The 56483-nt window shown below is 70.4% G+C and carries 54 protein-coding genes and 1 pseudogene (1 of these 55 cut by a window edge); 34 read left to right on the top strand and 21 right to left on the bottom strand.

Features of this window, described 5'->3' with window-relative positions; all coding sequences use genetic code 11:
• Positions 1–1368: the final stretch of an ATP-binding protein gene (locus ACRYCC_RS38570; protein WP_433819026.1), read on the top strand. The gene continues 1407 nt to the left of window position 1, outside the view; the window shows 1368 of its 2775 coding nt (coding positions 1408–2775); its start codon lies off the left edge, out of view; it ends in the stop codon at positions 1366–1368.
• Between the two features lie 69 nt (positions 1369–1437).
• On the opposite strand, the gene ACRYCC_RS38565 is transcribed toward ACRYCC_RS38570, so the two are convergent.
• The 3 genes from ACRYCC_RS38565 to ACRYCC_RS38555 form a co-directional block, all read right to left on the bottom strand.
• Positions 1438–2274 carry a DUF1801 domain-containing protein gene (locus tag ACRYCC_RS38565; protein ID WP_433819025.1) on the bottom strand — a complete coding sequence of 279 codons (837 nt, stop codon included), beginning with the start codon at positions 2272–2274 and terminating at the stop codon, positions 1438–1440.
• A 129-nt stretch (positions 2275–2403) separates the two neighbouring features.
• Entirely contained in the window at positions 2404–3642 is a 1239-nt protein-coding gene (locus ACRYCC_RS38560) for a sensor histidine kinase (protein WP_433819024.1), read from the bottom strand.
• The gene (locus ACRYCC_RS38555; protein ID WP_433819023.1) at positions 3639–4295 is read right to left on the bottom strand and encodes a response regulator transcription factor; all 657 of its coding nucleotides are present in this window, start codon (positions 4293–4295) and stop codon (positions 3639–3641) included. The genes ACRYCC_RS38560 and ACRYCC_RS38555 overlap by 4 nt, the downstream gene beginning before the upstream one ends.
• A 152-nt stretch (positions 4296–4447) precedes the next feature.
• Between ACRYCC_RS38555 and ACRYCC_RS38550 the strand changes: the two genes are divergently transcribed.
• From ACRYCC_RS38550 to ACRYCC_RS38515, 8 genes are all read left to right on the top strand, one after another.
• Positions 4448–4957, top strand: a complete 510-nt coding sequence (locus ACRYCC_RS38550; protein ID WP_433819022.1) for a hypothetical protein — start codon at positions 4448–4450, stop codon at positions 4955–4957.
• Positions 4954–6009, top strand: a complete 1056-nt coding sequence (locus ACRYCC_RS38545) for a peptidoglycan-binding protein (RefSeq protein ID WP_433819021.1) — start codon at positions 4954–4956, stop codon at positions 6007–6009. The genes ACRYCC_RS38550 and ACRYCC_RS38545 overlap by 4 nt, the downstream gene beginning before the upstream one ends.
• Entirely contained in the window at positions 6006–6698 is a 693-nt protein-coding gene (locus ACRYCC_RS38540; RefSeq protein ID WP_433819020.1) for an ABC transporter ATP-binding protein, read from the top strand. The genes ACRYCC_RS38545 and ACRYCC_RS38540 overlap by 4 nt, the downstream gene beginning before the upstream one ends.
• On the top strand, positions 6695–7912 hold the full coding sequence (locus ACRYCC_RS38535; protein WP_433819019.1) for an ABC transporter permease: 1218 nt from the start codon (positions 6695–6697) through the stop codon (positions 7910–7912). Before ACRYCC_RS38540 ends, ACRYCC_RS38535 begins: the two co-directional genes overlap by 4 nt.
• Positions 7913–7967: 55 nt before the next feature.
• Positions 7968–8333: an Mth938-like domain-containing protein gene (locus tag ACRYCC_RS38530; protein WP_433819018.1), complete on the top strand. Its 366-nt coding sequence runs from the start codon at positions 7968–7970 to the stop codon at positions 8331–8333.
• A gap of 133 nt (positions 8334–8466) precedes the next feature.
• Positions 8467–8736, top strand: a complete 270-nt coding sequence (locus ACRYCC_RS38525) for a hypothetical protein (RefSeq protein ID WP_433819017.1) — start codon at positions 8467–8469, stop codon at positions 8734–8736.
• A complete protein-coding gene (locus ACRYCC_RS38520; RefSeq protein WP_433819016.1) occupies positions 8733–9332 on the top strand; it encodes a DUF6879 family protein in 600 nt (199 codons plus the stop codon). The genes ACRYCC_RS38525 and ACRYCC_RS38520 overlap by 4 nt, the downstream gene beginning before the upstream one ends.
• Positions 9333–9509 (top strand): hypothetical protein, encoded by a 177-nt coding sequence (locus ACRYCC_RS38515; protein WP_433819015.1) that lies wholly within the window; start codon positions 9333–9335, stop codon positions 9507–9509.
• Between the two features lie 91 nt (positions 9510–9600).
• Here ACRYCC_RS38515 and ACRYCC_RS38510 read toward each other — a convergent pair whose 3' ends face one another.
• Positions 9601–10812, bottom strand: a complete 1212-nt coding sequence (locus ACRYCC_RS38510; protein ID WP_433819014.1) for a hypothetical protein — start codon at positions 10810–10812, stop codon at positions 9601–9603.
• A 364-nt stretch (positions 10813–11176) separates the two neighbouring features.
• On the opposite strand from ACRYCC_RS38510, the gene ACRYCC_RS38505 reads away from it, so the two are divergent.
• From ACRYCC_RS38505 to ACRYCC_RS38495, 3 genes are all read left to right on the top strand, one after another.
• Entirely contained in the window at positions 11177–11941 is a 765-nt protein-coding gene (locus tag ACRYCC_RS38505; protein WP_433819013.1) for a hypothetical protein, read from the top strand.
• 76 nt (positions 11942–12017) lie between these two features.
• A complete protein-coding gene (locus ACRYCC_RS38500) occupies positions 12018–13565 on the top strand; it encodes an AbeC-like domain-containing protein (RefSeq protein ID WP_433819012.1) in 1548 nt (515 codons plus the stop codon).
• A 53-nt stretch (positions 13566–13618) separates the two neighbouring features.
• Positions 13619–14554: a 5'-methylthioadenosine/S-adenosylhomocysteine nucleosidase family protein gene (locus tag ACRYCC_RS38495; RefSeq protein WP_433819011.1), complete on the top strand. Its 936-nt coding sequence runs from the start codon at positions 13619–13621 to the stop codon at positions 14552–14554.
• Positions 14555–14599: 45 nt separating this feature from the next.
• On the opposite strand, the gene ACRYCC_RS38490 is transcribed toward ACRYCC_RS38495, so the two are convergent.
• Complete coding sequence (locus tag ACRYCC_RS38490; RefSeq protein ID WP_433819010.1) at positions 14600–15268, bottom strand: hypothetical protein; 669 nt, start codon at positions 15266–15268, stop codon at positions 14600–14602.
• Positions 15269–15445: 177 nt separating this feature from the next.
• Here ACRYCC_RS38490 and ACRYCC_RS38485 point away from each other — a divergent pair, with 177 nt between their 5' ends.
• The 3 genes from ACRYCC_RS38485 (at position 15446) to ACRYCC_RS38475 (ending at position 18665) form a co-directional block, all read left to right on the top strand.
• Entirely contained in the window at positions 15446–16195 is a 750-nt protein-coding gene (locus ACRYCC_RS38485; protein ID WP_433819009.1) for an NUDIX hydrolase, read from the top strand.
• 145 nt (positions 16196–16340) lie between these two features.
• Positions 16341–17486, top strand: coding sequence for a serine hydrolase domain-containing protein (locus tag ACRYCC_RS38480; protein ID WP_433819008.1), 1146 nt, complete (start codon positions 16341–16343; stop codon positions 17484–17486).
• Positions 17487–17729: 243 nt separating this feature from the next.
• On the top strand, positions 17730–18665 hold the full coding sequence (locus ACRYCC_RS38475) for a L,D-transpeptidase (protein WP_433819007.1): 936 nt from the start codon (positions 17730–17732) through the stop codon (positions 18663–18665).
• A gap of 28 nt (positions 18666–18693) precedes the next feature.
• On the opposite strand, the gene modA is transcribed toward ACRYCC_RS38475, so the two are convergent.
• Positions 18694–19491, bottom strand: coding sequence for a molybdate ABC transporter substrate-binding protein (gene modA / locus ACRYCC_RS38470; RefSeq protein ID WP_433819006.1), 798 nt, complete (start codon positions 19489–19491; stop codon positions 18694–18696).
• A gap of 323 nt (positions 19492–19814) precedes the next feature.
• On the opposite strand from modA, the gene ACRYCC_RS38465 reads away from it, so the two are divergent.
• The gene (locus ACRYCC_RS38465; RefSeq protein WP_433819005.1) at positions 19815–21167 is read left to right on the top strand and encodes a sensor histidine kinase; all 1353 of its coding nucleotides are present in this window, start codon (positions 19815–19817) and stop codon (positions 21165–21167) included.
• Positions 21168–21206: 39 nt separating this feature from the next.
• Here ACRYCC_RS38465 and ACRYCC_RS38460 read toward each other — a convergent pair whose 3' ends face one another.
• The 4 genes from ACRYCC_RS38460 to ACRYCC_RS38445 all read right to left on the bottom strand — a co-directional run bounded on the left by ACRYCC_RS38460 (position 21207) and on the right by ACRYCC_RS38445 (position 25884).
• Entirely contained in the window at positions 21207–21884 is a 678-nt protein-coding gene (locus ACRYCC_RS38460) for a hypothetical protein (RefSeq protein ID WP_433819004.1), read from the bottom strand.
• A gap of 467 nt (positions 21885–22351) precedes the next feature.
• A complete protein-coding gene (locus tag ACRYCC_RS38455) occupies positions 22352–24886 on the bottom strand; it encodes an FtsX-like permease family protein (RefSeq protein WP_433819003.1) in 2535 nt (844 codons plus the stop codon).
• Positions 24887–24889: 3 nt separating this feature from the next.
• Positions 24890–25651 carry an ABC transporter ATP-binding protein gene (locus tag ACRYCC_RS38450; protein ID WP_433819002.1) on the bottom strand — a complete coding sequence of 254 codons (762 nt, stop codon included), beginning with the start codon at positions 25649–25651 and terminating at the stop codon, positions 24890–24892.
• A complete protein-coding gene (locus tag ACRYCC_RS38445) occupies positions 25648–25884 on the bottom strand; it encodes a hypothetical protein (protein ID WP_433819001.1) in 237 nt (78 codons plus the stop codon). The genes ACRYCC_RS38450 and ACRYCC_RS38445 overlap by 4 nt, the downstream gene beginning before the upstream one ends.
• Before the next feature lie 173 nt (positions 25885–26057).
• Between ACRYCC_RS38445 and ACRYCC_RS38440 the strand changes: the two genes are divergently transcribed.
• Both ACRYCC_RS38440 and ACRYCC_RS38435 read left to right on the top strand, forming a co-directional pair.
• Positions 26058–27329: a sensor histidine kinase gene (locus ACRYCC_RS38440; RefSeq protein WP_433819000.1), complete on the top strand. Its 1272-nt coding sequence runs from the start codon at positions 26058–26060 to the stop codon at positions 27327–27329.
• Positions 27317–27976 (top strand): response regulator, encoded by a 660-nt coding sequence (locus ACRYCC_RS38435; RefSeq protein ID WP_433818999.1) that lies wholly within the window; start codon positions 27317–27319, stop codon positions 27974–27976. Before ACRYCC_RS38440 ends, ACRYCC_RS38435 begins: the two co-directional genes overlap by 13 nt.
• Here ACRYCC_RS38435 and ACRYCC_RS38430 read toward each other — a convergent pair.
• Positions 27930–29342 (bottom strand): sensor histidine kinase, encoded by a 1413-nt coding sequence (locus tag ACRYCC_RS38430; RefSeq protein WP_433818998.1) that lies wholly within the window; start codon positions 29340–29342, stop codon positions 27930–27932. The two genes, ACRYCC_RS38435 and ACRYCC_RS38430, sit on opposite strands and share 47 nt — an antisense overlap.
• 255 nt (positions 29343–29597) lie before the next feature.
• Between ACRYCC_RS38430 and ACRYCC_RS38425 the strand changes: the two genes are divergently transcribed.
• Positions 29598–30515: an LLM class flavin-dependent oxidoreductase gene (locus ACRYCC_RS38425; RefSeq protein ID WP_433818997.1), complete on the top strand. Its 918-nt coding sequence runs from the start codon at positions 29598–29600 to the stop codon at positions 30513–30515.
• Positions 30516–30651: 136 nt separating this feature from the next.
• Here ACRYCC_RS38425 and ACRYCC_RS38420 read toward each other — a convergent pair whose 3' ends face one another.
• The 3 genes from ACRYCC_RS38420 to ACRYCC_RS38410 form a co-directional block, all read right to left on the bottom strand.
• The gene (locus tag ACRYCC_RS38420; RefSeq protein ID WP_433818996.1) at positions 30652–31248 is read right to left on the bottom strand and encodes a dihydrofolate reductase family protein; all 597 of its coding nucleotides are present in this window, start codon (positions 31246–31248) and stop codon (positions 30652–30654) included.
• 113 nt (positions 31249–31361) lie between these two features.
• A complete protein-coding gene (locus ACRYCC_RS38415; RefSeq protein WP_433818995.1) occupies positions 31362–31835 on the bottom strand; it encodes a DUF6069 family protein in 474 nt (157 codons plus the stop codon).
• Between the two features lies 1 nt (position 31836).
• On the bottom strand, positions 31837–32199 hold the full coding sequence (locus ACRYCC_RS38410; protein WP_433818994.1) for a hypothetical protein: 363 nt from the start codon (positions 32197–32199) through the stop codon (positions 31837–31839).
• Between the two features lie 633 nt (positions 32200–32832).
• Here ACRYCC_RS38410 and ACRYCC_RS38405 point away from each other — a divergent pair.
• From ACRYCC_RS38405 to ACRYCC_RS38390, 4 genes and pseudogenes are all read left to right on the top strand, one after another.
• The gene (locus ACRYCC_RS38405; RefSeq protein WP_433818993.1) at positions 32833–33195 is read left to right on the top strand and encodes an effector-associated constant component EACC1; all 363 of its coding nucleotides are present in this window, start codon (positions 32833–32835) and stop codon (positions 33193–33195) included.
• Entirely contained in the window at positions 33188–34525 is a 1338-nt protein-coding gene (locus ACRYCC_RS38400) for a caspase family protein (protein WP_433818992.1), read from the top strand. The genes ACRYCC_RS38405 and ACRYCC_RS38400 overlap by 8 nt, the downstream gene beginning before the upstream one ends.
• Positions 34518–35906, top strand: a pseudogene (locus ACRYCC_RS38395) (Clp protease N-terminal domain-containing protein); the annotation flags it as partial. The gene ACRYCC_RS38400 and the pseudogene ACRYCC_RS38395, both read left to right, overlap by 8 nt.
• 248 nt (positions 35907–36154) lie before the next feature.
• Positions 36155–37180 carry an NAD-dependent epimerase/dehydratase family protein gene (locus tag ACRYCC_RS38390; RefSeq protein WP_433818991.1) on the top strand — a complete coding sequence of 342 codons (1026 nt, stop codon included), beginning with the start codon at positions 36155–36157 and terminating at the stop codon, positions 37178–37180.
• A 64-nt stretch (positions 37181–37244) separates the two neighbouring features.
• Here the strand turns inward: ACRYCC_RS38390 and ACRYCC_RS38385 are convergent, their stop codons facing one another.
• Positions 37245–37394, bottom strand: a complete 150-nt coding sequence (locus ACRYCC_RS38385) for a hypothetical protein (RefSeq protein WP_433818990.1) — start codon at positions 37392–37394, stop codon at positions 37245–37247.
• A gap of 196 nt (positions 37395–37590) precedes the next feature.
• On the opposite strand from ACRYCC_RS38385, the gene ACRYCC_RS38380 reads away from it, so the two are divergent.
• Positions 37591–38079 (top strand): PaaI family thioesterase, encoded by a 489-nt coding sequence (locus tag ACRYCC_RS38380; protein WP_433818989.1) that lies wholly within the window; start codon positions 37591–37593, stop codon positions 38077–38079.
• A gap of 428 nt (positions 38080–38507) precedes the next feature.
• Here ACRYCC_RS38380 and ACRYCC_RS38375 read toward each other — a convergent pair whose 3' ends face one another.
• Positions 38508–39803: a cytochrome P450 gene (locus ACRYCC_RS38375; RefSeq protein WP_433818988.1), complete on the bottom strand. Its 1296-nt coding sequence runs from the start codon at positions 39801–39803 to the stop codon at positions 38508–38510.
• Positions 39804–40012: 209 nt separating this feature from the next.
• Here ACRYCC_RS38375 and ACRYCC_RS38370 point away from each other — a divergent pair, with 209 nt between their 5' ends.
• The 9 genes from ACRYCC_RS38370 to ACRYCC_RS38330 all read left to right on the top strand — a co-directional run bounded on the left by ACRYCC_RS38370 (position 40013) and on the right by ACRYCC_RS38330 (position 48186).
• A complete protein-coding gene (locus tag ACRYCC_RS38370) occupies positions 40013–40651 on the top strand; it encodes a TetR/AcrR family transcriptional regulator (RefSeq protein ID WP_433818987.1) in 639 nt (212 codons plus the stop codon).
• Positions 40648–41454 carry a thioesterase family protein gene (locus tag ACRYCC_RS38365; RefSeq protein WP_433818986.1) on the top strand — a complete coding sequence of 269 codons (807 nt, stop codon included), beginning with the start codon at positions 40648–40650 and terminating at the stop codon, positions 41452–41454. Before ACRYCC_RS38370 ends, ACRYCC_RS38365 begins: the two co-directional genes overlap by 4 nt.
• Before the next feature lie 282 nt (positions 41455–41736).
• On the top strand, positions 41737–42438 hold the full coding sequence (locus tag ACRYCC_RS38360; protein WP_433818985.1) for a TetR/AcrR family transcriptional regulator: 702 nt from the start codon (positions 41737–41739) through the stop codon (positions 42436–42438).
• Between the two features lie 222 nt (positions 42439–42660).
• Entirely contained in the window at positions 42661–43848 is a 1188-nt protein-coding gene (locus tag ACRYCC_RS38355; protein WP_433818984.1) for an amidohydrolase family protein, read from the top strand.
• Positions 43845–45056 carry a cytochrome P450 gene (locus ACRYCC_RS38350; protein WP_433818983.1) on the top strand — a complete coding sequence of 404 codons (1212 nt, stop codon included), beginning with the start codon at positions 43845–43847 and terminating at the stop codon, positions 45054–45056. The genes ACRYCC_RS38355 and ACRYCC_RS38350 overlap by 4 nt, the downstream gene beginning before the upstream one ends.
• A gap of 60 nt (positions 45057–45116) precedes the next feature.
• Positions 45117–46250 (top strand): acyl-CoA dehydrogenase family protein, encoded by a 1134-nt coding sequence (locus tag ACRYCC_RS38345; protein WP_433818982.1) that lies wholly within the window; start codon positions 45117–45119, stop codon positions 46248–46250.
• Complete coding sequence (locus ACRYCC_RS38340; protein ID WP_433818981.1) at positions 46250–47419, top strand: acyl-CoA dehydrogenase family protein; 1170 nt, start codon at positions 46250–46252, stop codon at positions 47417–47419. The genes ACRYCC_RS38345 and ACRYCC_RS38340 overlap by 1 nt, the downstream gene beginning before the upstream one ends.
• Before the next feature lie 45 nt (positions 47420–47464).
• Positions 47465–47605: a hypothetical protein gene (locus ACRYCC_RS38335; RefSeq protein ID WP_433818980.1), complete on the top strand. Its 141-nt coding sequence runs from the start codon at positions 47465–47467 to the stop codon at positions 47603–47605.
• Positions 47606–47703: 98 nt separating this feature from the next.
• Positions 47704–48186 carry a hypothetical protein gene (locus ACRYCC_RS38330; RefSeq protein ID WP_433818979.1) on the top strand — a complete coding sequence of 161 codons (483 nt, stop codon included), beginning with the start codon at positions 47704–47706 and terminating at the stop codon, positions 48184–48186.
• A 71-nt stretch (positions 48187–48257) separates the two neighbouring features.
• On the opposite strand, the gene ACRYCC_RS38325 is transcribed toward ACRYCC_RS38330, so the two are convergent.
• Genes ACRYCC_RS38325 through ACRYCC_RS38305 form a run of 5 tightly spaced genes read right to left on the bottom strand, consistent with a single transcriptional unit; the run spans position 48258 to position 55481 of the window.
• A complete protein-coding gene (locus ACRYCC_RS38325; protein ID WP_433818978.1) occupies positions 48258–51107 on the bottom strand; it encodes a DUF5682 family protein in 2850 nt (949 codons plus the stop codon).
• Entirely contained in the window at positions 51104–52222 is a 1119-nt protein-coding gene (locus ACRYCC_RS38320) for an ATP-binding protein (RefSeq protein WP_433818977.1), read from the bottom strand. The genes ACRYCC_RS38325 and ACRYCC_RS38320 overlap by 4 nt, the downstream gene beginning before the upstream one ends.
• A 12-nt stretch (positions 52223–52234) precedes the next feature.
• Positions 52235–53596, bottom strand: a complete 1362-nt coding sequence (locus ACRYCC_RS38315) for a vWA domain-containing protein (RefSeq protein ID WP_433818976.1) — start codon at positions 53594–53596, stop codon at positions 52235–52237.
• A complete protein-coding gene (locus tag ACRYCC_RS38310; RefSeq protein WP_433818975.1) occupies positions 53593–54987 on the bottom strand; it encodes a hypothetical protein in 1395 nt (464 codons plus the stop codon). Before ACRYCC_RS38310 ends, ACRYCC_RS38315 begins: the two co-directional genes overlap by 4 nt.
• Entirely contained in the window at positions 54987–55481 is a 495-nt protein-coding gene (locus tag ACRYCC_RS38305) for a hypothetical protein (RefSeq protein WP_433818974.1), read from the bottom strand. The genes ACRYCC_RS38310 and ACRYCC_RS38305 overlap by 1 nt, the downstream gene beginning before the upstream one ends.
• 363 nt (positions 55482–55844) lie before the next feature.
• Here ACRYCC_RS38305 and ACRYCC_RS38300 point away from each other — a divergent pair, with 363 nt between their 5' ends.
• Positions 55845–56270: a hypothetical protein gene (locus ACRYCC_RS38300; protein WP_433818973.1), complete on the top strand. Its 426-nt coding sequence runs from the start codon at positions 55845–55847 to the stop codon at positions 56268–56270.
• Positions 56271–56483 lie beyond the last annotated feature (213 nt).

Here is a 56483-nt window from a genome sequence, read left to right as displayed (position 1 = left end):
GCCCTGGAGCACTACCGGGAGGCGGCCCGGCGCGCCCCCACCCCCGGCGAAGCAGCGGCCGATCTGCGCAGCGCGGCCGACTGCGCGCACGTCGTCGACTGTTCCGACCGTGTCGTCAGTGGGCTGTTGCTGGACTCCGCGGAGCAGGCCCGCGCCGCCGGTGACGGCAACGCCCGGGCGATCGCGCTCGCCCGGGCGGTGGAGACGACCGCCAGGTTCCCGCCCGGCCTCACCATGGATCACGACCCCGGGCAGATCCGTGGCCTGCTGGACGACGCGGTCGCCGCCGGCGATCCGGATGACCCCGTCGTGGCCGCCGGCCTCGCCGTCGCCGGTGTGTGGCACGCCCGAATCCGGAACGAGCCCCTCGACGCGGTCGCGGCCGAGCACGCCGTCGCCGCCGCGCGCGCCGCCGGTGATCCGGCGCTGCTCAGCACCGGGCTGGACGCCCTGGCCTTCGTGGCGGCGGACGCGGGGCGGCTGCGGGAGGCCCACCGGATCAGCCAGGAACGGGTGGAACTGCTCGCCGCCCTGGACCGTGACGACCCGCGTACGGCCGTCGAGCTCGACGACATCCTGCACACCGCGTCCGTCGCCGCCGTCGCGGCGGGCGATCTGCCGGCGGCGCTCTCGGTGGCCCGGCGGGCGCTGGCCGACGATCTGATCGGTGACCATCCCCGCCTCTCCACGAGCAAGGTGATCCCGGCGCTGGTGCTGACCGGCGACTTCGGCGCGGCGCTGCGGTACGCGGAGCGGCTGTGGGACGGCCGGCGCGCGGCCGGTGGCTCCTCGGCGCACTGGCTGGCGCCCGCGGTGTGCGCGGCGGCGCTCGCCTGCGGGCTGCGCGGCGACGCCGAGGCCTTCGCCCTGTGGCGTGCCCGCACCTTCCAGATCGCGGGTGATCTGCAGCCGGACGCGCCCGGCGCCCTCGCGTCCTTCCTGGCGTTCGTGGACGCCCGCGTCGCCGTGCGGACCGGCCGTACGTCCGGCGTGACGGCGCTGACGGAGCGGGCCTTCGGTGCCCGGGGCCGGTACCAGACCTACGCCGCCGCCGCAGGCGCCGAACTCGCCGTCGTCGCGGGCCTGCCCGACGCCGCCGAACGGCTCGCCGCGGCCACCCCCGCCGCGGCCGAGAACGACTGGGCAGCCGCCTGCCTCAGCCGCGCCACCGGCAGGCTGCACCACGACGCGAAGGCCCTCGAGGCCTCGGCCGTCGCCTGGGAGCGCATCGGCGCGCGCTTCGAACGTGCCGTGACCCTGCTGCTGTTGCCGGACCGCGCTGCCGAGGGCCGTGCCGAACTCGCCGTGCCGAGCATCGGCGCACCGGTGCCGGACCCCGCACCGGAACCGTGTCACGGTTCCCGGTGAGGGATCCGGCGGCATCCAAGGAGAATGGGGGCCACGCGTGGGGCACGCGTGGGGACTACGCGTGGGGGGCTACGCGGCGTCCAGCCGTACGGCCTGCCCGATGTAGTCGCGCAGCGCGTCCCGGTCCATGTCGGCCACGCTCTTGATCTTGACGTGCCGGGTCCTCTTGCCGGTGCCCTCCAGCAGGCCGTGGGCGTCGTCGAACTCCGCGCCCCGCTCGAAGGCGAAGGTGACGTGCGTCTTGCTGCGGCTGATGATCGCCAGGAAGTTCCGGTCCTTCCAGGCCGGTGACCCGTAGCGGATCACCTCCTCCGAGCCCGGAGCGCACGCCTTCATGAGCTCGCGCAGGATCGCGACGATGTCCTGGTGTTCCGGCTGGAGCTGTTCCTTGACGTACTGGTCGATGGCTTCGCTGGTCATGAGGGGTCTCCTGGGTGGTCCGTCTCGGGGGGCCGTGCCGGGGCGGGCCGGGCGGTCACGCCCCGCCCGCCCGCCCGGGCAGGCCTGCGGCGCGCCGGCCATGTCCATCCAGATGACCTCCCAGAGGTGCCCGTCGGGATCGGCGAAGCTCCGGGTGTACATGAACCCCAGGTCCTGGGTCTCGTTGGCGGGCCGGCCGCCCACGGCGAGCGCCTTGTCCGCCAGCTCGTCGACCCGGGCCCGGGTCTCGACGCCCAGCGACAGGACCACCTCGGTGGTGGAGGTGGCGTCGGCGACCTCCCGGGGGGTGAAGGTCTTGAAGTAGGACTTCGCGAAGAGCAGCACCCCGGCCTCGTCACTGACGACGATGGCCTCCACGTTCTCGTCGGACCACTGCTCGTTGAACGCGAACCCCAGCTCGGTGAAGAACCGCTTGGAAACGGCCAGATCCTCCACCGGCAGGTTGGCGTACATCTTGACGGACATCTGCGACCTCGTTCCGCTCGGTGTTCCCTTACCTGAAAAGCATCGCTTCCGCACAGGTCACCGGGCATCCGTGCTCACCACGGAAACCCACCACGGAAACCCACCACGGAGACTCACTACGGGATGGCGCTAGGGGCTGGGAGGCATCCGGACGACGAGGGTGAGGCCGCCGCCGGCATGTGGCTCGGCGTGCACGGTGCCGCCGTGGGCGGTGGCGATCGCCCGGACGATCGACAGACCCAGGCCGGAGCCGCGGTCGGAGTCGACCCGTTGGCTCCGCAGCCGCCGGAACGGCTCGAATATCGTCTCGACGTCGTACGGCGGGACCACCGGACCGGTGTTGGCGACCCGCAGCTCCACGAGGTCCGGGGAACGCCCGGTGGTCAGCCAGATCTCGCCGTGCTCGGGGAGGTTGTGGCGGACGGCGTTCTCCACGAGGTTCTGTACGAGGCGTTCCAGCAGGACCGGGTCGCCCCTCGTCGGCGCCGGGGCGAGGAGGCGATGGACGGTGAGCCTCCCTTCCGCGGCCTCCACCTGGTCGAGGACGTGCCCGGCCACGTCGCACAGGTCCACCGGGGTCGGATCGGTGATCGCGTTCTCGCTGCCCGCCAGGGTGAGCAGGCCGTCGATGAGCCGCTCGTGCCGGGCGTTGACGACCAGCAGCGACTCGCCGAGCCGGAGCACCTCGTCGGTCGCGTCCGGTCGCCGTACCGCGACGTCCACGAGGGTGCGGTTGATCGCCAGCGGCGTGCGCAGCTCGTGCGAGGCGTTGGCGACGAACCGCCGCTGCCCGTCAAAGGCGCGTTCCAGGCGGGCCAGCATGGTGTCGAAGCTGTCGGCCAGCTCCTTGACGTCGTCGCCAGGTCCGTCGTAGCCGATGCGTTCGCTCAGGTTGTGGCCCTGCGCGACCCTGCGGGCGGTCTCGGTGACCTGGTGCACGGGTCGTAGCGCCCGGTCGGCCATCAGCCACCCCAGACCGGCCGTCACCACGCCCACCAGGCCCAGGGCGATGCCGCCGCGGGTGAGCAGGGAGTTGAGCATGGCCTGCCTGGTGTCCCGCACCGAGTTGGTGAACTCCGCCGGGCCCGGCGGCTGGGCCTCCTTGGCGCCGGCCGCCCCGCTCGGGCCGGGCCCGAAGGTCACGCCCTGTGCGGCCGAGCCGCGGATCGTGACGGACTGCCCCTGCGGGTCCTGCGCCACCAGCGCATAGATGACCGCGAGCAGGACGAGGCCGGCGGCCAGGAAAAGGCCGCCGTACAGCAGGGTGAGCCGGACCCGGATGGTCGGCCGCAGCCGGCGCGCGAGCGTCCTGGGCCCGGGTCCGGGTCTGGGCAGGGGATTGGGTCCGGGACTGGGCCGGATCATCATGGGATCCGGTACCCCACTCCCGGCACGGTCTCGATGATCGAGGGCTCACCGAGCTTGCGGCGGAGCTTCATCACCGTGACCCGGACGGTGTTGGTGAAGGGGTCGATGTGCTCGTCCCACACCTTCTCCAGCAGGTCCTCGGCCGACACGACGGTGCCGCCCGCGCGGAGCAGCTCGTCCAGCACCCCGAACTCCTTGCGGGCCAGCGGCACGTACCGGCCGTCCCGGCAGACCTCGCGGCGGGCCGGATCCAGCCGTACGCCCGCGCGCTCCAGCGTGGGCGGATCGGCCGGGCGGGCGCGGCGGCCCAGCGCGCGGATCCGCGCGGTCAGCTCCTCGAACGCGAACGGCTTGGTCAGGTAGTCGTCGGCCCCGAGGGAGAGCCCGGCGACCCGGGCGGGCACGTCCACGGCCGCGGTGAGCATCAGCACCCGCACGTGCGCGCCGGACTCGACCACCGCCCGGCACACGTCGTCGCCGTGCACCACGGGCAGGTCGCGGTCCAGCACGAGCACGTCGTAGTCGTTGACGCCGAGCCGCTCCAGCGCCGCGTCACCGTCGTACACCACGTCCACGGCGAGCATCTCGGCCCGCAGCCCCTCGGCGATCGAATCCGCGAGCATCCGCTCGTCCTCGGCGATCAGCACGCGCACTGGCCCCTCCTCGGCTCCGGTTGGCGCCCAGCCTCCTCGGAGGGGCGTAACGCCGGCATAACGGCGGCTTGGTTACGCCCGGGTTATGGCCGGCTGAGTGGAATCCGGTGCCAGGCGCGGGGAGCCACCCGGCGCGGACAGGAGATCCACCCATGCGACGACACACGCTCACCGCGGCGGCCGTCACCGCCGTGCTGGCCTTCGGGCTGTCGGCCTGCGCCCCGGACGGAGGCAAGAACCCCACGGGCGGCCGGAGCCCCGCGGCGCGGGCCGCCGAGCAGGCAAAACTGATCAAGTACGCGCAGTGCATGCGGTCCAACGGGGTCGACATGCCGGATCCCGAGCCTGGAGGCGGGCTCAAGATGGAGCAGCGCGGGGGAGACGAGACGGTCAAGCAGAAGACCGACGCGGCCCAGCAGAAGTGCCGTCACCTCCTGCCGAACGGCGGGCAACCGCCGAAGCTGTCGCCCGCGGACGTGGCCAAGATGCGGGAGTTCGCCAAGTGCATGCGCCGGCACGGCGTCAACATGGAGGACCCGGGCGCTGACGGGCTGATCCGGGTCAAGGAGACGGCGGGCCCGGGCAGCACGACCCGTATGAACGACAAGGACGCCGAGCAGGCCTGCGCGAAGCTCCGGCCGGCGCTCGAGGAGAAAGGGTGATCCCCAGGCTCGCGAAGACGCTGGGTCTGGTGGCCGCCGGAGCGGTGGTGCTCGGCGGGGCGGGCCTGGCGGCCGCGGGGATCGGCGGCGGTGGCGGCACCGCGCCCGCACGCAGCACCCTGCCGCCCGCCACCGCCGCGATCGAGCGGACCACGCTGACCGCGACGCAGGAGGTCGACGGCACCCTCGGGTACGGCGACCCCCGCGTGATCAACGGCCTCGGGAAGGGCACGCTGACCTGGCTGGCCAGAGCGGGCGCCACGGTCACCCGCGGCGAGCCGGTCTACCGGGCCGACACCCATCCGATCCCGCTGCTGTACGGGTCGTTGCCGCTCTACCGGACGATGCGCACCGGCGTGCAGGGCCCCGACGTGCTCCAGTTGGAACGCAACCTCCGGGCCCTGGGCTACGGCGGTTTCACCGTCGACACGACGTTCGGCCCCGCCACCGCCGACGCGGTCGAGCGCTGGCAGGACGATCTGGGCGTCGAGGAGACGGGCGCCGTCGTGCCCGGCAGCGTGGTGATCGCACGCGGTCCGATCCGGGTGGCCGAGCACAAGAAGGCCGCAGGCGACCCGGTCAGCGGGGGACCGGTCCTCACCTGCACCGGCACCACCCAGAGCGTCACCGTCAAGCTCGACGTCGGCCTCCGGCGGCTCGCCAGGAAGGGCACCAAGGCAGCCCTGACGATGCCGGGCGGCGGCTCCGCCCAGGGCACGATCACCGGCGTCGGCGCCGTGGCCACCCGCCCCAGCAGGGACTCCGACACCTCGACCATCAAGGTGACCATCTCGGTCGGCGACCAGAAGGCGCTGGGCGGCCTGGACCAGGCCCCGGTGGACGTCCGGCTGACCGCCGACCGGCACCGCGACGTGCTGGCGGTGCCGGTCGCCGCGCTGCTGGCCCTGCCCGGCGGCCGCTACGGGGTCCAGGTCGTGGCGGGCGGCACGGTCCGTACGGTGCCCGTCGAGACAGGGATGTTCTCCGAGGGCAAGGTCGAGATCAGCGGCACCGGGCTGCGCGAAGGCATGAAGGTAGGGATCCCCGCATGACCCCCGTCGTGGAGCTCCGCGAAGTGTCCAGGACCTACCCCGGCGGCGTCACGGCGGTCGACGCGGTGTCACTGACCGTCGAGCCCGGCGAGCTGCTGGCGATCGTCGGCCCGTCCGGCTCCGGGAAGTCCACCCTCCTCAACTTGCTGGGCACCCTCGACCGGCCGACCTCCGGGACGGTGCTGGTCGACGGCAGGGACGTCTCGCGGCTGTCCGACCGGCAGCTGTCGAGGCTGCGCGGCAGCCGCATCGGGTTCGTCTTCCAGCAATTTCATCTGGCGAACGGGGTACCGGCGCTCGGCAACGTCGCCGACGGGCTGCTGTACGCCGGCGTACCGCTGGGCGAGCGGCAGCGGCGGGCCAGGGCGGCACTGGAGCGGGTCGGCCTCGGCCACCGGCTGGACCACCGGCCGCACCAGCTGTCCGGCGGTGAGAAGCAGCGGACGGCGATCGCCCGGGCCGTGGTCGGGAAGCCGGCGTTGCTGCTGGCCGACGAGCCGACCGGGGCGCTGGACTCGGTGTCCGGCGCCGGCGTGCTCACTCTGCTGCGCGAGCTGGCGGGCACCGGTACGACCGTCGTCGTGATCACCCATGAGCGGGACATCGCGGCGTCGCTGCCCCGGCGGATCGAGATGCGCGACGGCCAGGTGGTCCGCGACTCCGGCGCCGATCTGGTGGTGACGTCGTGAGCCGTACGAGCGCGAGGAGCGCCGACCGGGCGCCCCGCCTGAGCCCGCCGGACGTGCTGCGGGTCGGCGCCGCCGGCCTGCGGGCCCGGCCGCTACGGGTCTTCCTGTCCGCCCTGGGCATCGCGATCGGCATCGCCGCCATGATCGGGGTCGTCGGCATCTCCACCTCCAGCCGGGCCGACCTGCGGGCCACCCTCGACCGGCTCGGCACCAACCTGCTGACCCTCGCGCCCGGCCAGGACCTCTTCGGAGACGCCGCCGAGCTGCCCGGGGAGGCCGTCGGCATGGTCGGCCGGATGCCCGACGTCCTGTCGGCCTCGGCGACCGGCAAGGTCACCGACGCCAAGGTCTACCGCAACGATCACATCCCCGAGGCGGAGAGCGGCGGGATCAGCGTGCTGGCGGCCCGCCTCGACCTGACCCGCACCGTCGGCGCCACGATGGCCGACGGGGTCTGGCTCAACGCCGCGACCACGCGGTATCCGGCCGTCGTGCTCGGCTCGGCCGCCGCCGCGCGGCTGGGCATCGGTGCCGCCGGGCCGGACGTCCAGGTATGGCTGGGCGGCCGGTGGTTCACCGTGGTCGGCATCCTGAACCCCGTCGACCTCGCCCCCGAACTGGACGACGCGGCCCTGGTCGGCTGGGAGGGGGCCCGCACGCGGCTCGGCTTCAACGGGCACCCCACCACCGTCTACACCCGGGCCGCCGAGAACCGTGTCGAGCACGTACGGGAGCTGCTCGCCGCCACCGCCAACCCCGAATCGCCGCATGAGGTCAAGGTGAGCCGGCCGTCGGACGCGCTGGCCGCGCAGACCGCCGCCGATCGGGCCTTCACCGGACTGCTGCTCGGGCTCGGCGGTGTCGCTCTGCTGGTCGGCGGGGTCGGGGTCGCCAACACCATGGTCATCTCGGTGCTCGAACGCCGCGCCGAGATCGGGCTGCGCCGCTCGCTGGGCGCCACCCGGGGGCAGATCCGCGTCCAGTTCCTCGCCGAGTCGCAACTGCTGGCCGCCCTCGGCGGGATCGGCGGGGTGGCCCTCGGCATCGTCGTCACCGCCGTCTACGCCTCCACCCAGCGCTGGCCGACGGTCGTCCCGCCCTGGGCGATGATCGGCGGAGTGGCCGCCACCCTCGTCATCGGCGGCCTGGCCGGCCTCTATCCCGCGATCCGCGCCGCCCGCCTGGCCCCCACCGAAGCCCTCGCCGCCTCCTGATCACTGTCGAGCCTGCGTACGATCCGAGGAAACCGATCCGCCAAGGGAGGCTCCGATGGACCGGTCGCCGCGCATCACGCACCTGTCCTGGGGGCGGATGGAGGTCGAAGGGCTGGAACCCGGCAAGGACTTCGCGCTCTACCCCGGCGGAGGCCGCCCCTGGGACTGGTCCGAGCACGGCACCCGCCATCAGCCCGGCATCCAGCCCGCCGATGTCCAGCAGCTCCTCGACCACGGCTGTAGCGTTATCGTCCTCAGCCGCGGGATGGAACTGCGCCTGCACACCATGCCTGAGACCCTGAAACTGCTGGAGGACGCGGGCGTCCAGGTGCACGTCGAGGAGACGACCACCGCGGTCGAGCTCTACAACCGGCTCACCGAGACCGAGCAGGTCGGCGGGCTTTTCCACACCACCTGCTGACGCTGTCTCTCCGTCTCCTACTGTCGGTCTGGAACAGATCTACCGGGGAATTCCTTGCCCGGTAATTATTGTTCGGATCGTCACCGCGTGCGAAGCTCGGAAGACGCACCGGCGAACGACGTGAGGGACCAGCGTGAAACGACCTTGGGAGGCCGATCCCGCGGCCGGATTCAGGCGGCGGCTGGGCAAATCGGCACTGGAACTCGGCGACACCAATGCCACGCCCGCATGCCCGGACATCTGGGAACTCGACAACGGTGACATCGCGGTGATCGGCCGTGATCTGACCGATCAGTACGCCGATCGGCTGCCGCCAGGTGTGGGCATCGTCGCCGACGAGCGTTTAGTGGTCATACCCCGCAATATGATCATTGCGGCCAAGCCTGACATTCCCGATGCTTGAGCGCCTCGCGCGGCTTCCCGGCAGGGAGCTGGCTGGATGACTATTTCGAGGATTTCGAGGCTCGCTTCTGGCGGGTCGACTCCTCGTGGAAGCTGGAGCGCCGCCAGGTCTTCCGGGAGCCCGACGTGCCGAGCTGGGCGGCGATGGCGGAAGGCGATTGGTCGCGCTCTCACCTGCTCGCGGACCAGATGCGCGCCGGCATCCGTGAACACCAGCGACGCCTCGACGCCAAGGGCATCATCCAGCGCCGTGTGCGGTTCGTGGAATTGCCGCTGTCGGACTACCTGCGGTGGGAGCTGTACGTCCTGCGCATCCGCGCCGATCTCGGCGAGCGCATCAAGGTGCTGTTCCCCTCCGTCGTCGCCTCGATGGAGGTCGTCGAGTTGTTGCCGGAGATCATCGTCCTCGGCGACCGGGCCGTTTATCAGGTGCGCTATGACGGCGACGGGATCGTCTGCGGTGCGAAACTGCTGAACGACCCACAGGTCGCGGCGCGATGCCGTACCGAACTGGAGGCGCTGTGGCGCCAAGGCGAAGAGCTGAGTAACTTCCTGTCCAAGACCGAAGCGCTGACAGGTTCGCGCGAAATCTTCTAGATGACCGGTGAGGCAGTGAATGGCAGGCCGATCACGGCGACCGGCTGGGCCGACACCCGCACCCTGTGCATCGACACCTCCGAAAGCCGCCGAGCCCGCCGGTTCCATCAGATCCTGGACGAGGAGTACCTCAAGGTCATCGCGCCCGGCCCGTCTCCCGCCCCGCCCACCCAGTGACGGGAGCGAGACCGCGCTGAGAGCGCCGTAGAGGCGTATGGGCCCCGCGACGTCATCGCCTCCGCCCCCGAGTTCCGTCGCGGCGGAGGTTTCACAGGACCCGGTGCCGTTCGTCGAGGAACGTGGAGCCGGCGAGCACCGAACGGATGCGGTCGAAGAGCGGACCGGAATCGGAGCTGATCAGGTAATGGGGCATGTCTCCGCGTTCGATGCGGCGGCCCCCCTCGCCGGTGGCGAACACGTAGGGGGAGTAGAGAACGAGGCCGAGCGGGGAGTCCAGATCGATGCCGAGCGCGGCCAGTCCGGGGAAGTCGGCCGCTTGGTAGACGTGCAGGCCGTCGGCGTCCGCGCCGTGGGCTTCCTTGAAGTGCGCGAATCTGTCCAACGCCCTTTTGATCTTCGCGGTCAGGTCTTCGCGGCGCAGCCGGGAGTAGATCGAGGTCACCTCGGCGGTGGAGTCCAGCAGGACACAGCGGTACGTGCCGCCGCGGCGGAGGAAGCGCAGGACGGCATCCCGGTAGGTCGCCGGGCGCTCGGTGGTGACCAGATAGTTCGAGCAGGTGTTCAGCGCGGTGCCGATGTCGATGATGTCCGCCGATGCCACATCGATCAGCCGTGCCTTCTCCCGCTGGCTGGGACGTTCTGGGTAGGCGTGCAGAAGGGTGCCGCCGCCCAGTCCCGACTTCGTCAGCCAAGCGCGGCGACCGTCGCCGCTGCGCCCGGTCACTGACATCAGGTGGATGGTCTGGTCCTGATGCGAGCCGACCGGTTCGAACGACTCGGCATGGTGGCCCGCGACCTTGAACACGGCCTCGGAGATGGCAAGGCAGTCGGTCGGGGTGACCTTCTCGAGGTGCGCGGCGAAGTTGATGTCCGGAGAGTGGATGGAGCCGGTGCCGTTTCCGCCCGAATACCGCACGGCACCCTTGTGGACGGCGACACGGATATGCAGGTCACCCTGGATACCGATGCGCTTGAGCTCGTCGCATACGTGGTCGCGATCCGTTCGCAGTACACCGACGCCCGCTCCCAGCGCCACATCCCGGGCGATGCTCTCGCTGTCGTCGTGGATCGCGAAGAAGCCACCGTCTCCCCGCCAACTCCACAGTGCCGCCCGAGCGCAGTGATGCTCTTCCGCCAGCGCCATCACCCTCGCGATGATCGATTCCCGGAGCAGATCGAATGCGTGGGTGACCTTGTCGCGGGGGTTGGAGTCGACGATGTTCGAGTAGCCCGAGGCGTCGACGAAGAGCAGATAGACGTTGTCGTAGGTGCTTCCGGCCTGGAACGACGTGCTGTGCACGAGTGGCGCTCCTTGTGATCCGCTCTGTACCGATCAGCCGAGGTCGTCCGGCGCTCCTGGCATACGGCGCGGTCAATACGGCAAAAATGCCCTATACGTAGGATAGCACTCATATCCTGCCTAGTGCTTGACTATCTATATAACAGGATATTTTGGGCATATGCAATAAATAGTGCGTGTTCCAATAAAGGCTACCCCTCTTCTGTATTCGGTACCTCCAGGAATTGGAGTTAGCAATTCGTGACCATTGCCCGTCGTCCTGCCGTGTGAATCCGGTCGTCATATCTCGTGTATCCCGAGTACAGGGTGATCGATTCGGGTCGGCCGGTAGACGATTTCGTGATCACAGCAGGGGGTGGTTGTCGTGGCGACCGAGGACGAGTCTGCCGAGTTCTACGATTCCGACGGCTTCGGCAAGTTCGAGGTGCACCGTTATTCGATATCGGCGTTCGCCTCGCTTTCCAGCGGCGCCCGGAACTCCGCCATATCACTACTGATCGCTCCGTGGGTGATTCTCCTGGTCGTCTTCCTGATCGCCGTGTGGCCGTCCGGCGGCGGCGAGGACTCGTACCCGACCGCCGCGCCGCTGAGCGAGGGGACGGGCCTGCCCTCGTCAGGTCCGGAGAGCTACGAACCCACGGCGGAACCGTCGGCCGAGGTGTCGCCCGCGACCTCCGATGCCGCGACGCAGGCGAGTGGCTTCGACCGGTTCCTCGATCAGGCAGCCGCCGACCACCAGGCGGTCGACGCCGCGGTCACAGACATCCAGCAGTGCGGTAGCTCGATCCAGAACGACATCGCGGTGCTCGACCAGGCGGCGCAGAGCAGATCATCGCTGGCCGATCAGGTGGAGCAGGCGGATATGAGTGAGGTGTCCGGCGGTCCGGAGGCCGTCCGGACACTGTCCGCCGCACTCCGGGCTTCAGCCGAGGCGGACAAGGCGTTTTCGGCCTGGGGGACCGACATGAGCGTGACTTGCACTTCCAGGACGAGTGTCCGGAACAGCAATTACAAGAAAGCGATGACGATCGGTAAGCGAGCAACCCAGAACAAGGAGAGCTTCGTGATCGTCTGGAATGCCATTGCCTCCTCCTACGGTCTGCAGCAGCGCGAGCCCTCATCTCTTTGACCTGCCGGGCACGGCACCCACGGTTCCTCGTGGGCTCGGGGCCGGTCCGCCACCGCATGCGGAGAAAGGAAAGATCATGATTGGCAGCGAAGACGACGGCGGTGCGGCGGGCGAGGGCCGGCACGCGTCAGCCGTGACGCCCTCGGCCGTACGGAGCGATCAGTCGGGCACGCAGGCGCAGAGCATGGTCACTCGCCTGCTCTGCGCGGGGGTTCATCTGGACGCGGCCTACGCCGAATCGGTCATCAAGGAGCTGCTCAAGAGCGGACGCAGGTTCGTCGCGCCCTCGTACGGCTTCGATGTCCTCCCGGTGCTCGGGCACGCCCTGCTGGCCGGCGACCGGCAGAAGCTGAAGCGGCGAGTGATCTTCCTGAGCCCGCTGGTCCCCGTCGTGTGCTTGGTCTTCGGCGGAAAGGGACTGGTCATCGGGGTCTTCCTCTGGCTGTGGCTCACCTGGGCGGCGATCTTCCTGGAGAAGCTCACCACACGGCAGATCCTGACCTCGCGGCTCAAGACCTCCACCGCCGGCCAGACCCGCTTCAACGGCGGCACCCCCCGGCACCGCCAGCTCACCGAGACCGTCTCCCGGCGTATCGCCAGGGAACAGGACAGCCGTAACGGAGTGGTCTACTACAGCGGCTACCGTCCGTTCGTCGGAGCCGGTACCTCGATGAAGTCCTGGTCCTTTCCGATTCTGCTGAACGCGGCCTCCGATCCGATGTCATCGAACGGCATGACGAGCGTGGCGGCGGAGTCATCGAACAACAGGCAGATCAAGAGTTTCACCCGCGACGAGATGTTGTCCTATGTCGAAGAGCGCTTGGAGCTCGCACTGCGGACCGACGTGCCGGAGGAGGAGAGGGTCGCCGGGCTCGACCTCACCCGCCGGTGGTACCGGACCGCCATCGGACGCCATCGGCCGCGACCGTCGGAGGAGCCCGGTGCCCTGCTGCGGCAGGGGGAGGAGGGGTACGACGCGGCCCGGGAATACCTCTGCATCCGGGTGGGCGCCTGGGAGCAGGAACTCATGAACTCGCTGTTCGTGAACTTCGACGTACGCGGCCGCACTCTCTACTGCGAGTTGCACGCCTATGTGCTCCCGCCGATCCAAGCGGCCTACCACGAGGTGGACCGGATGCCGGAGCGCATCTCGGGCCGAAAGGTCGCGGAGATCGCGGGCGAGTCGTTCCTGGTCATGATCGGTGAGGCCATCGGGGCGGGAATCACCATCTTCTTCTGGCCGCTGAGGCTGTTCCAGCTCTGGCAGTCCCGTAAGTCCCTGGACTCGGTGCAGGAGACCGAGGTCGACGAAGCCTGGGATCATCCGTCCCATCGAACGGACGAGATCAAGGACTTCGGGGCCCGCCAGAGCATCCGGGAGCTGGCCACGAGCACCAAGTTCCATCATTTCTTCCAGTCCGTGGACGCCACCAAGTACGCAAAGATCGTCGAGCGCAGGCTGCTGGAGATAATCCTCGACTTCCTCGAGGAAAAGAACGTGGACACGGGTGAATACCGCGCACGGCAGGCCGCCATTCTCAACTACGGCATCATCCAGACCGGAAGCGGCAAGATCGTGAACACCGGCACCATGGCGGTGGGGCAGGATGCCAGCGCCTCCTGAACGCTGCCCGATTCGGGCTCGCAACGACCTCTCCCGATTCATAGGAACCGCTCATGGATGAGCAGCACAACGGCCCCATCGTCAACTACGGGATGATGAGCACCGGCACGGGTGACACCACCATCTCCGGCAACGTCGCGATCGGCCCCAACGCTCGCGTGGAGAGCGGTGGATCGCGAGCGGAGAAGGCGCCCTCCACCCGGGAGCACTGGGACCTCGGTGTCATCACCGCGCTGAGCGTGGAGACCAGGGCCGTCGTCGCCATGCTTCAGCGCTCGGGTGCCTACCGAAAGCAGAGCTCTCCGGGCGGCCACCGCTTCCATCAGGCGCACATCGCGGCGGGCACCGAGAGCGTCAAGGTCGTGGCCACGCAGTGCCTCAGTCCGGGACAGCGTTCCGCCATGGCGGCGTTCCAGAACCTGCGCGCGACGTACGCCCCGAGTTATGTGGCGCTGGTCGGCATAGCCGGCGGCATCCACCAGGACACCGACCTGGGGGACGTGGTCATCGCCCGTGAGGTCGTCTACTACGACATGCGCAAGGAGACCTCCGACGGGGTGCTGCGCCGCGGTCAGAGCCTGCAGGTGCCGGGGGTGGTCCTGCACGCCGTCAACGACTTCTTCGCCGACCACGAGACCCCCCTGCACCTCATGGGCACCGATCCGGAGGGGGCCGGGCGGCCGTTCAAGGTGCTCTCCGGGCCGATCGGCTCCGGGGAGGCGGTCCTCGCCGACTCCGGCTCCGACGTCCGCCGTTACCTCGGCCTGTTCAACGACAAGACCCTGGCGGTGGAGACCGAGGCCGGCGGCCTCGCCCAGGCCTTCTACGAAGGAGTGACCGACGATGGGGCCCCGCTGGGCTGGCTCGCCATCCGCGGGATCTCCGACAAGGCCGACTCGGTCAAGAACGACGCCTATCACTCCGTGGCGGCGCGGAACGCGGCCACCGTCCTGGAGCGGCTGCTGTCCCACCTGACGACCGTCGGCTGAGACCGGCACGGCGCCGCTCGTCACCTGGGCCGGTGTGCCCCCCGATCAGGTGCCGGCCTGACCGTCGGCGGGCCGGCCGTGCTTCCAGGCGGTGGCGAAGAGCTGCACGGCGAAGTCGTACATCAGTCCTGGCCGGCGCGCGACGATGCATGGTGAGTTACGGCCGTGCTCGGCATGACCATAGATCGTCAAATAGGCGATGTTGTCGGTGATGATGACGCGATAGAGGTTCGGCAGGTCGTAGAACCGCAGCGCCACCGATTCGCGCTGCCGGGCGACCTCCTGTATGTACGCGGCGTTGGCTCGGACCTGGTCGGCGAGCAGCCCGGAATGAATCCCCAGCTCGACCCGGCGCATGTCGGCCTCGCGCCGGGAGAGCCAGGAGTCCGGTCCGAGGCCCGGGTCGGGCAGCAGCACGCGTACGGACTCCACGCGGCCGGCGACTCCCGCCCAGACCGCAGAGAAGCCGTCACGGGTCAGTTCGTTTCCACGACCGGTGAGCACGTTCACCCAGCGCGCTCGCCGTAACTCGCCGGGCAGGTCGAGATTGGCCATCCGCTGCTGGGGATAGACGCGCTGGACACCGAGGCCGGTGAAACGGGAGAGCACCGCCATCGGCCACTGCCGCACCTTCTGGGAGAACATCCATCCGCCTGCGACGGTGAGTGCCGTCGCCGCGAGCGAACCCACCACACCGAGAATGAATCCCTCCATGCGCCCTCCTGGCGTAGGGGGTCCCGGCCGGCCGCAGGGTCGGGCCGGCAGGCTGGACATCGGTACCGTCGCCGCTGGGTGACGTCTGCCGCCGGGGGTGGGCGGAGTCGACTTCAGGTATAAGTGACTTTAAGTCGAAGGCCAGTTAAGGTCAACCCTACCTTTAGTGAGCGGCCAGTGATCGGGAACGTTGAGGGGCCCGGCCGGGTCCGCCCGGTCGCGGTGACGGTGGATCTGGTGATCCTCACCGTGCGTCGGGACGAGTTGCAGGTACTGCTGGTCGAACGTGGCAAGGAGCCCTATCCGGGTCTGCCGGCGCTCCCCGGCGGCCACGTAAGGGAGGACGAAACCCTCGACAGCGCCGCGGGGCGGGAGCTGGAGGAGGAGACCGGGCTCGACGGCCGGCGGCTGCACCTGCAGCAGCTGCGCACCTACGGGGACCCCGGCCGCGACCCCCGGGGCCGGGTGATCACAGTGGCCTATCTCGCCCTCGGCCCGGATCTGCCCACGCCGGTGGCCGGCTCGGATGCCCGGGCGGCACGGTGGGTGCCGGTACAGCCGCTGCTCGAAGAGCGGATCGAGCTGGCCTTCGACCACCTCACCATCCTGCGAGACGCCCTGGACAGGGCCAGATCGCAGCTCGAGTACACGACCGTGGCGGCCGCCTTCTGCGCAGAGCCCTTCACCATCGGCGACCTGCGCCACGTCTACGAGGCCATCTGGGGACTCCCGCTCGACCCGAGCAATTTCCGCCGCAAGGTCACTCGAGCCGACCGATTCGTGGAACCCACCGGCGAGCGCACGATTCCCGAGATCGGACGACCCGCGGCCCTCTACCGGCGGGGCTCCGCGCGACTGCTCTCCCCGCCCCTGCTGCGCGCCGGCGACGTGGCACGTGCACAGGACGCGGCGGCCTCCCTGCGCTGAACGGGATCCGCACGGTGATCCCACAGGTGGCGGCCGGATCCCGCTCATGGTCCGGTTCCCTGTCCTACGCCGCTCATAGTCTTTCTCTCCGGCGCTTCCGGAGACATCCGGGCGCTTCCGGGCACGCACGAGGGAAGGCGGACCGATGGGCGACCTGCACGATCTCCTGAAGACCTACGTCGGCAACGGATCGGTGCCGGGAGCGGTGGGCCTGGTGGCTCGCGGTGACCGGGTCGAGGTGGAGGTCGCCGGCTCTGCCGACCTCGGCGGCACGCCGATGGCCAGGGATTCGATCTTCCGCATCGCCTCGATCACCAAGCCCATCGTCGCCGCGGCGGTCATGATGCTGGTCGAGGACGGCCGGATCGCGCTGGACGATCCGGTTGGGCAGTGGCTGCCGGAGCTGGCGTCACCGTCCGTCGTCCGCACGCCGGCCGCTCCGGTCGACGACGTGGTCCCGGCGGTCAGGCCGATCACCGTGTTCGACCTGCTCGCCTCCCGGGCGGGGTACGGCTTCGCGTCCGACTTCTCGCTGCCCGCGGTCGAGCTGTTGTTCGACGAGGTGCAGAAGCACGGCCTCTCCCCGCAGTTCGTCGCGGCGCCGGACGAATGGATGGCGGCGCTGTCCCGCGTTCCGCTGCTGCACCAGCCGGGCGACGCGTGGCTGTACAACACCTGCTCCGACATCCAGGGAGTGCTGATCGCCAGGGTCTCGGGCCGTCCGTTGCCCGAGTTCCTGGCCGAGCGGCTGTTCGAGCCGCTCGGCATGGCCGACACCGGATTCGAGGTACCGGCCGGCAAGCTCGACCGGTTCACCGGCCTCTACCGGGCCGACCCTGCGGGCGGCCTGACACTGGCCGACGCCCCCGGCGGGCAGTGGAGCAGCCTGCCGGCGTTCCCGTCCGGTGCCGGCGGGCTGGTCTCGACCGCCGACGACTGGCACTCCTTCGCCCGGATGCTGCTCGCCGAGGGCACCGTCGACGGGCGCCGGCTGTTGTCACCCGCGTCGGTACGGCAGATGACCACCGGCCAGCTCACCCGGTCCCAGCGCGAGGCCGGCGAACTGTTCCTGGAGGGCCGGAGCTGGGGTTTCGGCGGCTCGGTCGATGTCGAGACCACCGACCCCTGGAGCGTGCCGGGACGCTACGGCTGGGTCGGCGGCAGCGGTACGGCAGCGCACATCATCCCGTCCACCGGCACGGTCACCATCCTGCTCAGCCAGCGGGAGATGGCCGGACCGACCACGCCCGAGCTGATGCGGGACTTCTGGCGGTACGCGGCCGGCACCTGAGACCCCGTGCACCCGGGTGGCGGCGCACTCGGTCACGTGCCGCTCCGGCTTGACGCATCCGTGTCCAGCTCCGGCCGTACCTCGCCGCGGGCGACTTATGCGGCGGGCTTACCTGATGCGGGGTTGATCGAGGTGCACCGTTGGGGATCACTTGCGGGCGGAGGTGGCAGCGTGTTGCCCGGTCCATGCGGTGCTCGTTTCGGCACTTCCGCGCGGCGACCGAGTACGAGAAGGAGTGAGCAGGTGCAAGGCCGTTCGCAGCGTGCCGAGCCGGACGACTTACCGCCGTCCCGGCCGCGTTCGATGGTGTCCTCGACGCGGGCATGGCAGCCGGGCGCGTCCGAGCGCGGGCCACGCCGGCTGATCGTCGGTGGGGCGACGGCGCTCATGGCGTTGATCACCACGGTGTTCGCGGTCACGGGGGACCGACCTCCGACTCCGGCACCGCCGATACCGAGCAGAACCGCCACTCCGGCACCGCCCATACCGACGAGTCCCGCCATCTCTCCGAAGAAGCTGGCCAGGCTGCCGAAGGCGACGACCTACACGGTCGTGTCCCGGACGCCGCTCGACACCGACCCCTTCGCGGCTCCCAGCGGGGAGGTGGTGCATCCGACGGCGCAGCGCGTGGTCTACGCCAGTCCGGGGGGACGGCCCATCGCCAGGCTGCCCAGCACCCAGCTGGGTGCCCCCACCTGGGTGCCGGTGATAGCGTCCGTGCCCGGCTGGCAGCGGATCCTGCTGCCCAGCCGCCCGAACCGCGCCACCGGATGGATCAGCACCGGCGAGGGCCGCCTGCAGACCCGGCACAGCGATTACCTGGTCCGGATCGAGGCGGCCGCGCATCGGGCCACGGTGCTGCGCGGCGGCCACCGGGTCGCGAGATGGAAGGTCGCGGTGGGCACGGCCGAGACGCCCACCCCGCTCGGGCGCACGTTCATACTGACCACACTGACCCCCGCGCACCCCACCTACAGCCGGCTCTTCTTCCCCTTGGGAGCGCACTCAGACGTCCTGAAGACCTTCGACGGCGGCCCCGGCACGATCGCCCTCCATACCTGGCCCAGCAGCGAGGTCTTCGGCCACGCGGTGACCCACGGCTGCGTACGCGTGCCGGCGCGGGCCCTGCGGCTGCTCGCCCGCATCCCCCCGGGCAGCCCCGTCATCGTCACCAGGTAGATAGATAGGCAGGTAGATGGGGCGGTCCTCAGGGTGATTCGAATCCGGCCGCGGTCAGCACGGACTTGCCCTGCGGGGACAGTACGTACTGGAGGAACTCCTTGGCGAGGGCGGGCTGGGGGGCTTTGGTGAGGGTGACGATGGGGTAGTCGTTGACGGCGTTGGCCGCTTCGGGGAAGTCGATGCCCTTGACCTTGGTGCCGGCGGCTTTGACGTCGGTGCGGTAGACGAGGGCGGCGTCGGCCTCGCCGGTGGTGACCTTGGTGAGTGCTCCCTTGACGTCCTGCTCCAGGGACACCGGTTTGACGGTCAGCCCGGCGCCGGCCAGGGCCTTCTTGGCGGCGGCTCCGCAGGGGACGGGTTCGGCGCACAGCACGACCTTGAGCCCGGGCTTGGTCAGGTCCTTGAGTGAGGTGACCTTGCCGGGGTTGTCGGCGGGCGTGACGATCTCCAGCCGGTTGCGGACGAACACCTGGGGTGGCCCGTCGGCGAGGCCGGCGTCGGTGACGGTCTTCATGGTGGCGGGGCTGGCGGCGGCGAACACGTCGGCGGGGGCGCCCTGGGTGATCTGGGTGGCCAGGGTGGAACTGCCGCCGAAGCTGAAGGTGACCTTCACCCCGGGGTGGGCGGTTTCGAAGGCCTTGCCGAGCTGGGTGAAGGCTCCGGTCAGGGAGGCGGCGGCGAGCACGGTGACGGTCTTTCCGCCGCCGGCCTTGGGCGAGGCTGAGGAGCTGTCGTCGGTGCCGCCGCAGCCGGCGAGCAGCACCGCACTCACACCGAGCACCGCGAGCGACGCCTGAACGGGACGGAGTCTGCGACCGATCACCTGGTTGTCTCCTTTGGCAAGGACCCGCCGAGGGCTCAGTGGATGGGACCGTCCCGCCGAGCCGGAACGTTGTCTCGCCCGACCTTACTCCCGCAGAATCCAGGCTCCAAGAGTGGATAGCCGGGTACATACGAGCTGAAGAGCTGAAAATACCCGCATCTGAGTGGAAGAGAAGATGCTGCGGTGGTGGGTGCGTCCGGGTGACCCACTGGTCGGCGCCAGGCTGGATCTTGGTGATGTCTTGGAGTGGTCTTGCCCGGCATCGGAGCCATGCTGTGGGAGAGGTCTTTCACTGATCCGGCGGGAGGGCGGGTGCTCCTACGGTGGACCGGTCGCTGCGGATGCACAGGGCATCGCTCCACGCGGTGGGGTCGGCGGTGGTGTGCGCCGGGTTCAGCGTGATGGTGGTGATCGGCGCCCATGGCCGCGATGTCGCCGACAACACGCGGGCGGCGGTCAAGGCAGGGGAGCAGGTCGTGCCGCTGGTCAAGCAGGACCGGCTGCCGCGCGTGCTGCCGGGAGACGAGGCCGCAGCCGTCCAGGTCCTGGACGCCGGCCGCAGGGTGGTCGCGGCGACCGCCCGGTCGGCCGGCAGGCCACCGATGGCCTCGTTCCGGCCCGATGGCGATGAACTGATCACCCACCGGGATCTGTGCCCGCCGACCGGGCTGGAGGGGTGCATGACCGTGGCGGCGCTGCGGTTCTACCAGCCGGAGGGGAACTGGATGGTCTACTCGGCCAGACCGGTGGTGCCCATCTACGGCAACTGGGCGCTGATCGGGGTGCTCGGAGGGCTGTCCGCGCTGGTGGCGGGGGTGGCGGGTGTCGGCACCTACAAGCTGGTCGGCAGGACATTGGCTCCGATGGAGGCCATCCAGGCTGAGCTGGCCGAGATCACCGCCACCGCCTTCCACCGGCGGGTTCCGGTGCCCGCGACTCCGGAGGAGGTCCGGTTGCTGGCCGAGGCGGTGAACACCACCCTGGACCGGCTCGAGTCGGCACATGAGAAGTTGCGCAATTACACCTCTGATGTCTCACATGACCTGCGCGGCCCGATCACCGCCATCCGCGCCCAGCTGGAGGAGGCGCTGATGTCCCCTGAGGACACCGAATGGCCGCGTACGGCCGGCAGCATGATGGCGGGAGTGGAACGCCTGCAGGCACTGGTGAGCGACCTGCTCGTCGTCGCCCAGCTGGACGCCGGCGTGCCGCTGGCCCGCGAGGTGACCGATCTCTCCGCACTGGTCGCCACCGAGCTGGACCAGCGCCCCCGCAACAAGAAGATCAGCAGAGATCTCGCCAAGGGCGTGTTCACCCGGTGCGACCGCATGAGGATCTGCCGGGTGGTGGCCAACCTGATGGACAACGCCGAACGCCACGCCGACTCACAGATCAGCGTCGTCGTCAGGCACGCCGGCGCCATGGCCCTCCTGGAGGTCATCGACGACGGCGCGGGCATCCCCGCCGACCAGCACGAGACGGTCTTCCAGCGCTTCACCCGGCTGGACGACTCCCGTGAACTGGATCCCTGCGGCACCGGGCTGGGCCTGGCCATCGGGAGTCAGATCGCCGAAGCGCACCACGGCACGCTCACCATCCAGGACAGCCCCCGTGGAGCCCACTTCGTCCTGCGCCTGCCGGCCACCCGCTCGGACAGGGAATCCGTGACCCGGTGAGCTCCCGCGGGTCACGGATGATCGGCGGGTTCGGCGATGTCAGGCGCCGGTGCAGGGCGGCGGGTCGGCGGGCCCCTCGGCGCCCTCGGGTGGGAGGGGCACGTCGGCGTGCTTGACGGTGTAGCCCTTACCGGACACATAGGAGGTGAACGGGGCGGGGGCCATGCCCATCCGGTGGCATCGGCCGTCGACGACCCCCCCGGAGAACCCCATCCGGTCGTGTTCGTGGCCCCGGGGGTCGGCGTAGACGCTGAACGACATCCGGGTGCCCTTGGGCCAGCCGACGTTTCCGGAGCTGGTCCCCGATACGACGGCGACGGGGCCGCCGGTCATCACGTAGTCGACGTCGACGGTGCCCCAGTGGTCCCGGACGACGCCGTCCGGGTCCTCGGCGGGGTGGTTGAATCTGACGGTCCCGTGGGCGTCGCCCATGACCAGTTTCCCGTCGACGAACTTGAACGCGTTGCCGTGCGCGTCGAAGATGAAACGCCGGAGCGGGTTGCCGGGGTCGACGGAGAACCTCACCCACGCGTCGCCCGTGACGTGGCCTTCCTTCGGCTTCCCGGTGAGGGCCTGACCGCCGGCGCTCGTCACGTGAGCGGGCGAGTCGGCGAGAGCGGCGGCGCCGCCGGTGACCGCGAGCAGGACGATGCCGCTGATCCCGGCCGCGGCCACGGCCGCCGCAACGATCCTGGGAGGGGAGGTACGGGGTGCCATCTGGTCTCCTCGGGGACTCTGTGCGGACGCTGTCGCCCGCCCCTCGAAGTTCGCAGACAGCCCTGTCCGGCGGCCTCCCCCGCCTGATCGATCTTCCTTCCGGCCGTGGCCCGCAGGTCGGGTCGCCGACTCACCCGCTCGGGTGAGCCGAGCCGGTGTTCCCCGGCCCGCTCACGACGACGGTTTCCGCGATCTTGTCGTGCAAGGTCTGTCTGGAGGGTCGTACATCGCCGACAGCACCTGCTGGATCACACCGAGGATCAGCCCGTCGATGAGGAAGGCGCCGAAACGACGTCCTCTGCCGGCGATGACCAGCGAGCTCTTGGCCGGATCTTGCGGACGTACATGGGAGCAACCTAGCGATCACCGCGTCACGGCAAAGCGTGTGCCTTCGGCTTTTTGCGCCAATCTGCCTGCGGGCCATGGCTCGCGGGCAGCAGATCGCTGGCAGATGCGCCCAACCGCCGTCAGCCACGGGTGAGGGCCTGAGCCGGTGGGGTACGCAGCGCCCGGCGGGTGGGCAGCTCGACGGTGAGAAAGGCGATTCCGGCCACCACGACGGCGACGGTGGGCAGCAGCCAGAGCGGCCCGGCCGGCCAGGGGCGGTGCAGAAAGCCGATCCCGAGGAAGGCGAGCGGCACGACGGACACCAGGAGGCCGGTGCCGAGCGCGACGGCGCAGATCAGTGCCGCCTCCCGGCGCATCATCGACCGGATCTGGCCCGGGGTGGCGCCGATCAGCTGGAGCGCGGCGAGTTCGTGGCGGCGCTGGACGGTGGTCGCGATGAGCTTGTTGGCGATGCCGAGGAGCAGGTAGCCGAGCAGCACCGCGAGCACGGCGATGTTGATCCACAATTCCGGCGGTACGGCGCTGCCGTCTCCCGGCGCGGACCCGGTGTCGTTCACGGAGACGGCCAGCCCCGGACGGGACGCGGCGAGCGCGGCGAGGCCGCGCCGAGCCGTGTCCGTGCCGTCGGTACGGATCAGGAGGCTCTGGTCGAGTCCGGTGGTGGTGTGGTCGGCGGCGAGGTCGTGGGAGAGCGCCACGGAACCGAAACCGAGGCCCCGGGCGTAGACCGCGACCACGCGGGCGTCGACGCGGGCACCGTCGCCGAGGACCAGGCTCAGCCGGCTGCCCACCGACGCCCTTCGTGACCTGGCCGTACCGGCGTCGACCGCGATGGTGTCGCCGCTGAGATCTGCCAGGCTGCCGGCCCGCACATCGAGGTCGAGGACGGCCGGCGCGGCCGGGGTCAGGATCAGCGCGGACCCGGAGTCGGTCTCTCCCGCCGCCGGATTGGGCCACAGGACCGTGGTGGCGGTGACCGGGGCCGCGGCCCGCACTCCGGGCGTGGCCCGTACGGCGGCCGTCAGGTCATCGGGCAGGCCGCCGAGGCCGGGGGCGCTCATGGTGAGCTGCGCCCGGGTACCGGCGCGGACGTCGCCGGAGGTGGCCTCGAGCACGGTGGTCTGGGTCAGGGCGTAGGTGAGGGTGAAGACCACGGCCATGGCGAGGGTCGTGACGGCGCCGGCGACGCGCAGGGCGTACCCGCGGCTGTTGGCCACGGCCAGCCAGGTCGCCGCCGAGGCGCCCCCGGGCAGCCTCCGCGCCAGCGTACGGCTGATCCCGCTGACCAGCGCCGGGCCGAGCAGTGCGAGGCCGATCGTCGCCAGGATGCCGGCGAGGGCGGTCACCGCCGCCCCGGCCTGTGACCGTGCCAGCAGCGGCGCGACCGAGACGGTGTTCGCCCCGACCAGCAGCAGCACGCCGGCGAAGACCCGGCGCTTCGAGGGAGTGCGGGGTTCGCTGTGCGACTCGGCGACCGCTTCGGTGGCCGGCCGCCGGGAGGTACGCCAGGCCGCGCACCGGGCCGACACCCGTACGACGGCGACCAGCAGGAGCGCCGCGGCGACCGCGGGGAGGGGGCTGAAGCTCAGCGGCAGTTCGGACGGGAGCATCCCGGCCGACACCAGCAGCAGCCGGAACCGTTCCGCCAGCAGGTAGCCGAGGGGGATACCGGGCACCAGCGCGGCGAGCGTGACGAGGGTGGCCTGGGCGGCGGCGAGCCGGCGGACCTGCCGCGGGGTCGCCCCGACGGCCCGCATGAGGGCGAGGTCCCGTCGCTGCGCTCCGATGGACACGGCCAGCGCGCCGCCGACGATGAACCCGACGACCAGCAGGGTGACCCCGGCCAGTGAGCTCGCGAGCAGCGGCAGGACGCTCCGGGCGGCCATCGCGTCGGGGGACTCGACGTCGCCCCGGGCCGGTCCGGTGGACACGATCAGCCCGTCGTCCCGAGTGAGATCGCGGGCCGCCGCGGCGACCGAGGCACGGGCGCGCCATGCGGTACGCAACGCGACCAGGTCGACGGTGCCCCTCCGGGCCCCCTGCCCGCGGCCGGCCAGCCGCATCGCCGTGGGGTCGGCGAAGAAGACCCCGTCTCCGGCGGTGGTGACCACGGCCGAGACGCGGTACGTGGCACGGTGGCCGGCGGCGATCACCGACACCTGGCTGCCCGGTGCCACGCCGGCGGCGGCCGCGGTGTCGTCGTCCAGGGCGACCTCGCGTGGACCGGCCGGTGCCGAGCCGGCCACGCGCGGGTGGTCCAGCAGCGCGGTCGAGGCCCAGCCGTGCCCGCCGGCCCGTGGATCCCTGACCGGTACGACCCCGCCGCGCCCGTCGGCGACGGCGGCGGGAAAGCTCAGGTCGGCGGTCGCCGCGGTGACGCCGGGCAGCCGCGCCAGCCGGTCGGCCAGGTCGCCCGGTACGCGCGCGCGTTCCGGCAGCGCGATCGGCATGTCCCCGTCCGGCGCGAACGTCTGGCCGGCCGAGACGACCACGTCGGCCTGGGCGAGCCGGCCGACCGGTGCGTGCGAGCGCACCCCGGACTCGGCCAGCACGCCGATGCCGGTGACGAACGCGGCGCCCCCGAGGGTGGCGCAGGCGATGGCCAGCAGCGCGGCGATCCGATGACGGGCCATGCGCAGAGCCAGGTACAGCATCGCTTACTCCGTTTCCAGCGTGGTGATGCGGTGGGCCAGCTCGGCCGCGGTGGGCGCTTTCAGCGCGTCGACGACCCGTCCGTCGGCCATGACCAGTGCCAGGTCCGCCCGCGCGGCGGCAGCCGGATCGTGGGTGACCATCACGACGGTCTGACCGAGGCCGTCGACCAGGTCGCGGAGCAGATCGAGCACCTCGCGGGCGGTACGCAGATCCAGCGCGCCGGTGGGTTCGTCACCGAACACGACCGCGGGCTTCGTCACGAGCGCCCTGGCGATGGCGGCCCGTTGCTGCTGGCCGCCGGACAGCTCGGCGGGGCGGTGTGCCAGCCGGCCGGCCAGCCCGACCCGCTCGATCAGGGTCCGCAGCCAGTCCTGGTCCGGTGCCCTGCCCGCCAGCCGCAGCGGCAGCGTGATGTTGTCCGCGACGCTGAGCGACGGCACGAGGTTGTAGGACTGGAACACGAAGCCGACGCGTTCCCGGCGCAGCACGGTCCGGCGGGTCTCGTTCAGCCCGCCGATCCCGATGCCGCCGATGGAGACGGTGCCGGCGGTCGGCGTGTCCAGTCCGGCGGCGCAGTGCATCAGCGTGCTCTTGCCCGACCCCGACGGCCCCATCACCGCGACGAACGTGCCGGGCCGCACGGTGAGGGACACGTCGTCGAGCGCCCGGACGCCGCCCGGATAGGTCTTGGTGACATGCTCCAGGGCCACGGCCGGCACCAGCCCGGTCGGCTGCCGGTGCCCGTGGTCGATCGCGGTGCTCATCGGCGCCGGTGCTGGTAGTGGTGGACGCTCAGGGCGATGGCGCTGGCCAGGGCGACCAGCCCGGACCCGATCCCCACGAACATGTTGATGCCGGTGGTCGAGGCCACCGCGTTGGCTGCCGTGCTGACCACCAGCACCAGCCACAGCACCGGACGTACGATCCCGCCCTGGGCACTCGCGTCCGCTGCTGGGGGAGAGGCCTGGGGCGCCTCGGAAATCCGGTAGGGGTCCATCACGTGCGCTCCTTCGTCGATGCCTCCGTTGACACGGCACAACGCTAGGAACCGCGACCCGGCCGGACGATCCAGCCAACTGGCCGGCCTTGGTACAGCAGGCTGTACTCCTTTGCCGGACCTCTGACGGAGATCAACCAGATGTCCTACGGTCTCTGGTCTGGGAGGTGCACATGCCGGTCATCGAGCCTGAATCGGCCGCCCGCGAACGGGCCGGCCGATGGAACGCCATCGCCCGCGCCCGTGCCGTCCTCAACGCGCTCGAACACCTCGTCGGCGGCCTGGGTACCGCGCTGCTGGCGTTCGCCGCCCTGGTGTGGCTGATCCTGACCGCGGTCACGTGCGTCATCGGGGTGGGCCTGTTCCTGGTGCCCACCGTGCCCCGCGTGGTCCGCGCCGCCGCCGAACGGGAGCGCGCGCGGCTGTCCCGATGGGGGCCGGAGATCATCGGCGCGGGCCCCGCGCCGGCCCACGCACGCGCCGCCCTCGCCGATCCGGCCGTCCGGCGGGAACTGTACTGGGTGCTCGTGCACGGGACGCTGGGCCTGTTCGTCAGCATGGCCGGGCTGACCCTGCCGCTCAACGCCATACAGGACGTCACGTTCCCGCTGTGGTGGCGGATGCTGGGCCCGGACAGCGTCTCTCCGAACCTGGTCTTCTGGACCGTGCACGACTCCGCCAGTGCGTCGGGGGTCGCCATCCTGGGCGTGGGCCTCGGTGTGTGCTTCCTGCTCTTCGGGCCCGGCATCGCCCGGCTGCAAGCGTGGCCGGGACGGCGGCTCCTGGCGCCCACCGCCGACACCGACCTGTCCCTGCGCGTCGCGCAACTGTCCGCCACCCGCGCGGCGGCGCTGGACGCCCATGCCACCGAGCTGCGCCGCATCGAGCGCTCGCTGCACGACGGCACCCAGAACCGGCTGGTCGCCGTCACCGTGCTGCTGGGCGTCACCCGCCGGGCGCTGGCCCGGGACCCCTCCAGCGCCGAGGCCATGCTCGAACGCGCCCAGGACGCCGCCGAGCAGGCACTCGCCGAGCTCCGTACGGTCGTGCGCGGCATCCTGCCGCCCGTCCTGGCCGACCGGGGACTCGCCGGCGCGCTCGTCGGGCTCGCGGCGGACTGCGCAGTGCCGTGCCAGGTCGACGTCGAGGTACCCGGCCGGTGCGCCGCCTCGGTCGAGGCCACCACCTACTTCCTGGTCGCCGAGGCACTCACCAACATCTCCCGGCACAGCGGGGCCGGTCACGCCACCGTCACCGTCCGCCGCCAAGGCGGCCGGCTGTTCGTGCTCGTCGAGGACGACGGCAAGGGCGGCGCGGACGAACACGGCGGCTCCGGGCTGACCGGCATCCGCCGCCGGATCGAGGCCCACGACGGCCAACTCACCATGACCAGCCCACCCGGTGGGCCGACGACTCTCCAGGTGGAGCTGCCATGCGGATCGTGATCGCCGAGGACGACCCGCTCCTGCGCGAAGGACTCGCGCTGCTGCTGCGCGCGGAGTCCTTGGACGTGGTGGCCACCACCGATGGTCCCGAGACCTTCCTGAAGGCCGTCGAGACGCACGAACCGGATGTCGCCATCGTCGACGTGCGGATGCCGCCGACCCACACCGACGAGGGGATCAAGGCGGCCGTCGAGGCCCGGCGCCGCCGGCCCGGCCTGGCCGTGCTCGTGCTGTCCGCCTACGTCGAGCAGGCCTTCGCCACCGAGCTGCTCGCCGGCGGTGCCATCCGGCTCGGATACCTGCTCAAGGAGCGGGTCGGCCGCGTCGAGCAGTTCCTCGACGCACTGCACCGCGTGGCCGGCGGAGGTACGGCCATCGACCCCGAGGTCGTCGCGCAACTGCTCACCCGGACCCGCCCGGACGCCGCCCTGGAGCGGCTGAGCCCCCGCGAACGGGACGTGCTCGCCCTGATGGCCGAGGGGCTGGGCAACACCGCCATCGCCGAGAGGCTCTTCGTCACCGAAGGGGCCGTCCACAAGCACATCCGCAGCATCTTCGCCAAGCTCGACCTGGCCCCCACCGACCGGGCGGACCGGCGGGTCACCGCCGTCCTGCGTCACCTCGAAGACGCCCAGCGCCGCGGCTGACCTCCGCACCGTCCCCGGCCGCGGGGGAGGCCGGTGTCATCCCGAGTCGATCCCGCCTCAGCGCGTCACCGGGGTCAGCGGCCGGGAGGGGCATACGCAGCCGGGGGAGACGCAGGACGAAGCGTGCTCCGCGTTCGCTGTCCTGGATGGTCAGGGTGCCCTCGTGGGCTTCGGTGATCTCGCGTGCGATCGCCAGGCCCAGTCCGGTGCCGCCGGCGTCGCGGTGGCGGGAGGCGTCGAGCCGAGTGAATCGCTCGAAGACCATCTCGCGTTGTTCGGGGGCGATGCCGGCGCCGTCGTCGATGATCTCCAGCACGGCCGTGGGGCCGTCGGGCCGGACGATGACGGTGATCTTCGAGGTGGCGTGGCGGTCGGCGTTGTCGAGCAGGTTGACCAGTACCCGGGAGATCCGCAGCCGGTCACAGTCGATGAGGACGTCCTGCCGCAGGTCCCTGACGATCTCCATCCGGTAGGTGCGGCGGTCCAGTTCGTCACCCACCAGCCGGGCCAGATCGGTCCGATCGCGGGTGATCGGGGCACGGGCGTCGAGGCGGGCCAGGGTCAGCAGGTCGGTCACGATCGCCTGAAGCCGTTCGATCTCGGCCAGCCCCGCGGTCGCCGTCCGCGGCCAGTCGGTCTCGTCCGGATGCATGAGCGCCTCCTCCACCTGGAGCCGCATGGCGGTGATCGGACTGCGCAGGTCGTGGGAGGCGTCGGAGGTGAAACGCCGCAGCTGCCGGTAGGCGCCCTCGAGGCGGTCCAGGGTGGAGTTCACCGTCTCGGCCAGCAGTCTGATCTCGTCCTGGTTCTTGCCCGGCACCGGTACCCGCCGGTGCAGTCCGGTCGCGGTGATCTCCGCCAGCTCCCTCCGGATGGCGTTCACCGGAGCGAGGTCCTTGCTGACCGCACGGAAGGTCCCGGCGGCCATCATCGTGGTCACCAGGAGGGACACCCCGATCGCCAGGAACAGCAGTGGGGTGCTCCCGTACCAGGGGACCACCGGAACCGCCACGTACAGCATCCAGATGCCGTCCGGCTGGTAGACCTTGTACGAGACGACGGTCATGCAGCCCTTCAGCCCGGCCGGAGGGCACAGTGCCCGTGCGGCGCGCACATCTCCGCTGGTCGACCGGAAGGTGGCGATCGGCGGCTTGCCTGCGAGCTGCCGGGTCGCCGCGGCCGGCCGGCCGTGTGCGTCCAGGACCTGGATCACGTCGTCCTTGCCGCCCGGCAGTACGGACGGGAGCGGGCCCTGGGTGATGAGGGGAACCACGCGATTCCAGGCCCTGGTGGCCCGGGCCTGGGCCGCGTCGGCCTCATGGCTGCCCGCGAACAGGAGGGCGAGCGCACTGACCCCGATGCACACCAGTGCCGCGACAGCGCCGTGTTCCGATGTTCTCCGAGCTCGAATCGTTGATCGGTTCCAGTTCAACCTCTGTCCCCCGAATGTGAGGTGTTCACCTTCTACAAGTCAATGAATCGCGCATAACGTCCCTGGTTAAGGCAAAGTTTTGACAGGTGGTGCCGCCGCCACCTGGCAGTTGCCGTCTGGACGTACCGCTTCCGGGCCCGTACCGCAGCGGAGACTCCCGGTGTCGCGTACGCGCATACGATGCGGTGTATGAGGTTCGCGATCTCGATCCCTCAGTTCTACGCCGACGGCGCGTTCGATCCGGCCGGGTTCCGCACCTATCTCACGCGGGCCGAGGAACTCGGCTTCGACAGCGCGTGGACCCAGGAACAGGTGCTGGGATCGCATCCGCAGCTCGGGCCGGTCGAGACGATGACCTACGCGGCCGCGTGCACGGAGCGGCTGCGGCTCGGGTGCGTGGTGTTCGTGTCCACCCTGCACAGCCCGGTGCACCTGGCGAAGAGCCTGAGCTCGCTGGACCAGCTGAGTCACGGGCGGATCGAGGTCGGCGTGGGCACCGGTGGCAGGAGGCGGCCGTTCGCCGCCTTCGGCGTTGATCCTGACCGGTACGTCGCGCGGTTCACCGAGGGACTCGCGCTGATGAAGGCGCTGTGGACCGAGTCCCGCGTCACCTTCGACGGGGAGTTCTGGCAGCTCGAGGATGCGGCGATGGAGCCCAAGCCGTACCAGAAGCCCTACCCGCCGATCTGGTTCGGCGGTGCCGCCCGGAGCGCGCTGCTACGGGCCGTACGGCTCGGCAACGGCTTCTTCGGCGCCGGCTCGTCCCCCACCGCGAAGTTCGCCGACCAGGTCCGGATCGTACGAGAGGCGCTCGCCGAATCGGGGCGGCCACCGGAGGACTTCCCCATCGCGAAGCGCGTCTACATCGCGGTGGACGACAACGCCGGGCGGGCGCGCACACGGATCAACACCGAGCTGGAGCGGCTCTACGGACGCCGGTCGGAGGACATCGAGGCCGCCGCGGTCGCGGGCACGCCGGACGACTGCGTCCGCGAGCTGCGCAAGGTCGCCGAGGCCGGCGCCGAACTGATCCTTTTCACCCCGATGTTCGATCAGGCCGAACAGGCCGAGCGTCTGGCCGCCACGGTCGTTCCCCGGCTCGGATAGGGCCGGGTCGGGCGGCGGCCATCGGGCATGCGGGGGAACGTCCCGCAGTTGAGGCCGGCGGAGCTCCTCGTCGTGTACGACGAAACCGCGGTACCCCCTGTTGGTGGGGGTACCGCGGTGGTGGTGCTGGTGTGGGTTAGGGCTTGGTGGTGGGTCGGTAGGTGTTGACCTGGACGCCGGTGGTGCTGGTGGTGGTGGAGATGAGTTCGAGGGTGGTGGAGGTTCCGTCGTTGGGGAAGATGCTTTTGCCGCCGCCGAGGATGATGGGTTCGATCATGAGGCGGAGTTCGTCGGCGAGTCCGTGGCTGAGCAGGGTGCGGGCGAGGGTGGGGCTGCCCATGACGACGAGGTCGCCGCCGTTGCGTTGGTGGAGTTCCTGGATGCGGGTGGTGGCTTGGTCGCCGGGGATGCGGGTGGTGTTGTTCCAGGTGAGGTCGTTGTCGTTGAGGGTGCTGGAGACGACGTATTTGGGGATGGCGTTCATTTGGTCGGCGAAGGGGTCGCCGGCTCGTTCGGGCCAGGCGGCGGCCATGTTCTGCCAGGTGCGGCGGCCGTAGAGCAGGGCGTCGGCTTTGGTGAGTGTTTCGGTGAAGGCGGCGCCGACGGTGTCGGGGTCGAAGAATTGGGTGGACCAGCCGCCGTGGGTGAAGCCGCCGTGGGTGTCTTCGTCGGGTCCGCCGGGGGCTTGTACGACGCCGTCCAGGCTGATGAATTCGATGATCACGATGCGCATGGGTCTGGCTCCTGGGGTGTGGTGTTGGTGGTTGGGGGTTGCTCGGGTGGGTTGGTCGGGTGGGTGTTGGTGGGGTGGGTTGTTGGGTTGTGGTGCGGGGTGTGTCGTGGTTGTCAGCTGGTGGTGGTGTGGCGGCGGGTGCGGAGCATGGGGATGAGGGCGGTGGCGACGGTGAGGTGGATGAGGGTGAGCATGATCTTGGTGTCGGTGGTGGCGTGTTCGATGCCGATGGGGGCGAAGGACAGCAGCAGGACGGTGGTGGCCAGGGTGGTCCAGATGGTGTGGGCGTGGTGGGTGAGGCGTTCGAGCAGGGCGAGGGTGCCCCAGCCGAGGAGGGCGAAGACGAGGGCGAAGATGGTGATCTCGGGGAGGATGAGGGGGTGGGGCTGGGTCTTGCCGGGGTCGGTGAGGGTGAAGTCGGTGCCGGCTGCTTTGGCGGCGAGGTAGAGCACGCTGGCGGAGACGGTGGCGGTGGCGACGGCGAGGCCTCGGACACGCCGGGTGCGGGCGGTGCGGGTGGTCTGCGGGGCGGCGGCGGCCGTGGCGGTCTGCGCAGCGGTGGTGGGGGCAGCGGCGGTGGTGGTCATGTCAGAGCTCCTTGTCGGTGTGGGTGTGGGTGTCGGCCGTCGGTGTCCGGCCGGTCGTGGGGTGGACGGTGGGGTGGACGGCGATGACCACGTGGTGGTCGCGTCCTTGCGGGGCCGTCCGGTCGTGGTACTCGGTCATCAGGGCGGTGACCGCGGCAGCGAGTTCGCGAGTGAAGGCGGCGCGGTCGGCGGCCGAGGCGAACCGCACGTGACCGTCGATCGCGAACGTGGCGACCCGCTTGCCGGCCTGGTCGGCGCCGGTGACGAGCGCCGCCACGTCACGGACCAGCCGGGCGGCCAGGGCGAGCAGCCAGCGGGCTGAGAGCCGGTCCGGCGAGCCTTCGGTCATTGCGACTTCGAACATGCCCATACGTTCTCACCGACAAATCTATTTGTCAAGCCGATTCTGGTTGTCGGCTAGGAGGCTCGTCCGGGCAGCTCGAGGCGCAGGCGCGCCCTGGACTCGATCTCTGGGTGTGGCGGCCGAGGCGGATGCGACACCGGCCGCACCCGAGTACCCCGAGCACCCCGAGCACCCCGAGCATCGCGGTGGCCGTCGCGATCTCATGTAGCGCCCGCGATCACATGAGGGCCGTCGACATGTCTCTCGTCGTCCCCGGTGACACCTGCCGCCGGCGTCGGCACCGGACGCCGCTCGCCGGCGATCCGATCGGGTCCATTTCCTGTTCCCCTCCCGTGAAGGTCGTGACGCGACCCGACCGGATCCACGAGGTGGATCTTCTGTCCAGGAAGTGGCGGCCCATCGTTGAGCCAGTTGGACCAGTTGAACTAATGGCGTTCCATCCGATGCGATCCGGGATTATCGGCCATGCGGCAGGCTGATTGATTTCGGCCGAAACTCGATGGCGCGACGGTGCTGCCCCCATCGGTAACGGCGATGCGTCAGGGTGTGCGCGGTTTGGCGAGACACCTTTCGCTTTTATCCTCTTTGGGCTCAGACTTGGGATCGGGTCGGGGTGTTGGCAAAGGGGGAGGCGTGGAGTTTCGTATTTCGCTGGTGGGTGGGGCCCCGGGGGCTGATGTCGAGTCCCTGGGCGATTGGCTTCGGGGCGAGCCGGAACTCGCGGGCCGGGTCAGGGGTGAGGGTGCGGCTCCCCGGCCAGGTGAGCTCGGTGCGGCGCTGGACGTGCTGGTGGTGGCGGTCGGATCGGGCGGTGCGCTGACGGTGCTGGGCAAGTCGCTGAGTACGTGGTTGACGCAGCCGCGCCGGTCGCAGGTGCGCATCCGGGTAAAGGGCGAAGCCGGCAGGGTCATCGAGATCGACGCTGATCGGGTGGACGGTGCGCGGATCGAGACGCTGCTACGCGAGGTGCTGCAGCACAGCGATGCCGATGAGTAGCGCCCATTTCCCGGAACCGCAGCGTTCCCGCCTGGTGCTGATCGGCGCGAGTACGTACACCGATGAGAATTTGCCGGACCTGCCGGTCGTCACCAGGACCGTTCAGGATCTCGCCGCGGCTCTTACCGACCCGGCGTACGGCATGGTTCCACCGGAGCACTGCACGGTTCTGACGGATGTGAGCAACATCGGTCTGATCGGCCGGGAAGTGCGGTCGGCGGCCAGACAGGCCGAGGACCTTCTGCTGGTGTTCTACACCGGGCACGGCCTGGTCGGCGGCAAGCGGCACGATCTGTATCTCGCGTTGCCGGACAGCGAGTGGGCTGATCCGGAGTTCAACTCACTCGAGTACGACAAGCTGCGCGGCGCGGTGCTGGACAGTCCGGCCCAGACCAAGGTCATTATCTTGGACTGTTGTTTCTCCGGCCGGGTCGTCACCGACACGATGGCGGATCCCGTCTCCGCGGTGGTCGGTCAGATGGAGATCGACGGCACCTACGTGCTCGCCTCGGCGCAGCGAGACCAGGTTGCGCTGATCCTGCCCGACGAGGAGCACACGGCGTTCACCGGGAGGTTGCTCCGGCTGCTGCGCGAGGGCGTCGGTGACGGGCCCGAACTGCTCACGATCGACGACCTGTACCGGCAGCTGTCGATGACGATGAAGGCCGAGGGGCTCTCCGAGCCGCAGAAGCGCGGGACCCGTAACGCGGATCTGCTGGCGCTCGCCCGCAACCGGGCGTTCGCGGCGACCGCGGCGCCGCTCCTGCGGGAACGTCATGCCGCGGCGGTGGCACGCGGTGAGAGCGGCGACTGGACCGAGGCCGTCGAACTTCTCCGGGTGATCCTCGCGGAGCAGGTCCGGGTCCTCGGGCCGGACCATGCCGACACGCTACGTACGCGGCAGTCCCTGGCACACGGGATAGGCGGCTCGGGGGCCCCGCTGGAGGGTGCCGCGATGCTCCGGGAACTCCTGGCCGAACGGTCGCAGAAGGAACCCGCCGATACGGAGGACATGCTTCGTACGCGGCAGTTCCTGGCAGTCAACCTGGGAGAGGCCGGCTACCGCGACGAGGCCATAGGCATCCTGCGGATACTGCTGCCCGACCGTAGGCGCGTTCTCGGCCCCGAGGACCCGCACACCCTGCGTACGGCCCACATGCTGGCCCGCAATCTCACCATGGCCGGTGAGCGGGACGAGGCGGTCGCGCTGTTGCGTGAGCTGATCGCGGTACGCGAACGCGTCCTCGGCGCCGACCATCCGCACACCCGGCGTGCCCGGGATGACCTGGCCGCCCTGCTCGACGAGCCGCCCGGAGGCACCGATGTTTGAGAGGTTCACCGACCGCGCGCGGCGGGTCGTCGTCCTGGCCCAGGAAGAGGCCCGGATGCTCAACCACAACTACATCGGCACCGAGCACATCCTCCTGGGCTTGATACACGAGGGCGAGGGCGTCGCCGCCAAGGCCATGGAGCGCCTGGAGATCAGCCTCGAGGCCGTGCGTCAGCAGGTCGAGGAGATCATCGGGCAGGGGCAGCAGACGCCGTCCGGTCACATCCCGTTCACACCGCGGTCCAAGAAGGTGCTGGAGCTCTCGCTCCGCGAGGCGCTGCAACTCGGCCACAACTACATCGGCACCGAGCACATACTGCTCGGCCTGATCCGTGAGGGTGAGGGCGTCGCCGCCCAGGTGCTGGTCAAGCTGGGCGCCGACCTGAACAGGGTCCGTCAGCAGGTCGTCGTCCTGCTGCACGGCTACCAGGGCGTGGAGCAGCCGGCCGCCGGGGAACAGCCCGCCGTTGGGGAGTCGCCGGCCGTTGGGGAGTCGCCCGCGGTCGGGGAGTCGCCCGAGGCCGCCCCCGCCATGTTCTCCGTGCTCGACACCTTCGGCAGGTGTCTCACCGCCGAGGCCCGGGAGGGCAGGCTCGATCCCGTGGTCGGGCGCAGCACGGAGATCGCACAGATCACCCAGGCGCTGATGCTCAGGACCAGGAACAGCGCGATGCTGGTGGGCGAGCCCGGCGTGGGCAAGACCGTCCTGGCCGAGGGGCTGGCCCAGCACATTGTCAGGGGCGAGGTGCCCGAATCCCTCAGCCGCATCGAGCTCTACGCCCTCGACCTGGCCGCGCTCGTGGCCGGCTCGCGGCACTGGACCGACTTCGAAGAGCGGCTGAACGGCTTCCGGGCGGCCGTCGGTGCTCGCGACGACGTCGTCCTGTTCATCGATGAGATCCATACGCTGACCGGGGCCGGAACCGCGGAGCGCACCTTCGATGCCGCATCGGTCCTGAAAATGATGCTGGCCCAGCGGGAACTGCGGGTCATCGCCACCGCCACACCCGCGGAGTACCAGCGCTACCAGGAGCGGGACGCGGCCCTCGAGCGCCGGTTCCAGCTCATCCAGGTGACCGAGCCGACGGTCGCACAGACCGTCGAGATCCTCGACGGGCTGCGTGACCGCTACGAGGCGCACCACCGCATCTCGATACCCGACGAGGTGCTTGTCACGGTCGCGGAACTCGCCGACCGGCACCTGCCGGACCGGCCGCTGCCGGGGAAGGCGATCGACCTGCTCGACCTGGCCGGCGCCCAGGTCCGGATGCGCGCGGCGACCCCGGCGCCGGCACTGCCGGAGTCGCAGAGGGCGGCGGAGGCCGAGGTCAAGGTGGCAGAGGCCCAGGTGGCAGAGGTCAAGGTGGCCGATGTCGACGAGGCCCTCGCAGTGATCTCCGGCGGTTCACCCACGCACATCGCCCACATGCGACAGAGCAGGCGCCGCACCCCGATCTACGCGCCTGCGGCCATGAACAGCGAGGACAAGGCCATCTGGGCGATGAGTTAGCGGCGGGTGCGGCCGCTCGCCGTCGCCGGGTGAAGGCGGCGCGGCGGGCGCCGTTGCACTCCCGCTCGCCGGCGCCCTCTTTTCATGCAAGAGTCACACGACCTCTGGAGGGAGCCGGGATGGCCGACGAGGACAGGCCCGCGCTGGTCATCGGCGCCAGCGGTTTCCTGGGCGGTCACGTCGTCCGGGCGCTGGCCGCGCGAGGCCGTGAGATCCGGATCCTGGCGCGGCCCACCAGTGATCTTTCCGGGCTGGACGGCCTGCGGTACGACAAGAGAGCCGGCGATCTGGCCGATCCCGCGTCACTGCGCGAGGCCGTACCGGGTTGCGGGACGGTCTTCCACTGCGCGGTCGACACTCGCGCGTGGCTGACGGATCCCGCGCCGCTCTACCGCACGAACGTGGACGGCCTGGTCAACTCCGCCGAGGCGGCGCTGGAGGCGAACGTCTCCCGCTTCGTCTACACCAGCACGGTGGGGACGATCGGGCTCAACGCGCGGCGGCCGGTGACCGAGGACGATGCCTTCAACTGGTACGAGCGCGCGCCCCACTACCTGCGCTCCAGGGCCGACGGTGAGGCAAAGCTCTTCGGCTACTGCCGGGACCGGGGCCTGCCGGGCGTCGCCCTGTGCGTGGCCAACACCTATGGGCCGGACGACCGGCAGCCGACGCCGCACGGCGAGCTGTTGTGGCAGGCGGCGCGGGGCCGGCTGCCGTTCGTCCTCAAGGCGGGGGTGCCCTGGGTGGACGTCCGTGACGCCGCGGAGGCACTGCTGCTCGCCGAGGAGAAGGGCGAGATCGGCACCCGGTACATCGTGGCCGGCGGTCACGCGACCCAGGTCGAGCTGCACGCCCTGGCCGCGCGGGTCCTAGGCGAGCGGCCGCCCCGGTCGCTGCCGCCGTGGACGGCTCAGCTGGCGGCCCAGGTCAACCATCTGCTGTGCCGTGCCCGGGGACTCCGCGACCAGCGGCTCTGCCCGGACTCGATCACACTGGCCAAGATCTTCGGTCCGCTGGACGCGACGCGGGCGCGCGAGGAGCTCGGGTGGCGTCCTCGACCACTGGAGGAGAGCGTCAGGGACGCCGTCCTCTGGTTCGCCGGACACCACAGGCAGGGCGGACCGAGCGGACCGGACGGCACGTAGCCCGAGACGGATCGCCGGCGGTCCGGCGGCGCTTGCGCGGCTCCCGGCGTGCCACGGCAGGACGCTAGAGGAAGTCCGTGCCACCGTCCACGTTGACGGTGGCGCCGGTCACGTATCCGTTGCGGCGGGAGACGAGGTAGCCGGTCAGGGATGCGACCTCGTCGGGGAGCACCATCGTGACGGCGAGCTTCACCGAGACGCTCCGGCCGGTCATGGCGGCCGACGATCTGGACGCGAGCGATCCGGTGAGCGTGATGACCTGGATCGGCAGGACGTTCCACGAGCAGGCCGCCATCGGCCGCGCGGGCGGTGGCCGGAGCTGGTAGGCCGACGAAGGAGACTGAAGTTCTGTTAATTTGAGAAGATGATTTCCGGTGCGACCCTCCGGGAACGACGAGCGGGAGGTCCCCATGAGAGCCGCAGCCAACGGACGGCCAGGTGACGAGCACGCGGGTACGGAGGTCGTCGTCGACCATGCCAACCACGTACTCGGCCATCTCGCCATGCGTGACGTCGACACACCGGAGGGCGCCGACCTCGCGATGATCCTCCCGGTCACTCCCCGGGTGACGAATGTGCGCGGTGGCCTGCAGGGCGGCCTGATCGCGACCCTCGTCGACGTCGTCGCCGGCCGTGCGGCGGGCCAGGCGCTGGCCGACGGTGACAGCGCCGCCACGGCGGACATGAACATCAAGTTCCTCTCCGCGGTCACGGTCGGCCCGGCGCACGCGACGGCGCGGGTGCTGCGGCGCGGGAGGTCGCTCATCGTGATGCAGGTGGAGGTGCGTGACGAGGGGCGGGACGTTCTGGCCGCGGTCGCCACCTTGTCCTTCGCGGTCGTGCCCCTCCGGCCAGGGCAGCACATTCCCGGCCGTCCGCAGACCACGGCCGAGACGTGAGCTCTCCTCTCGTCGGCACCGGAACCGCCGTCAGCCCTGGGCGTTCCGCAGAAGCCGGTCGCGCAGTTCTCGCTTGAACAGCTTGCCGGTGTCCGAACGCGGCAATGCGTCGGCGAACCCGGCGCGGGCACTTGTAACGAGCCAGCCGGGTGGCACACCAGTCGGCGATGCCCTCTGCCCAGATCGTGCCCGCTTCGCCGGGGGGCGGCTCCCGCCCCGTCGGCGTCGCGGATGTGCAGGGTGCCCGGCAGCGGCCGTCCGACCGAGCCCGGGTGCTGGAGTCACTCGGCCGAGGTGATGAAGGTGAAGCCGGCTCCCTCGGAGGACGACCAGTATTCGTGGACGATCGGCCCCCACCCACGACGTCGCCGGCCTGGAGGCCATCTCCCGGGAGCGGGTGTGACGGGGGGTCTCGAGCACGACCGGAGTCACCCCAGCGTGACCGGCAGGGACTCCACGCCGGCGATGAAGCTCGACGTGGTGTGCCTGGCCTGGCCGTCGAGGCGGAGCCGCGGGTATCGGGTGAGCAGCTCGGTGAGCATGGTGGACATCTCGAGCTTGGCGAGGTGCGAGCCGAGACAGAAGTGCGGGCCGATGCCGAACGCCAGGTGCGGGTTCGGGTCACGGGAGAGATCCAGGCCGTGCGGGTCGTCGAACACCGCGGGGTCGCGATTGGCGGCGGTGTACCACAGGACGACCTTGTCGCCGGCCCGGATGTGCTGGCCGCCGAGTTCGACGTCCCTGGTCGCCGTACGCCGGAACTGCATCACGGGGGACACATGACGGATCAGCTCGTCGGTGCCCGTGGACAGGCGTTCTGGGTGGCGGGCGAGGTCGTCCCACATCCCGTGTGCCTGAAGCGCGATGACCGATCCGGACAGTGAGTTCCGGGTGGTCTCGTTGCCGGCGATGATGAGGAGAAGCCAGAACATGCAGAATTCGTCGTCGGTGAGCCGTTCGCCGTCGAGGTCGGTGTTGGCGATGTGCGACATGATGTCGTCGGCGGGATTCGCGCGGCGGTCCGCCGCGACCTGCCTGCCGTACTCGAGGAGCTCCGCGAACATCGCGACCGCCTGCGTCGGGTCGCCGGCGAGTTCGGCGTCCTCGAAGCCGATCAGGGCGTCGGACCACTTCACGATGAGGTGCCGGTCCTGCTCGGGCATCCCGAGCAGTTCCGCCAGCACGCGGGTCGGGAGTTCCTTGGAGACGGCCGTGACGAGGTCCACCGATCCGGCGCCGGTGAGGCTCTCGGCGATCTCACGGGCGTGCGTCGCGATGCTCTCGCGGAGGGCGTTGACCGCGCGTGGCGAGAACGCGGGGGAGATGATCTTCCGTAGCCGGGAGTGCTCCGGCGGGTCCATGAAGAGCATCATCAGGCGCAGGCCGGCGAGCGTGATCTCGTCGGCCGTGAACAGCTGGACTCCGCCCAGGTAGGAGGAGAAGACGCCCGGCTGCCGGGAGACCTGGTGCACCAGCTCGTGGCCGGTGACCGCCCAGAAGCCCGGTGACGGCGGGGCGGGCAGGCCGCTGGAGGCCGCGCTGGCCCGGTGCTCGACCGGCCGCTCGTCCTGCCAGGCCACCGGCGCCGCCGCACGCAGGACGTCGAACGCGGCGTGTGGCGGGCCGGCCTGATACGTCGTGGCGAGCGAGAGGTCGGTGTCGCAGAGGTCCGCGACGCGGGCGGCTCCCTCTGGAACCGTCTGCGGTTGCTTCACCTCGTCCATCCGTCACGTCCGTTCGGTTGTCGTCTCGGTGGGCGCGACCGGGTCACCGTCGTCTGCTCCGTCTCCCGATGCCGGGCAGGGGCGGTGCGACGTTCGGGTGCTCTCGGCTCGTCGTGGCTGGCGGGTGTGGCGTCCCGGCCGGCGGTGCCGGTTGCTTGGCAGTACACATTTCGCTTGGTGTCCTGTCAAGGGGCCGGTACGTTGGGCGCGTGCGCACACATGGATGGGGTGGGTCGCCGCCCGCCAGCGATGAGGAAGCGATCCTCAGGATCAAGAACGCGACGCACCGGTGCGTCGAGGAGCACGGCGGGGCGACCTCCATCGCTCATGTCGCCGCGGCTTTGGGGATCAGTCGCCAGACCGTGTACCGGTACTTCCCGAGCACGGACGCGCTGCTGATCGCCGCGGCGCTGGAGGGGACCAGGGCGTTCCTGTCGCGCCTTTCGCGGAGGCTGCGTCCCATCACCGATCCCGGCGAAGCACTGGTCGAGGCGGTGGCCTACACGGTGCACCAGGTGCCGCGGGAGCCGTACCTGCGGTTGTTGCTGGCCGCTGGGAGCGGGCATTCGCTGCTGCGGAGCGTGACCTCGGAGACGGCGCGCGACATCGGGCGGAGGCTGCTGGAGCAGACGGCGGTGGACTGGGATGCCGCCGGGATCGGCCCCGATCAGCTGAACGAGCTGATCGAATGGACTCTGCGGGTGGTTCAGTCGTTCCTGCTCGATCCAGGCGATCCGGCGCGCGGCACCGCGGAGCTTCGCGGTTTCCTCCGGCGATGGCTCGCTCCCGGGGTCGCCGCGGCCGCCGTGCGTCCGCGGGTCGCGGACGGATCGCGGGTGGGATCGTGACGTCCGGGGGCGGCCTGTTCGAGCGCGACGGTGGCCTGGTGGTTCCGACCGATCTCGCGCGTGGTCCGTGGCGCCGGGATGCGCTGCACGGTGCCGCCGTCGCGGGCTTGCTGGCGAGCGGGATCGACGTGCCGGGGCGGACGGTGGTGCGGGTGACCTTCGACCTGCTGGCGCCCGTGCTCAACACTCCGATGGTCCTGGTCACGGCACCGGCCGAGGGCGGCCGGCGGGTGGTGCGGCAGACCGTGACGTTGCTCGCGGGGGAGGTGCCGGTCGCCCGGGCCCAGTGCGTGGCGGTGCGCCGGACCGAACTCGACCTGCCCGAGGGGGTCCTCGGCCACCCGGATCCGTTCGCCGGCATGCCGGTGCCGGATCTGAGCCGCCCCAGGCCCGGTGTCGGCGAGTACATCGGCTGGGAAGGCTTCGACAGCGGCGCCGTGTCGGTGCGGTCGATGACGTCGCCGGATCTCGCCGAGAAGTGCACCGGGCTGTGGATCGGCCTGCTGGTGCCGGTGATCGCCGGTGAGGCGACGCCCGGGATCGCGCGGGTGGCGGCCGCGGCGGACTACGCCTCCACCGCGACGAACGTGAGCCTGCCGTTCGACCGGTGGAGTTTCATGAACGCCGAGCTGAGCCTGCATGTCTCCCGGGAGCCGGCCGGCCCCTGGATCGGGCTGGTGAGCACGGGGGTGGTGCAGCCCAGCGGATGTGGCGTCGGCATGGCCGCCCTCTACGACTCCGCGGGACACCTCGGGCAGTCGGCGCAGACGCTGGTGGTGGAGACCCGGCAACACGCAGGCTGATCGGCCCGCCTCGGGTGGCGCCCGCAGGCGAGGGAGAGTTCGATTCTCATGTTGCGGTAAACCGGAGTGGGACTCTCAGAGAAGCAGCTATGTCGTTCTGTGATCGTAAATCCGCGCCGACTCCCAGAGGTATGAATTCTGTAACCCTCGAGAAGCCGAGTACCATCGACGCGAGATGGCGCTTTTCGGCGGGGCATCGGCCGGCGTGACCATGCGCCCGTGAGGTCGTCACCGCGGATCGTCAGAGTCGGATCGTCAGAGGTTCAGAGTCCTGGAGGCCACATGGTGCGGTCCGACGGCGAGGCCGCCGAAGCCTGGGAGGACGCCGACACGTCGTGGCGGGACCGCGCGCTCGAGCGGTCGCTCCGGGACGCCCGCGCGAAGGCGATGTCACGTAGCCGGCGGTACATCGTGACCGCTTCCCAGATGCTGCAGGAGACCGGGCGCACCGACTTCACCATCCACGAGCTCGTCCAGCGTTCCCGCACGTCGCTGCGGTCGTTCTACCAGTACTTCGCGAACAAGGACGAGCTCCTGCTCGCCCTCCTCGAGGAGACGATCGCCGACTCCGTGTCCCAGTGGCGGGAGGAGATCGCGGGCAAGGACGCGCTCGGCGGCCTGGAGGTCCTGGTGCACAAGATCTACGGCTCCACCGGCAGCGATCCGTGGAACAGGCTGAACCGCGCGCTCGCGTCGTACCACGTGAGCATCGCGCAGCGGGAGCCCAGAGCATATTTCGGGGCGTTCGCCCCGTTGGGCACGATGATCCGGGAGCTGATCGAGCGGGGTGCCGAGGAGGGCATCCTGCGTTCGGACATCCCCCCGCGGAAGCTGACGCCGGTCGTCGTCGAGATGGTCGTCGGCGCGGCGCTGATGAGCGCCCTGGGCGGGCCTCGCTTCGGTGGGGCCTCGGACCCGGACAAGATGTGGGAGTTCTGCCGGTCCGGCCTCGTAGGGCCGCCTCCCGCACCCGGCCGTCCCTGACGTACCCGGCGGTGATCTGACGGCGGCACCGGCCGCCGGCGTGCCCTCATGCTTCCTCTGAAACCGCTTATCGTCATTACGACGATAAGCGGCGATGGTCGATGGGTATCGCTATGTGCTGCCCGATGGTAATTTGATGCTGCTCCTGCTCGGTAAGCATATTCTCGTAAAGCTGTACGCAGGGTTTTCGCATCAGCAGCCACGCCTACGTTGAGGGAAGACATGCCGTCACGCAGCCTCGGGCTCCCGGTCTTCGATGCCGACAACCACTTCTACGAGCCGCGGGAGGCGCTCACCAAGTTCCTGCCGGAGCGGGCGAAGGGCGCGATCGACTATGTCGAGATCCGCGGCCGGACGAAGATCGTGGTGCGCGGTGTGATCAGTGATTTCATCCCGAATCCGACGTTCGAGGTGGTGGCGCGGCCGGGGGCTCAGGAGGAGTACTTCCGTTCGGGCAATCCGGAGGGCAAGTCCTACCGGGAGCTCCTGGGGGAGCCGATGAAGGCAATCCCGGCGTTCCGGGAGCCGGGCCCGCGGCTCGAGGTCATGAACGAGCAGGGGCTGGACTACGCCCTGATGTTCCCGACGCTGGCCAGCCTGGTCGAGGAACGGCTGAAGGACGATCCGGACCTGACCCACGACGTGATCCACGCGTTGAACGAGTGGATGTACGAGACCTGGTCGTTCGACTACAAGGGCCGGATCTTCGCCACCCCGGTGATCACTCTCCCGATCGTGGAGCGCGCACTCGAGGAGCTTCGGTGGTGCCTGGAGCGGGGCGCGCGCACCGTGCTGGTCCGGCCTGCTCCGGTGCCGGGATACCGGGGGAGCCGGTCGTTCGGGTTCTCGGAGTTCGATCCGTTCTGGCAGGCGGCGGTCGAGGCCGGCATCCCGGTGTCGATGCATGCCTCCGACAGCGGGTACGCCGATCTGCTGAACGGGTGGGAGCCCGGCCGCGAGTACCTGCCGTTCCGGCCCACGGCGTTCCGGAGCGCGGCGATGGGCAAGCGTCCGATCATTGACGCGATGCTGGCGCTGACCTGTCATGGGGCGCTCTCGCGCAACCCGAACCTGCGGATCCTGTCGATCGAGAACGGGGCCGACTGGCTGCCGGGGTTCTTCAAGAGCCTCGAGACCGTCTACCGCAGGATGCCCGGCCAGTTCAGCGAGGACCCGGTCCAGGCGTTCAAGCGGTGCGTGTACGTCAACCCCTTCTGGGAGGACGACGTCACCGCTCTCGTCGGCCTGGTCGGTGCCGACCGCATCGTGTTCGGCTCGGACTGGCCGCACGCGGAGGGACTGGCCGACCCGCTCTCCTTCGCCGACGGCCTCGCCGGCCTGTCCCCGGAGGACACCGCCAAGATCATGGGCGGCACCATGATGCGGCTGCTCAAGGTCCAGGCCGCGTGACCGCGGCTGACGGCGTGGAGTTCGACCCGTTCTCCGAGGCCTTCTTCGTCGACCCGTATCCGACCTACAGGTGGATGCGCGACGAGGCGCCGGTCTACTACAACGAGAAGTACGACTTCTACGCGCTGACCCGGTACGAGGACGTTTCCGCGGCGCTGAAGGACTTCGAGACGTACTCCTCGGCACGCGGTGTCGATCTCGCGATGGTGCAGTCCGGCAAGCCCGCGCCACCACTGGTGATCATGATGGACCCGCCCGAGCACAGACGCATGCGTCAGCTCGTCAGCCGGGTGTTCACCCCCCGCGCCATCTCCGCGCTCGAGCCCATGGCGCATGCGCAGATCAAGAGGTTCCTCGGCCAGTGCGACCCCGCCGGTTTCGACGTGGTGCAGGACTTCGCCGCGCTCTTCCCGGTCGAGATCATCACCAGCATGCTCGGTGTCCCGCCCGAGTTCCGCCAGCAGATCCGGCTGTGGCTCGACGTCTTCCTGGAGCGTGAGCCCGGCAGGATCGGGACGACCCAGAAGGGCATGGAGGCCCTCGTCGCGACCGGCGCGTTCTACCACGACCTGATCAAGAAGCGCCGTGCCGAGCCGCAGGACGACATGATCAGCGACCTGATCCGTGCGGACATCATGCGAGAGGGCGGTGAGCGGACAGCACTCGACGACCTGGAGATCGCCGGCTTCGCCACGATGCTCGGCGGTGCCGGTGCCGAGACGGTGACCAAACTGATCGGCAACGCGGTCGTCACGTTCGCCGACCACCCGGACCAGTGGGACGCGCTGCGCGCCGATCGCACCAAGATCCCCGCCGCCGCGGAGGAGATCCTCCGCCACCAAGCGCCCTCGCAGTACAACGTCCGGTACTGCGTGCGCGACGTCGAACTGCACGGCGTGCGGATCCCCGCGGGCAGCGCGGTGCTGCTCATCGTGGGAGCCGCCAACCGTGACGAGCGGGCCTACGCCGACGCGGACGTGTTCGACATCGGCCGGGACGCCCTGGAGCGCCACAACCTGGGCTTCGGCTATGGCATCCACAGCTGCCTCGGTGCGGCGCTGGCCCGCCTGGAGAGCCGGATCGCGCTCGACATGCTGCTCGACTTCATGCCCCGGTTCGAGGTCGACCGTTCGAGGTCGAAGCGCGTCACGATGTCGAACGTGGCCGGCTGGGCGAGCGTTCCGGTCCGGGTGCCGGATGGGCGATGACCTCATCGTCCTCGTTCATCGAGCGGAGTGCCATCGTGCCGTCCGGAAAGTGAGGAGCCCGTGGATCTGCGGCCCAGCGCGGAGCAGCAGCAGCTCATCGACACCTTTGCCGATCTGTACGACGCTCTGGCGCCGCCCGCGGTCGTGCAGGCGGCCGAGCCGTGGGGACACGACGCCGAGCTGTGGCGACGGCTCCTCGCCACCGGTGGCGTGGAGATGGCCCTGCCCGAGGACCACGGCGGGTTCGGCGCGTCCCTGCTCGACCTGGCCCTGGTCGCCGAACAACACGGCCGTCATGTCGCTCCGGCACCGCTGCTGGAGGCGCAGGTCGCCGGGCGGCTCCTGGCACGGCTCGGAGCCCTGCCGGCAACGGTCGACTCCGCCGATCTCGCGCGAGGCCGCCGGCTGGTGACGCTCGCGGTCCGGCCGGCGTCGCCCGGCCGCGCCGGGCTGGTCCTGGCGGGGGCCGTCGCGGACGACGCGATCATGCTGATCGGCGACCGGCTCGTGCTGGTCGCACTGACCGGCCGGGCCACACCGGTACGGAATCTCGGCTGCCTGCCGCTGGCCGACGTGGAATTCGGTACGGACCACGTCGTCCTCGCGGCGGGCCCGACGGCGGTCGAGCTGTTCGCCACCGCCGTCGACGAGTGGCGGGTGCTGACCGCGGCCGCCCTGTCGGGCCTGGCGGCACGATCTCTGGAGATCGGCGTGGAGTACGTCAAGGAGCGCAAGGCATTCGGCCGCGTCGTCGGCGAGTTCCAGGCGGTGGCGCATCGCCTGGCGGACCGCGCATCGGAGGTCGACGGTTGCGGGCTGCTGGTACGCGAGGCCGCCTGGGCGGCCGGGGCCGAACCGGCCCGTGCGGCCGAACTCGCCTCGATGGCGCTGGCCTTCGCCGCCGAGACCGCCCGTGACACCAGCCATGACGCGCTGCACTTCCACGGAGGGTACGGCTTCACGCTCGAGTACCCCATCCAGCTGTACTACCGGCGAGCGCGGACCTGGGCGGCGGTGCTCGAGAGCCCGGCCGCCGGCTACCGGCGGGTCGCGGCACACCACCTTCCGGCCGGAGCCGCGCAGGCCGGATCCGCGCCCGTCGGAGTCCCGTCCGCCGGAGTCCCGCCCGCCGGAGCCGCGACGGCCGGGGCCGGAGACGCGGCGGGAGACACGGTGGGAGGGAGGACGCGGTGATGGACTTCCGGCTCGGGGAGAAGAGCGAGCTGCTGCGTGAGGAGGTACGGGAGTTCCTCGACGAGGTGCTCACACCGGAGATGCTGGAGCGCTGTCACCGCACGGGCGTCAACCACGACGCCGAGTTCTCCAAGGCGGTGCGCGAGCGGGGGTGGCTCGCGCTCGGCTGGCCGACGGAGCTCGGCGGCCAGGGCCGCGACCCGCTGGAGGTCCTCGCCTACACCGAGGAGACGCGGCGGCGCAACGCTCCGATCTACGGGATCAGCACGACGATGATGGTCGCGTACGTCATCAGCCTGCTCGGCACCGAGGAGCAGAAGCGCGAGCTCCTGCCCAAGGCGTTCAACACCGAGATCGTCATCGCGCTCGGCTTCACCGAGCCGGAGAACGGATCGGACGCGGCCGCGGCCGCCACGAGGGCGGTGCGCGACGGTGACGGCTGGCTGATCACCGGTTCGAAGATGTTCACGACCAACGCGAGCGTCGCCGACTACGTGTTCATGCTCGCGCGCACCAACCCCGATGCCCCCAAGCACCGTGGGCTCACGACGTTCCTGGTGCCGCTGGACCAGCCGGGCGTCGAGATCCGGGGGGTGGAGACGCTGTCAGGTGAACGAACGAACATCACCTTCTACAACGACGTCTTCGTCAGTGACGCGCTGCGTATCGGCGCGGTCGACGGTGGCTGGCGGGTGATGACCGCGGGGCTGGCCTCCGAGCACACCGCCTCCTTCAGCGGTGAGCAGCATCGTCTGGTCGAGGCGCTCACCCGATGGGCGTGCGCCACCGCCGACGGCGACGGGCGACCACGGTCAGCGGACCCCGACGTGCAGGAACGGATCGGCCGGTCCCGCACCGAGCTTGAGGTCTCCAAGCTGCTGCTCCGCCGGGCCGCCCTGCTGCGGGCCCAGAAGGACCCGTCGCTGGTCGGAAGGGGATCGATGTCCAAGCTGTTCAGCACCGAACGCCTGCAACGCCAGGCGGAGGAGACGCTGGAGCTGGTGGGGCCCGACGGGGTCCGGGCGTTGGACGACCCCACGGCCATCGAGGGCGGGATCATCGAGCACATGGTCCGGCATGCGAAGGGCACCACCATCTACGCCGGTACCAGCGAGATCCAGCGCAACATCATCGCCCAGCACGCGCTGGGTCTCCCTCGTCCAAGCTGACCGGGCACCTCCAGGCCACTCCGCTCCGACCCTCCAGGAGTTCGCATGACCACCGACCTGCCCGAAGGCACAGCGTGTCGGCCCACCGTGCAGAGCACCTACCGCGAGGTGGCCGGGCAGTGCCGGGCGTACTCGCTGCGCCGGCGCAACGTGCCCAGGCCGTCGATCGCCGTGGCGGAGCGGTAGACGTCATGGCCGCTCGGTCCTTCGATTCCGGCAGCCGAAGCGTTCAGGGAGTACACCGCCACGCTCACGCGGCGAGCGGTTCCTGGGCCGGACGGCCGTTGCGGCGCCGGCTCGTGGTGGTCACGCCGAGCCTGTCCGAGGCCGTGCGGTTCGCGGGCGGCCTGGTGTTCGACCGGGTGATGGACGGCTGGGACGTCACGGTTCTCAGAGCGGACCACGCCGACTCCAGGCCCGTACGGATCCTCGGGGCCCGCGTGGCGTACCTGGAGCCGGTGCTGGCCTCGCCGGTCCGGGGCAGCCCGCAGGCCATCGCGGTCCATGCGGACCTGTACGACTCCGACGAGCGGGTCCGGCGGATGGTGCTCGACGCCCATGACCAGAGGTCGGCCGAGGTGAGCCTCTGGGGCGACCCGCGGTCGGCGGACGCCGACGAAGCCGGCTCGGTACGCCACCGGCTGAGCGTGGCGGCACAGGCATTCAAGGCGCAGGCCCTGGTCGCGGCCGCTGTGCCGGCCGATGCCGAAGGGGCGACCGAGCTGTTCCGACACTGGCGGCCTCATCGCCGCGCCGACCCCGGCTGAAGCGATCCGGAACGAGCGGAGGCGAGGGGCCCGGCGTCGGGTCACCGGCCGGGCGCGGGCTACCCGGCCGGTCACCGCCGGAGCAGTTCCGCGACGGCGGCTGCGGTCTCGGTGTACCGGGCCGGTAGCGCGCCCACCTGGTGGCGGTCTCGAGGAGATCCGCCGGCGGGGTCCATGGTCGGCCGCCATCCGGTGTCGTAGCCGAACAGCCCGGCAACGGCGTCGCACGCCGCCGGCTGGGCGGCCACGAGCTCCGCCACCGCCTGGGACGACGAGAAGACCGGATCGCCCGCCGCGTCCGGCACCGGCGGCGCCGACCGCGCGGCCCACGGCGGCGACCAGGCGTCGATGGCGGGCAGAGCGGCGGGGAACGTACGGCCCGCCTCGCGTACGAGCACCGGCACCAGCTCGTGCGCTTGATCGCGCAGCGTCGTGATCAGTTTGGGCAGCCACGGGAGCAGCACCGTATCGGGCAACCGGGCGAATGCCTTGGACATCGCCTCGACCACGAAAGGTGCCAGAGCCGGCGCAGGTTCCAGCGCCTGGACGAATCCGCTCAGATACAGGGGGATGGCCGGGACGACGAGCGGGTTGGCCAGCAACTCGTCGCACCGCGACCGCAGCTCGGCCAGTGGCAGCAGGCCGACCTGGGACCTTGCCGCCCACAGCAGCGCCACCTTGGCCGGTGCCTCCGGATGCGACTGCTGGACGGCGAGCTCGAGCTGGGTGTGATCACATCCGAGCGACAGCGCGAGGCTCTCCATGCTGAACAGGAAGCCGAGCATGGCGGCCACCTGGCGCACCCCGGTGTCCTCGTCCACGAAGGCGGTCGGCAGCAACGTGCAGTAATGCGCGTAGCCCGCGGCCACGAACCTTTCGCACCACTCCGGCAGCGTCGGCTCCGTGGCGCGGTAGTGGGTGAGCAGCCTGCGGATCCGCCGCAACACCTCGGGGGCGTCGTCCACGGTGCGCTCCGCGGCCAGCAGCTCCACGGCCCGGGTGCCGAGGTCATCGCTGATCCGCCGGCTGCCGAGGTAGAGGATGGCCTCCTCCACGGCCTCCAGCGCGATGGCGGCGGTCGCCTTGGGATCCCCCACGGTCCGGCGCAGTCGCTGCTCCAGCACCTGCTCGATGGTGACGCCCTCGTAGCCGAGCTCGACGATGGATCGCTGGTGACGACCGATCGCGAGGTCCCAGCTCTCCTGGATCGGCCGTTCGTTCAGCCGCCGGGCCCCCATGATGGGGCGGACGGCGTCGTCCGGCAGCAGGCGGCGCAGCACCCACAGCAGGTCGGAGCACGGCACCAGTTCCGGGTCGGCGCCGAGGTCGAGGAGCGCCCGCTGGATCGTGCGTTTCCCCAGGTCGAGCCCCAACGGCTCCAGCCGGTCCAGCACATCGCGGGCCAGCGGCGGGAGCGACTCGTAGCCGACCTGCCCGACCCGGTCGCCGCCCAGCAGGATCTCGCAGAGGCGGCGTACGTCGCGGCGGCCCGGCACGGCGTCCTTCTCGATGCACGTGACCGCGGCGTCCTCGAAGTCGTACGGAGTGGGGCGGCTCCGGCCGCGCAGGCCCGCCAGCAGGATCGACGTCTCGAACACGGCGATGGCGTCGGCCGTGCTCGCCAGATAGCCGTTGCGGCGGGCCAGCCGGACGATGTCCACGCACCAGCCGAGCAGTTCGGCCTCGTCGAACTCGCCCCGGCGGGACGGCTGCGCGAGGAAGCCGGACAGGTGGTCGGAGACCGGTGCCTGTGGGTCGTGCGCCGCAGGGCGAGCACGGGCGGTCCTCCTGGGCTTCGTCCCCTTCTGGCCTTCGAGCCGGTACGGCGTGACACCGCTGCTCTTCACCGCCTTGGACCAGGTCGCCGCGGCGATCGACACCGAGCCGGGGGCCAGCCCGAACTGCGACTCGATGGCGGAGTGGCTGGAGGGGATCAGCCCGTACCGCCAGCGGGTCGCCGTGCGGGGCGTGATCTCGTACGGCTCCGCCGGCTGGGCGGTCAGCCCGAACTGTTCGACCCGGCTGGCCGCGTGGAAGGCGCCGCAGACGTACAGGCACTGCGCCGGGTCGGTCCCGGATGTGGCGAGATGCTCGCGCATCCGGGTCCACATGTAGCGTTCGCGGTCCTCGTCCCGGTCATCCCGCGCGTCGCGGTCCGGGCGCAGCCTCCGGAACAGGCTGCCGATCATGACCATGACCTGCCGGTAGGTGTTGTAGTCGGCGCCGACCAGGGCCTGCTCCACGTACTGGTCCCACCACTCGGACCAGTGCCGGACCTTGCCGTGGTGGAGCAGGTGCTCCTCGAGTTCGGCGAAGCGGGGCCGCAGGTCACCGATCTCGATGCCGACCGCGTCGCCGTGCAGGGCCGCGTCGTCGCCGCCGGCGGGCGTGGGTTCGGGCGGTTCGCGCGGCGTCCACTGGAAGACGTGATCGGTGGAGCGGTCGACCAGCACCAGCTCGACGCCGGGTGTGTCCAGGGCGTAGGAGATGGCCTGGTACTCGGCGGACGCCTCGGTGATGGGCGCGATGACGCTGAGCGGCGCCCAGGCCGAGGGAAAGTCGTCGAGTTCGGTCGCGAACGCCTGCAGCGCGATGGGCAACCGGCAGTTGCGCAGCTCGCCGAGCAACGGCCGCAGGTCCTCGCACAGCTCCAGATAGATGACCTTGGGCTGCTTCTCGCGCAGCCGCCCTACCATCGCCAGCGCCGAGGCCGGAGAGTGGTGGCACACCGGGAAGATCTCGAGCTCCTCCCGCAACGCCCGGTCGACGTCGTCGACCATGCCCGCCAGGATGCCGGGCACCGTGCCCGCGCCGCCAGGGGATGTCGCGGACGTCGTGGCGAAGGCGGCGGCGGCATCGAGCAGCCGCTCGCGGAGCGCGCCGAATGGACTCGATGTGCTCGCCGGAACCGGGTCGCTCATGACAGCGTCGCGATGGCCTGGCGCCCGCCTTCGAGGAACTCCTGCCAGGGTCCGCCGTCGTCCTGCTTGCTGCGCGGCTCGACGACGCCGTGCCAGAACTTGTTCAGGATGGCCAGGTCCTCGGGGCTGCGGCGGGCGAGCGAGCCCACCAGCGAGCCGGCGAGCGTCCCCGCGCGCAGCGTACGGTCGCCGAAGAACTGGCTGTGCAGGATGGCGTCCTCGAGTACCCCGATCTGCTCGGCGGTGGAGAGCGCCGACTCGAGCTTCTCGTCGTCGCTGGTGGCCGACGCCGCCGCGGCCCGCAGGTCGGCGAAGCTCTGCAGCAGGATGTCCAGCAGGGTGGGCGGCACGTCCAGGTCGATCTGGTGCCGGCGCAGCAGTTCCGTGGTGCGGAACCGCACGATCTCCGCCTCGCTGCGTTTGCTCGTCACCATCGGAATGCGGACGAAGTTGAACCGCCGCTTCAGCGCGGAAGAAAGGTCGTTCACGCCGCGGTCCCGGCTGTTGGCCGTAGCGATGATCGAGAAGCCTGGCTGGGCGAAGACGATGTTGTCATCGTCGAGTTCCGGGACGGACACGTACTTCTCGGACAGGATGGAGATCAGCGCGTCCTGCACGTCGCTGGTCGAGCGGGTCAGCTCCTCGAAGCGGCCGATCACGCCCTGTTCCATCGCCGTCATGATCGGCGAAGGGATCATCGACTCGCGTGACTGGCCCTTGGCGATCACCATCGAGACGTTCCACGAGTACTTGATGTGGTCCTCGGTGGTGCCGGCCGTGCCTTGGACGACCAGGGTCGAGTTACGGGAGATGGCGGCCGAGAGCAGCTCGGCGAGCCAGCTCTTGCCGGTGCCCGGGTCGCCGATGAGCAGCAGCCCGCGGTCCGAGGCGAGCGTGACGATGGCGCGTTCGACGAGGCTGCGGTCGCCGAACCACTTCTGCGGGATCTCTCGGTCGAGCCCGTCGGAGCGCTCGGAACCGAGGATGAACAGCCGGGTCATCCGGGGGCTGAGACGCCAGGAGAACGGCTTGGGCCCGTCATCGAGGGACTCCAGCCAGTCGAGCTCCTCGGCGTACTTCACCTCGGCAGGGGCGCGCAGCATCTCATCGGTCATTGCTTCGATCTCCTAAGCGAGGAAGTTCTTCAGCTCGAACACGAGCTTGCGGATGTGACCTGAGATCACGGGGGTGCCCAGATCCTTGAGGCGCTGGCGGAACCAGGGGTTCACGCTCTGGTGCCCTGAGCTGTTCACCGAGCCGACCGGGATGAACTTCACCCCTGAGCGGTGCACCGCCTCGATGCCGTCGAACAGCGGCTGCGACCGGTCGAACTCGTAGAAATCGGAGATCCAGACCATCACGGTGTTCCGCGGGTCGGAGATCTTCGGCGTCGCCATGGCCATCGCGACGGGGCCGTCGTTGCCGCCGCCGAGCTTCGTGCGCAGCAGCACCTCGAACGGATCGTGCACCCAGGGGGTCAGATCGAGCGCCCGGGTGTCGTACGCGATCAGGTGGACGTCCACCTTGGGCAGGCCCGCGAAGATCGACGCCAGGATGGTGCAGTTCACCATCGAGTCGACCATCGACCCCGACTGGTCGACCACCACGATCAGGCGCGCGGGCGTGGTGCGCTTGGCGGTCTGCCGGTAGAACAGCCGGTCGACGTACAGCCGCTCGTCCTCAGCGCTCCAGTTGGGGAGGTTCTTCCAGATGGTCCGCTTGAGGTCGAGGTTGCGGAACACCCGTTTCGGCGGCACCGACCTGTCGATCGTGCCGACGCTGGTCTGCTCGACCTGGGTGCGCAGGACCTCGGCGACCTCGTCGACGTACCTGCGGATGAGCGCCTTGGCGTTGGCGAGGGCGACCCCCGACAGGTTGGCCTTGTCCCGTAGCAACTGCTCGATGAGCGACATGCTCGGCGTCAACCTGCGGGCCAGCATCGGATCGGCCAGCACTTCGCGCAGCCGCATCCGGCTGACCAGGTCGCTCTCCATGGTGGACAGCACACCGGTCAGCTCGGCCGCGCCGTCGGTGCCGAGCGCCTGCTTCAACCAGCCCGAGTCCTGCTGCCAACCGGCCAGCTGGGTGGCGGTCACGCTGCCGGTGCCGGTGGAGAACACGTTGAGCAGGAGCTTGGAGACCAGGGCCGCCCGGCGCACCCGCCGCCGTGGATCGTCGTCGGTGCCGTCTTCAGGGGCCATCAGGCCCTGGAGCTCGGCTGCCAGGCCGGGAAAGCGCTGTACGAGGTTGTCCACCGACACGGCCGGATCGAGCAGCGCGGGCGGCAGCCCGAGGTCATCGACGATGGCCACGCTGGCGGCCTCCAGCGCGGGCTGCTCCTCGTGGTCGAACATCCGCGCCAGGAGCCGCCAGTAGAGAACCTGCCGCCGGTTCTCATCCGCCTCGCTCAAGGCCGTCTCGCTTCCGTGCGTGTCGCCGTTGTTCTCGTCGTTGTCGTTGTTCTTGTCGCTCGGGCCGGTGTCGCTCATCGCCGCAGCAGCCGCCCGGCGCGCTCCCGCAGCACGGCCACCGCGTCACCGGCCGCGGCCTCGGCCTTGACCGCCTTCGGGTCGGTGGGACCGAGCGCCCAGTCGCCGTTGTGCGCCGACACGGGCTTGCGCTTGATCGTCGCCTGGACCGCGAGCGGCTGCAGCAGCCACCGGCCGCCGTCCCAGCGGAGCAGGCCGATGCACGCCGAGGAGGCCGCCACCAGCGCGGGCGTGAGCGGCCCGCAGGCCGGGAGCCGGTCCAGGTCGAGGGCGAGGGTGTTGCCGTCCAGATCGAGCACGCCGCCATCGGTCGTATAACCCTCCAGCAGCACCGGCTCGGCGATGCGCACCGGATGGCGGTCCAGGGGAGGCACCGCCGGGGCCAGCGCCCCGGCGAGCTGGATCCGGGCCGTCTCGAAGGGGGAGGCCGGCTCGCCCATGGTGGCTTGGCCGTCTCGCCACAGCAGGTCGCCGCTCGCCAGGACGGGCAGGTCGGTGAGGTTGACGCTCCGGTGCTCGGCCAGCGCCGTCAGGAGCACCGGATGTCCCTGCAGCAGCCGCCACAGCGCCGGGCCCACGATCGTGTCGACCTTCGCGGCGCCCACACTCGTCCGTACCAGGCGGGGTGCTGCGCCACCGGTGGGCTCGAGCACCCCGTGCACCTGTATCTGCACCGCGGTGCCGTGTTCGTGCACGTCCACGCCGAGCGGCAGCAGCCGCCCCGACACCGGGCCGGCGGGCGCGGAGCCGGCCAGGCCGCCCGGCTGTGACGACAGCAGGCCACGGGCCCACAGGTCGGCCCAGCGCCGGGCGGGCAGCCGCTCCATCGTCGCCACCGGGCACGACGCCCGTAGCTCCGCGGCCAGGCCGTCGAGGAGCACCGCCGGCCGCCGCAGAGCGGGTTCGGCCAGCAGTGCGGCGATCACCTGGTCGGAGGCGGAGACGAGGTCGTGGTCGACTCCCCGCCAGCCGGTGATGGCGAGCTCCTGGAGCCAGGACCGGCACCCGGCGAGCAGGTTCTCCGCCGCCGGTGCCGCCGCGGAAGGGGGCCCCTCCCACGGTGCCCGGGTCCGGCCGAGCGCCGCGTCGAGCCGGGCGAGCTGTGCGTCGTGCACCGCACCCAACAACGCGGTACGGCCACCGGCCAGCACCGCCAGCTGCTCCTCCGCGATCGAGCCCGCAGTGATCTTCTCGGCCGCCTCGTCCACCGCCGGGCCCAGCGGTGTGGCCCGCAGCGCGCCGGCCAGCGCGGCGAGCGACCCGGCACGCCGTTCGTCGAGCCGCGCGAGCCCGTGCACCAGGGCATCGTCGAACCCGGCCACCAGATCGAGTGTCTCCTCGATACCCGGCTCGGACCCGTCGAGCAGTTCCGCGAGCTGCACACCGAGCATCAGCGAACCACCCCCATCGCGGGGAACCAGTGCAACTCGGCGATGGGCTCCGTGGTGTTCGGCAGTTCCAGATAGGCGAGGTGGCGCAGGAAGCGGCTGAACACGACCGCCGCCGGCGCGGACTCCGGAGCACCGCGCAGGCAGCCCATCAGATCCTCGCCGTCGCCGACCTCGACATGCAGATATCGGGCGACGCGGCCCAGGCCGTACTGCAGCACCGCTTCATCGACGAGCGCCCGCAGGTGCTTGCACGGTGCGCCGCGCAGCCCGCCGCACGGCCGGTTGTTGTTGGTGCTGCAGTTGTAGCCGTGGGTCCGCGCGGCGATCGATGAGACGTACACCCGGGCGATGTCCGAACCACTGGACACGACCCCCTGCAGCCTCCCGTCCGCCAGCTCGACGAATGGAACCTTCGCCAGCTTGCGGGGCCGGATGGGAGGAACCACCCGGACCACGCTGCTCTGGTCGCCCACTGCGGTGTCCGCGTCCGTCACTCCTGACCCCCGGCCGGGCACCGGTGCGGCCGGCCGGGGGCCGGCAACCCACCTCCCAGGGGACGCGGTGAGTGCCCGAACCGATTCACCACCTGATCTGCGCGCACGCCATGCATCGACATGGAAGCCTCTCTTCTCGGCGGGTCCGGGAGACAGCATCGCGGACGCCGGTGACATTTCCCGGGCGCCGCCGAGGCCGTACCAGCGCAGTGCGTCGACCTCACCGGGCGGCCGGCAGCGCCGTGCGGCGCCTGATCGCCTTGAGCCCTTCCGTCCAAACCGGCCCATGCGGACAACGTGGCGGATCCGACCGGTCGTTGGACGGTACGGCTCATGATCCGTACTGGTAAACGCTTGTCCCTGTTGGCCGCCGTGCTTCCCGCCTTGACGCTGACGACCGTGCTCGCCTCCAGCACGCCGGCGAGTGCCGCAGGTCCGTCATGTGGGAGTGGCTACGCCTGGCGCAGCACCCATTCGATCTACGTGGCCTCCAAGGTCCGCGGCTACCTCAAGGTCTACTACAACTCCTCCAACGGCTATAACTGCGCGCTGGCCATCCGTAAGGGCTCGACCCCGCTCTACAACATCCAGCTCAAGCTCTGCGTCTACAACACGGCCAGGACCAAGTACGCCAACTGCAAGTACGACGGGTACAGCAAGAGGAACCACTGGTACGCCGGGCCGCTCTACGTCTGGGCCCGCCATCGATGCCTCTACGTGCGCGCCTTCATCAACACCGACGGCGCGAACAAGGGTGAGGTCACCGGCAAGAAGGTCCACTGCGGTTAACGTCGATCGGCTGTGGCCGACCTCGATCGGCACCGTCACAGCCGCAGGCGCCCTGCGCGACCGGCCGGCTGGTGGTCACCCGTCGGACCGGGCCGCCGTTTTTCGGCGGAGTTGTGTGAGCGGGTTTTCGGAATCAGGCGGAACCGCCTCTGCGCCGGAGGTGTCGAAGAGACCGATCCGGACGGCGGCAGGAACGGTTCGTCGCCGGCGAAA

Source organism: Actinomadura scrupuli (assembly GCF_050971785.1).
GTDB lineage: Bacteria > Actinomycetota > Actinomycetes > Streptosporangiales > Streptosporangiaceae > Actinomadura_E > Actinomadura_E scrupuli.
The sequence above is the reverse complement of the archived record's forward strand: the minus strand, read 5'-3'. Positions and strand labels throughout refer to the sequence as shown.

Coding starts and splice junctions, on each gene's coding strand:
- ACRYCC_RS38375 (WP_433818988.1), bottom strand. CDS start 39,803: ATGGACGAGGTGAAGCAACCGCAGACGGTTCCAGAGGGAGCCGCCCGC.
- ACRYCC_RS38500 (WP_433819012.1), top strand. CDS start 12,018: ATGATTGGCAGCGAAGACGACGGCGGTGCGGCGGGCGAGGGCCGGCAC.
- ACRYCC_RS38420 (WP_433818996.1), bottom strand. CDS start 31,248: ATGCGCATCGTGATCATCGAATTCATCAGCCTGGACGGCGTCGTACAA.
- ACRYCC_RS38435 (WP_433818999.1), top strand. CDS start 27,317: ATGCGGATCGTGATCGCCGAGGACGACCCGCTCCTGCGCGAAGGACTC.
- ACRYCC_RS38355 (WP_433818984.1), top strand. CDS start 42,661: ATGCCGTCACGCAGCCTCGGGCTCCCGGTCTTCGATGCCGACAACCAC.
- ACRYCC_RS38415 (WP_433818995.1), bottom strand. CDS start 31,835: ATGACCACCACCGCCGCTGCCCCCACCACCGCTGCGCAGACCGCCACG.
- ACRYCC_RS38390 (WP_433818991.1), top strand. CDS start 36,155: ATGGCCGACGAGGACAGGCCCGCGCTGGTCATCGGCGCCAGCGGTTTC.
- ACRYCC_RS38340 (WP_433818981.1), top strand. CDS start 46,250: ATGGACTTCCGGCTCGGGGAGAAGAGCGAGCTGCTGCGTGAGGAGGTA.
- ACRYCC_RS38560 (WP_433819024.1), bottom strand. CDS start 3,642: ATGATGATCCGGCCCAGTCCCGGACCCAATCCCCTGCCCAGACCCGGA.
- ACRYCC_RS38380 (WP_433818989.1), top strand. CDS start 37,591: ATGAGAGCCGCAGCCAACGGACGGCCAGGTGACGAGCACGCGGGTACG.
- ACRYCC_RS38310 (WP_433818975.1), bottom strand. CDS start 54,987: ATGCTCGGTGTGCAGCTCGCGGAACTGCTCGACGGGTCCGAGCCGGGT.
- ACRYCC_RS38480 (WP_433819008.1), top strand. CDS start 16,341: ATGGGCGACCTGCACGATCTCCTGAAGACCTACGTCGGCAACGGATCG.
- ACRYCC_RS38550 (WP_433819022.1), top strand. CDS start 4,448: ATGCGACGACACACGCTCACCGCGGCGGCCGTCACCGCCGTGCTGGCC.
- ACRYCC_RS38455 (WP_433819003.1), bottom strand. CDS start 24,886: ATGCTGTACCTGGCTCTGCGCATGGCCCGTCATCGGATCGCCGCGCTG.
- ACRYCC_RS38490 (WP_433819010.1), bottom strand. CDS start 15,268: ATGGAGGGATTCATTCTCGGTGTGGTGGGTTCGCTCGCGGCGACGGCA.
- ACRYCC_RS38445 (WP_433819001.1), bottom strand. CDS start 25,884: ATGGACCCCTACCGGATTTCCGAGGCGCCCCAGGCCTCTCCCCCAGCA.
- ACRYCC_RS38315 (WP_433818976.1), bottom strand. CDS start 53,596: ATGAGCGACACCGGCCCGAGCGACAAGAACAACGACAACGACGAGAAC.
- ACRYCC_RS38450 (WP_433819002.1), bottom strand. CDS start 25,651: ATGAGCACCGCGATCGACCACGGGCACCGGCAGCCGACCGGGCTGGTG.
- ACRYCC_RS38540 (WP_433819020.1), top strand. CDS start 6,006: ATGACCCCCGTCGTGGAGCTCCGCGAAGTGTCCAGGACCTACCCCGGC.
- ACRYCC_RS38325 (WP_433818978.1), bottom strand. CDS start 51,107: ATGAGCGACCCGGTTCCGGCGAGCACATCGAGTCCATTCGGCGCGCTC.
- ACRYCC_RS38320 (WP_433818977.1), bottom strand. CDS start 52,222: ATGACCGATGAGATGCTGCGCGCCCCTGCCGAGGTGAAGTACGCCGAG.
- ACRYCC_RS38425 (WP_433818997.1), top strand. CDS start 29,598: ATGAGGTTCGCGATCTCGATCCCTCAGTTCTACGCCGACGGCGCGTTC.
- ACRYCC_RS38460 (WP_433819004.1), bottom strand. CDS start 21,884: ATGGCACCCCGTACCTCCCCTCCCAGGATCGTTGCGGCGGCCGTGGCC.
- ACRYCC_RS38495 (WP_433819011.1), top strand. CDS start 13,619: ATGGATGAGCAGCACAACGGCCCCATCGTCAACTACGGGATGATGAGC.
- ACRYCC_RS38385 (WP_433818990.1), bottom strand. CDS start 37,394: ATGACCGGCCGGAGCGTCTCGGTGAAGCTCGCCGTCACGATGGTGCTC.
- ACRYCC_RS38410 (WP_433818994.1), bottom strand. CDS start 32,199: ATGTTCGAAGTCGCAATGACCGAAGGCTCGCCGGACCGGCTCTCAGCC.
- ACRYCC_RS38335 (WP_433818980.1), top strand. CDS start 47,465: ATGACCACCGACCTGCCCGAAGGCACAGCGTGTCGGCCCACCGTGCAG.
- ACRYCC_RS38440 (WP_433819000.1), top strand. CDS start 26,058: ATGCCGGTCATCGAGCCTGAATCGGCCGCCCGCGAACGGGCCGGCCGA.
- ACRYCC_RS38400 (WP_433818992.1), top strand. CDS start 33,188: ATGAGTAGCGCCCATTTCCCGGAACCGCAGCGTTCCCGCCTGGTGCTG.
- ACRYCC_RS38515 (WP_433819015.1), top strand. CDS start 9,333: ATGACCGGTGAGGCAGTGAATGGCAGGCCGATCACGGCGACCGGCTGG.
- ACRYCC_RS38530 (WP_433819018.1), top strand. CDS start 7,968: ATGGACCGGTCGCCGCGCATCACGCACCTGTCCTGGGGGCGGATGGAG.
- ACRYCC_RS38565 (WP_433819025.1), bottom strand. CDS start 2,274: ATGTCCGTCAAGATGTACGCCAACCTGCCGGTGGAGGATCTGGCCGTT.
- ACRYCC_RS38360 (WP_433818985.1), top strand. CDS start 41,737: ATGGTGCGGTCCGACGGCGAGGCCGCCGAAGCCTGGGAGGACGCCGAC.